Here is a 47,708-nt window from a genome sequence, read left to right on the forward strand (position 1 = left end):
ATTTTACTGGGGACCGCGTTTTTTTACCAGATGGTTCGTTCTTTACAGCAGGCGGGTGCCCGCTCGATTTGGACGGTCGAGCGTTCGAATGCACCGAACCGGTTGATTCGATTCGTCACGTCATGGAGCACGGCCTGATCGTCCGTCGTCTCATCAATCAACACATGGCACGTCACTGCGTATTCGTTCGACGTGATCGACCAGACGTGCAAGTCGTGAATCTCGTTCACACCATCGACGCGCAACAACTCGTTTTGCATCGCGACAACATCGACTTCATGCGGCGCCCCTTCCATCAAGATGTGGACAGCGTCCCGCGTGACGCGATAGCCGCTAATCAAGATGAGCACGGCGACAAACAGGCTCGCGATGGAGTCGGCGAGCGTCCAACCGAAAATGAGGATGAGTAGGGCCGCCGTGATGGCTCCGACCGAACCGAGCAGGTCCCCGAACACGTGTAACAGCGCACTCCGCACGTTCAAGTTGTCTCGCTCCCCCCGCATCAAAATCCACGCGGCAAGGACGTTCACGACCAAGCCGACGATGGCGATAACGAGCATGCCCTCACTCATAATCTCCGGTGGTGCGAAGAGACGCTTGTACGCCTCGATGATGATATAAATCGAGATGACAAGTAACGTCAAGCCGTTCACGAACGCCGCTAAAATCTCGAAACGTCGATAGCCGAACGTTCGGTCCGGCGTCGCCCGTCTCGCTCCGAAACGGACGGCGAGGAAACTGAGTCCGAGCGCCGCGGCGTCACCGAGCATATGCCCGGCGTCCGACAGCAAGGCGAGACTGTTCGTCCACAGCCCACCGACGACCTCGACGACCATGAACGTCGCAATCAACAGAAACGCAAGAAACAGCGCCCGTTGATTCGTCGTATGATGGTGATGATGATCGTGCCCGTGATTGTCATGCCCAGCCATAATATCCCCTCCTCTTCCTTGATTATATTCCACCTGCCCCATACAATCAAACGCTCATTTGAATGTATAGCCAATAAGAGAGCGGAAAGGCATCCCTTTCCGCTCTCTCGCTTATTTCTGTTCGACCCGGACGCGCATGATGCCACTATACGGGAACAGTTTCAACTGCATCGTCTCCCCTTCGTACCAGCTTCCGGAAGCTTGGTCGCTCGACGCCTTCAACTCGGGCGATGCGACCGGTTGCTTGTCCCAATCGATCGCCTTCACTTTACCGTCGCGCATCATGAGGAAGAAGCCGTCGTAGAAGTGATACTCGTTTACTTGGTCACGCTGCACGGCTTTCGGGGCACCGAGCTCCGCTCGGACCGACTCACGGTCCTTCCCGAGAAGCTCGAGCGTGGATGCGGACGCGGCAGGCATGACGCTTTGCCACGCGGAAGTGATTTCCTCATCGGTCGCCGCCGACGTCTCCGTCGTCACCCGTTCCTCGGTCACCCAGCCCGTCAACCGCTCGTTCAGTTGCAGCTTGACGAACCCGCTCACCGTCTCGAGCCGCTCATAACGGTCCCCAAGGTCGGCCTCATAGACAACGGTCACCCGGTCGTCGGCATACACTTTCGTGTATGGTGCCCCGATGTAGACGACATCCTTCGCTTCCTCGACGAGCGGCTCCTCTTCCGAGTCCGAACCGACCATCTCCGTCGCGATCTCATCGGTTTCCGGTAACGCCGTCTTCGTATCTTTTGAATCCATCAATGCCGCCAAGGCGATGACGCCGACGAGCGATGCCATCAACACAAGCGCCATCAGCGTCCGCAATAACCGCTTCCGTTTCCGGGACGCGGCCCGCGACGTCCGAACTTCTTCCTTCACCATCTGCTCCACTCCTACTCGTTTCGTTTCCTTTGTTCGGATTCGTCAAACGGTAAAAGGTTTCCTGCCTCGTCGACAAAAAATTGTTCGGTATCCCGAAGCGTTTCCATCGTCCGAAGCGTCGCCTCGACGTCCGCTGCCGGGCGCGGGTCGCGGTCCCGAATCAATACGCCAACCCCGAGCTCGATGACCCGGTTCGTCAACCGATGGAACGTCCGGTCATGTGAAATCAAGATGAGCCCGCCCGGATACAGCTCGAGTGCGGCCTCGATCTGTTCCCGCGTGGCGACATCCAAATAGTTCGTCGGTTCATCGAGGGCGAGCAGCTGCGCGTCCGAGAAGTAAAGGATGAGAAAAGCGATTCGGCATTTCTCCCCCATGCTCGCGTCGCGCATCGGCTTATACACCTCGTCGCGTCGGAACAAGAAGTGCGCGAGCAACGTCCGCGCCTCGGTCTCCGACAAATCGCTCTCCGCGAGGAGCGCCTCGAGGAGCGTCCCGTCCTGTGGGAGCCGTTCGAGCGTCTGTGAGAAGTAGCCGATCTTCAGGCGCGGATGGCGTTTGACCATTCCAGACGCCGGTTCGAGCTCGCCGAGGATGAGCTTTAACAGCGTCGTCTTGCCCGAACCGTTTGCTCCGACAATCGAGATGCGGTCGTTTCGCTCAATCGAAAACGAAACGTCCGTAAACAACGGATCCTCATAACCGAACGAGACCGATTCACACGTCACCCATGTCTTCGCTTCGAGCGGTTCGGCGTGGAATTGGACGTGCACGTGGGCCGTTTCTTTCGGTCGGTTCGGACGAGACGCCTCGAGCTGTTCGAGCTTTCGAACGCGTGCCTTCATCTTGACGGCCAAGTTTGCCGCGCCTTTTTGGGCACCGGGGCTGCGGACACTCGCCGTCGCTTTCGCTTTCAAGTGCCAGCCCTTATATTGGGCAATCATGTCGAGCAACTCCGACTTCCTTGCCACATAGCGGGCATGGGCTCGCTCGTCCCGTCGCGCTTCGTCGCGTTTTTGTGTCGTGTACGTCGTGTAATTTCCCGGGTAACGCGTGACGCGCCCCTCCTCAAGCTCGAGGATGACGTCGGCCACGTCCTCGATGAACTGTCGGTCGTGTGAGATGGTGAGTACTGTCCCTTGAAATTCGCGCACCCAGTCGGTCAACCATTCGATCGACGTGACGTCGAGATGGTTCGTCGGTTCATCGAGCAAGACGATGTCGACTTGTTGCAATGTCAGTCGTGCCAGTTGGGCTCGCGTCCGTTCGCCACCGCTCAACTCGGACAATCGTCTCTCTTCATGAGTAAGGCCGAGTTGCTTGAGCGCGTGTTTCGCTTCCCCCTCGAGACGATATGCCCCAGTCTCTAACGCCTTATCATACGCTCGCATGACACGCTCCGCCTCACCTGACATGACGTCCTCATATAAAGAGAAACGCACATGGTCGCCGCGCATGACGTACGAGAGCAGCGTCTCGTCCGATTCTTCGAGCGTCTGTTCGACGACCCCAAGCGTTCCGTGCCGCTCAATTGAACCGGCTTCTGGCGTGAGCGCCCCGACAATCAAGTTGAATAACGTCGTCTTCCCCGACCCGTTCTGTCCGAACAAGACGGCGTGCTCCCCAGTCGCGACGTCAAAAGAAACATTTTGAAATAAAGGTTGCCGGTCGTAATCGAACCGGACTTGTTTGATGGATAACATATGTCTCACCTCGCAAATTGTTCTGATACGCGATGAAACAAAAAACACCATCCGCGACAAGCGGTGGTGTGAAGATCTCCGGTCAAGCGGAAAGAAGGGTTACCCCCGTCGCCTGAAATTGGACACACTTCACCCGTGACTGTTCGTGCGAACAGTGCTGACTTGTTTCATCAGTTGAGTGTGTGTGACTTTTTCATGGCACGGTGTACCTTCCTTTCCTAAGTTATGTCCACCGTACCAAATTGGAAGCGGATTCGCAACCTCCCCCACAATCTCCCATCGTTTCTACGGCTTTGGGCTGATGCAGGTTCGGCGTCTGAGCGGTATGATGAAGCCATCTTAGAATGAATGAGGAGACTGACATGAGACTACGAACCCTACTCGTCCCGAGCGCCGTCCTCGCGAGCGTCGGCACGTTCCTTTATACACGTTTGAAACGAAGATTGCCTCGACCGGCTTATAAAGTCCCATCGGTCAAGCCGGACCTCGCCTCATTTGATGAGACGACGGTCAGCGCCACGTGGGTTGGCCATTCGACCGTCCTCATCCATTGGTATGGGTTGAAGATTTTGACCGATCCGGTGTTCTCGAAGCGAATCGGCGTCCATCTTGGCCCCGTCACGATCGGGATGAAGCGACATACCGCGCCTGCCCTCTCCATTGAAGAAGTCGGCCCTGTCGACGTGATTTTACTTAGTCACGCCCATATGGATCATTTCGACCATAAAAGTTTGAAGCGGCTCATCACGCCGGACACGGTCGTCATCTCGGCCCCGTGGACGAGCAAATTGCTCCGCAAGTACAAGAGTCTGCAGACGATCGAGATGCACCCGCACGACAAGTTGACGCTCGCAAGCGGGCTACACGTGCACGCCATTCCCGTCGCCCATTGGGGCAACCGCTTCCCGTGGGACAAACATATGGGCTATAACGGTTACGTCCTGAAATATAAAGGCGTCCGCATGCTGTTCGCCGGCGATACGGCTTACACCGAGTCGTTCAACGGACTCGCCAGCAAAGAGCCGATCGACCTCGCCTTCTTCCCGATCGGCGCCTATCAGCCGGACTCGTTCCAAGAAGCACATTGCACGCCGGAACAAGCGTGGACGATGTTCAAACAGAGCGGGGCGAAACGCTTTTTCCCGATGCATTGGGATACGTTCGTCTTATCCTACGAGCCGGTCGAAGAGCCTTACGCGCGACTCGTCGCCGCCGCGAAACTCGAACGTGACCAAATCGTGATTAAAGCGCATGGCGAAAGCATTACACTGTAGCTTTCACTTCCACTTTCGAACAAATTTCGGTAACGTTAGAGGTGATAGGGAGGGAATCAATATGGAATGGACAACGCTCAACAATGATGTCAACATGCCGATGCTCGGGCTCGGCGTGTACAAAGTCGAAGACGGCTCGGTGACGTTCGATACGGTGAAAGCGGCGCTTGACGCCGGTTACCGATTGATCGACACGGCCGCCATCTATCAGAACGAGGAAAGCGTCGGACGCGCGATTCGGGAATCGAACGTCCCGCGCGAAGAGATATTCGTGACGACGAAACTGTGGAACGAGTTCCACGGCTTCGACGAGGCGCTCCAAGCGTTCGAGGACAGCCTCGACCGGCTCGGGCTCGACTATGTCGACTTGTTCCTGATTCATTGGCCGATGCCACGCTTCGGCAAGTTCGTCGAGACGTATAAGGCGCTCGAGCAACTGTATGAGGAAGGCAAGGTCCGGGCCATCGGCGTCTCGAACTTCGAGGTCAGCCACCTCGAGCAAATCATCCAGTCGTGCTCCATCGTCCCGGCCGTGAACCAAGTCGAGATTCACCCATACTTGTCCCAAAAAGAATTGATTGCATTCTGTCAACGCTATGACATTCAAATTCAAGCGTGGAGCCCGCTCATGAAAGGCCGCGAGGCGCTCACAGACCCGGTCATTACGGACATCGCGGCGAGACACGGCAAGTCACCGGCCCAAGTCATCTTGCGCTGGCACTTGCAAAACGGCGTCGCCGTCATCCCGAAATCGGTCACACCGAGTCGAATTCGTGAGAATATAGAGGTGTTCGACTTCACGTTGACGAAAGAAGAGATGCACGCGATCGACGGACTCAACCGAAACGAGCGGACCGGGTCTGACCCGAACGAGATGCACAAAATCCACTACTGAGGAGAGATTTGACATGTTCAAAAAACTAGCTTCTGATTTGACGGGCTTCAGCGATATCGGCGAAGTCATCGACCCGAAAGATTTCGATAAGGCGGATTCGGACGATTACGTCCTCCATGAGGATAACGAGAAGATTTACTTCTTAATCAAGTCGAAATCGGACGAGTACTGCTTCACGAACTTGGCGATGATTCACCTCGACGGAACGAGCGCGATGAGTTCGAAACGCGTCTTGTATCGCTATCCATACGCCCACTTCCCATTGAATAACGTCATGTTCGAGACGGCCGGCACGGTCGACATGGACGTCGAGATCAAATTCACCATCGGCGACAAGCCGTATTCGATTGACGTGAACAAGAAACAAATCGAGCATGTGAAAGACTTGTACAAATCGCTCCTCGCCATCGCCGAGAAACAACGCGAAGGCCGGAAGATGATGGAGTACGCCAACGCCTCGCTCACGCATTCGGTGTCGATTTTGAGCGGGCTTCGTCAAGGCGATATGAACGTCGCGTCGACGTTCAAACAGTTGAACGAACAGAGCTTCGACTGGCTCCAAGGTCACTATCATGAGTGGAACCGAAAAGATTTCGGTGACGTGTTCGAGAAGTATATTAACAACTAATAGGCGGTGACGTATGGACCTCATGTGGCTGTTGATTCTGTTCGGCTTGTTCATGCTTTCGATTTTGACCGTATTCATCAGCAGTGTGCTCAATGCGCTGGTTAGACAGCTTCATCCGCTCGTCCACGTCGTCATCGTCGCAGCACTCAGTTATGTGTTCTCGAACCTTTTTTATGACCAACATACAGTTTGGCCAGTGGTCTTCGTCGTCGCCATCAGTTACGTAGCGCCACTACTCCTCGTAACGCTTTACAACAAAGGTGTGCGCGTCGAACGCGAGCGCCAGACGTGAAAACGTCCGCTAGACTCCCGACCTGGGTTCTAGCGGACGTTTTCATTTGCCTTCGTCAATCAATCGCTCGGCGAGTCTTTGATACAAGTGGCTCATGTGAACGGCCGAGGCGATGGCGAGCGCGCGCTGGATGTCACTGTCCTTTGAAAGGACGTTATCGAGCATCGTCTCGGCCTGCGTCTCGAACGCCTGCATGTTCTGCTCCTTCTGAACTTGGTAGGCGTCATAGAAGTCCTCGAGTGAAAAGCCCTCGTCCGACTCATTCAGCGGCCGGAGCGTCTCTTTGATATCGTTGATTGAAAGTAAGCCCTTCATCTCATAAATCAGGCTGAGTAGCATCAAGTGCTCGTTCGTGTACTTCTTATTTTTGACGGGATGAAACAGCTTGCCTTTGGCGTAGTTGTTAATCATCGTCTTCGTCAAAATCGTCTCGTCGTCACTGCGCTTCATCTTGCCGTAATGTTGCTCGAACAGTTGGATGACTTGGTCCATATACAAGTCGATCGTCGGGAGCACCTGCTTCGGGAGCGTCCCTTCCGTCTGGACGATATCGGTCGGCTTCATCTACATCACCTCTCCTTCAGTATACGAATAAACCCGGTTTGTCGAAACAAAAACCTTGTTGTTTTCATGTGTTCAGCTTATCATGTAGTTATGGATACTACATGATGTGATAAGGAGTGTTTTACATGAATTCGATTTTTCGGGAACCGATTAACGCACTGACCCATTTGGCCGGGGCCGTGCTCGCATTCGTCGCGTTGATTGCGATGACGGTGAAAGCATCGATGCTCGGGGAGCCGCTCGCCATCATGGCGGCGATTTTATTCGGCATCAGTCTCGTCTTTTTATACTTATCGTCCGGTCTTTACCACAGCATCATCGCCTCGCCGAACGTCATCGCCTTCTTCCGAAGAATCGATCATGCGATGATTTATGCGTTGATTGCCGGGACGTATGCCCCACTCACGTTGCTCGCACTCGAAGGCCCGACGCGTTGGGTATTGTTTGGCACCGTACACGCCCTCGCCTTGTTCGGCATCGTCTTCAAGCTCGTCTGGTTCCACGCGCCGCGCTTCCTCTCGACGGCACTTTATATCGGGATGGGCTGGCTATCGGTGTTCTTCATCGGCCCGCTCCATAGCGTCATCGGTAACGCCGGCATTTTCTGGCTCGTCCTCGGTGGCGTCATGTACACGGTCGGTGGCCTCATCTACGGATTCAAACCAAAGTTCGTCAACTGGCGCGGTTGGGGCTTCCACGAGGTGTTCCATTTGTTCATCTTGTTCGGCAGCTTCGCCCACTTCGTCTGCGTGTTCTGGTACGTCTTCTAAGCCCTCCTTGCGAGGGCTTTTTTTGCTGAGCAGTTTCATTTACTTCGAATTCAAGACATCCTACACTGACTGTAGGAGGGATTGAATATGAAAATTGAAGTTTGGTCAGATTATGTCTGCCCGTTCTGTTATATCGGCAAGCGCCGTTTAGAAGAAGCACTCGAACAGTTCCCGCACGCGGACCACGTCGAGGTGGAGTTCAAGAGCTTTGAGCTCGACCCGAACGCCCCGACGACCGATTCACGCTCGATTTATGAAGTACTCGCCAAGAAATACAGCATGCCGCTCGAGCAGGCGAAAACGACGACGGCACAAGTCGCCGCGCAGGCCCGCACGGTCGGGCTCGACTACGACTTTGACAACATGGTCGTCACGGGCACGCTCGACTCGCACCGGTTGACGCACTATGCGAAGACGGTCGGCAAAGAGAAGGCATTGTCAGAAGCACTCCTCAAGGCGTACTTCGTCGACGCGAAACATATCGGCGACCACGACGTCCTCGTCGAGATCGCCACGAGTGTCGGACTCGATGCGGATGCCGTGAGAGATGTGCTCGCCTCTGACATCTACACGGATGACGTCCGCGCTGAAGAGAAGCGCGCGAGCGACCTCGGCATCACCGGTGTCCCGTTCTTCGTCTTCGACAATAAATACGGCGTCTCTGGCGCGCAACCGACCGAGGCGTTCACGCAAGTGCTCGAGAAGACGTGGGCCGAATCGGCACCGACGCTTCAAGTGATTTCGGGCGGTGCGACGTGCACGGACGACAACTGTGATATCTGATCTAAAACAAACAAAAGCAAAGCATTCGCCTGTATTTGGACGAATGCTTTTTTAGATTCGATTTACTTGTTTAAGTCCTTGACCATCGTATCAAATGAAATTGCCTCGGAATGCTTCTGGTGCACGCTTATCGCTTCACTATAAAGTTTTAAGTCGTGCTCATCCTCCTCATTGAGTCGTACAGATATCATTCCCATACGATTAGCCTCCTTTATACACATTGTATTACGAATTGAAATGTTCATACAGTCAGTTCGAAATCTCGTCTCTTTTTTTGTAGCTTTCTAAATCGTTCTGAAGGATAATTATTATTAGCTAATAAGAATCGAGGACTTAACCATATGTGGAAAAATCGCAACGTCTGGATCATCTTGACCGGCGAGTTCGTCGCCGGTCTCGGGCTTTGGCTCGGCATCATCGGTAACTTGGAGTTCATGCAGGAGAAAGTGCCGTCTGATTTCGTCAAGGCGCTCATCTTAGCCGGTGGATTGCTCGCCGGGGTCGCCATCGGGCCGCTCGCGGGTCGACTCACCGATCAAGGCTCGAAAAAGAAAATCATGCTCATCTCAAGCGTCGTCCGGGCGCTCAGCGTCCTGTTCATGTTCGTCGCCATCGAGACGGGCAGCGTCCTCTGGATGGTCGTCTTCCTCGTCTTCCTGCAAGGGTCGGCCGCGTTCTACTTCCCGGCGCTTCAGGCGGCCATCCCGCTCATCGTCAAAGAACGAGAACTGCTAGCCTTGAACGGCATCCATATGAACGTGTCGACGCTGTCGCGCGTCATCGGGACGGCCATCGCCGGGATTTTGCTCACGCTCATCTCGCTCCGGGACGTGTATGCACTCTCGCTCGTCGCCTATTTTCTCCTCGCTGTGGCGACATGGTTCCTGAAGATTGACGAGACGGCCGTCCCGTCCGCGAAGAAAGTCGACAAGTCGTCCGGCGGCTTCAAGGACGTCTTCCCGATCATCAAGTCAATCCCGGTCATCTTCATGACGCTCGTCATGACGCTCATCCCGCTCCTCTTCATCGGCGGGTTCAACTTGCTCGTCATCAACATCAGTGAACTGCAAGATTCGACGGCGATTAAAGGCTGGATTTACACGGCGGAAGGGATCGCCTTCATGGCCGGGGCGTTCCTCATCAAACGGATCGGCGAAAAGTTCTCGGTGTTCTCGATCTTGTTCACGTTCTCGTTCTTGATTGGGGTCGCACAACTCATGCTCTACTTCGCCGACATCCCGGCCGTCTCGATCGCGGCGTTCGTCTTGTTCGGCTTCTCGGTCGGCTGTTTCTTCCCGACGGCGGTGACAATTTTCCAGACACGGATGCCGAAAGACTATCACGGCCGCTTCTTCTCGTTCCGCAACATGCTCGACCGGATCGTCTTCCAAATCGTCTTGCTCGTCACCGGTTTCTTCCTCGACTTGATTGGCCTACAGCTCATGGTCGTCTTGTTCGGGATTAGCTCGATCCTCATGACGGGGGCGTTCCTCGTCTATACACGGAAACACGAACTGCACATCGAGAAAGAGGAGGCCGAACGCCTCTCTTCGTGAGAAAAGCGGTGACCGAGTCGGTCACCGCTTGTTTGCGTCTTCCATGTCACGCCACCACGTTTTCGTGTCGTTCCGTCCGTCGAGCGTGATGCGCTCGCCGATCACCGGCGTCAAGACGTCGTCTTTCGGTAAGAGCGTGACCATCTGCTCGGCTGGGTCGAACCAATCATGGAACGATAAGGTGAACGCACCCCAGTGAATCGGGAGCACTTTATCGGCTCGCACGTCATGAAACGCCTGCGCCGTCTCATGCGGCTGCATGTGCACGTCCGGCCAGCGTTCATCGTATTGGCCACACTCGAGCGCGGCGAAATCGAACGGGCCATATGCGTCACCAATCTCTTTGAAGTGCGGGCCATAGCCGCCGTCCCCGCTGAAGAACAGACGATCCGTCTCACCGATCACGACCCATGACGCCCAAAGCGTCGCGTTGCGGTCCGTGAGCGAACGACCGGAGAAATGACGGGCCGGCGTACAGACGAACGTCCATGACCCGAACGCATACGTGTCGCCCCAGTCGCGTTCGATGATGCGTTCGGCCCCGATGCCCCACCGCTTCAAGTGACTGCCAACGCCGAGCGGGACGATGAACGTCGCGACCCGGTCTTCAATCGCTTGTATCGATGCGTAATCCAAATGGTCGTAATGGTCGTGCGTGAGTAAGACGACATCGATGTTCGGTAAGTCATCGAGTTCGAACGGCAAATCTTCACTGAATCGCTCGTTCTTCGCAAATGGGAGCGGCGACGGGCTACGGCCGAACATCGGGTCGACGAGCATCGTCTTCCCGTCCATTTGAACGAGTAGCGCCGAATGGCCGAGCCAGTAGACGCGCGTGAAGCTCGAACCGAGCTTCTCCTTGAAATCGATTGGAACAATCGGAAGCGGCTCGCTCGGTTTGCGTCGCGAGTTCACGTTCACATAATCTCGCGACATCGAAATCATGTCATCTGTCGAGAAGCGCATCGGCGTATCAAGCAAGTTGCGGAACTTGCCGTTCACCAGATGCGGTGACTCGAGTGCCTTCGGTTTTCGCCCGAGCGGTTTATACTGCGTGAGCACGGTGCCTGTCACGGCGGTCATGCCAATCAATGAAAACAATAGCGTCTTTTTCACGTTCATCCTCTTCCCCATATGATGATGTTTGTCTCATTATACGACGAAAAAAGGGAATGCGCATGATTCTTCATTCACGAAACGTGCCGAACTTTCGCTAATGCCGTTTTTGGTTTAGATAGATTCTCTTCTCGCGCTTCAAGTCTGAACCAACCTGTCAATCGTTCGTCTTAAAAAAAAGTCCCGATGCTTACGCATCAGGACTTCTGCAAAATCTTAATATCGTTGATAATGTCTTCATACGGCACGTCTTGGAATCCAGGATACGCCTTTACGATCTTCCCGTCCTGGTCGACGAGATAGAACCACGTCGCATGATCGACTTGCGTCCCTGCTTCCGGTTTCCGGACGAGCGCCTTGAAGTTCTCTTGCGCGAACGTCTCAATCTCTTCTTGCGAATAGCCCGTCAAGAACTGCCAGTCGGCGTTTGCCAGGTCATAGTCCGCCATGAACGCTTTGATTTTTTCCGGCGTGTCGACGGTCGGGTCGACGCTGAACGAGACGAATTGGACGTCCTCGACCCCTTCCTCGACGAGTGCGTCATTCAACTTCGACATATTGAACGTCATCGGCGGACAGACCGTCTCACAGCTCGTGAACACGAAGTCGGCCATCCACACTTTGCCATTTAAGTCGGCAAGACTCACTTGTTCTTCCTCTTGGTTCATATAATCGAACGATTCGATGTCCCAGTTGAGCGGGTCTTCGATTTCGTTACTACAGGCGGCGAGCACGACGAACAGGCTCATGAATGCCACGAGAATTCCTTTTTTCAATCTAGCCAACTCCTTAACGTTTTTTTACGAAAAGCAACAGGAGCGTGATGATCGTGAACGCTGTCAACGCGAGGAACGGGATCGTCACGAAGCCGAACCAGTTGATGTATTGCACGTTACACGGCACCCCTTGGACACACGGTTTGATATCGGCAAAACCCGGTACTTTTTGGACCAGATAATGATAAAACGAGACCGAGCCGCCGACAATCGCCAATGGCAACACATATTTTTTGACGGCGCGGTCGTCCGTGAAGACGGCCATGCCGAGCAGGAACGTGAGCGGATACATAAAGATGCGTTGCACCCAACAAAGTTCACATGGGACGAACTCCCGAATCTCGCTGAAATACAGGCTCCCAAGCGTCGCTGTCAGCGAGACGAGCCAAGCTGCGTAAAGCCCATACCGATTAAAGAACGATCTCATCATAAGTCATTCTCAATCAATCGCGTGATCGCCTCATAATCGAACGGGTTATCGAGGACGACCCCGTTAATCATAATCGTCGGCGTGAGGCGCACGTCGTTCTCTTTGACGAGCCCGTCATCGTGGCTCACTTTTTCGAGCACGCTCGAGTTCTCACTCAAGTCCGTCTTGAGCTGCTCGATGTCGACCGACGTCGTCGCTTCGGCAATCTCGGTCAAACGCTCGACCGTCACCCACGCCTCATCGTGGTGCTGACTCGCGGGTTGGGCGTCATATACCGCCTTATGGAAGTCCCAGAACGCATCCGGGTCCTGAACGTATACCGATTCCGAGGCGAGTGCTGCTAAAATCGACTCTTGCCCGTGGAAGAGGACGTTTATGTAGCTGAAGCTCACCTTGCCCGTGTCGATGTAGTCTTCTTTTAACTTTGGATAGACCATCTCGCCCCACTGCTTACACGACGGACACTTATAATCCCCGAACTCGACGACCGATACCGGCGCATCCGCTACCCCAATCGTTGGCTGTCCGGTCGTCGCCACGTGCTCTCCCTTCACGGCCGTCTCGGCTTGGTCAGCCGGCCGGTTCAACAGCACGACGACGATCGCAATTAATGCGACGGCGACGAGCGTCAAGAGGACCAATACTTTATTTTGTTTCACTGTCTTCACCTCTATGTCTTTATGTCGTCTCCATTATATCGAAAGCGCTATCCTAATCCACAAAAATCGACTCACACTTTTTTCATGGCATAAGAAAAGGACGCATCGCTCTGGATGCATCCTTCCCTTAGGCGTTATTCCCTTACGCTTCGAACAACAACTGCTCTGGGTCTTCAATCATGTCTTTGATGTGTTTGAGGAACGTCACGGCCTCACGCCCATCGACGATGCGGTGGTCATACGAGAGCGCCACGTACATCATCGGGCGGTTCTCCATCGTGTCCGCGTCGATGGCGATCGGACGGAGTTGAATCGAGTGCATCCCAAGGATGGCGACTTGTGGGCCGTTCAAGATTGGTGTCGACAAGAGCGAGCCGAACACGCCACCGTTCGTGATCGTGAACGTGCCGCCTGTGAGGTCACTAAGCCCAAGCTTATTGTTACGGGCCTTGTCGGCGAGGTGAAGGATATCCTTCTCAATCTCCCCGAAGTTTTTACGGTCCGCTTCACGGACGACCGGGACGACGAGGCCGTCTGGTGCCGACACGGCGATGCCGATGTCATAGTACTTCTTCAAGACGATCTCGTTTCCTTGAATCTCAGCGTTCAAGTACGGCATCCGTTTGAGGGCCGCGACGGCCGCTTTCGTGAAGAATGACATGAAACCGAGTTTGACGTCGTTGTCTTTGACGAACTTCTCTTGACGGCGTTTGCGGAGCGCCATGACGGCTGACATGTCAATCTCGTTGAACGTCGTCAGCATTGCCGCCGTCTGTTGCACTTCGACGAGGCGGTTCGCGATTGTCTGGCGACGGCGCGTCATCTTGATGCGCTCTTCTTCCTTCCCACTCGCTGCCGGTTGTGGTGCCGCCGCTGGTGCTTTCGGTGCTTCTTGCTTCGGCGCAGGCGCAGGTTTCGATTCGTGGCTCGTCACGTCATGGACGTTGATGCGACCCATCGGATCATTCGTTTGAATCGCCGTGAGGTCGATGCCTTTCTCACGGGCGAGCTTACGCGCTGCCGGCGTCGCGATTGGCCCTTTGCCCGGGCTCGCGACGTGCTCTTCACGTCGTTCGACTTTTTTCGCTTCCCCGACCGCCTCGACTTTCGTCTCAGCCGGAGCTGGAGCCGTCTCGGCAGGTGCTTCTGTCTTCGTCTTCGTCGCGACCGCCGTACCGCCGCCTGAACCTGAACCGAGGCGGGCGATGACTTGTCCGACTTGGACCGTGTCGCCTTCTCCGGCAAGTTGTTCTTCTAACACGCCCGCTTCATCTGCCGGCACTTCGATATTGACTTTGTCTGTCTCGAGTTCGACGATGGCTTCCCCTTTTTCGACGTGGTCGCCTGGCTGTTTGAGCCACGAGGCGACCGTTCCTTCCGTAATGGACTCTGCTAACTCCGGTACTTTGATTTCGATCACAATGAGTTCCCCCTTAACTTATTTACGATCTTTTTGGTATGTGCTCGTGCCCGCCGCACTTGAGACGACGTCACGCGATAATGCGTCATGGATGATGCGCGCTTGCTCTTGTTTGTGGGCTGTCGGATTTCCTTCGGCCGGACTTGACCGGCGGCGACGACCGATATAACGGACGTTCAACCGGTTCGATGTGACTGCTTCAAGGCGCGGCTCGATGTACGTCCATGCCCCCATGTTTTTCGGTTCTTCTTGTACCCAGACGATTTCTTTCGCGTTCGGATAACGGCTGATGACGTCACGAATCTCACGCACCGGGAACGGATAAATCTCTTCGACGCGGATGATGTGCAAGAAGTCGAGCGACTCCTCGGACTTCATCGTCGCTTCTTGAAGGTCAATCGCCATCTTCCCGGAACAGAAGACGAGCCGTTCGACTTTGTCCGTCTGTTCACCTAACCCTGGCTGTTCGACGATCGGACGGAAAGTTCCGTCTGTCAATTCTTCGACCGACGAGGCTGCAAGCGGATGACGAAGCAGGCTCTTCGGCGTCATGATAATCATCGGACGAACTTGTTCGGTGCCGAGCATCAACGCTTGGCGGCGTAAAATGTGGAAGTATTGCGCGGCGGTCGAGAGGTTCGCGACCGTCCAGTTCTTCTCGCCGGCGAGCGTCAAGTAACGCTCCATCCGTGCGCTCGAGTGCTCCGGCCCTTGACCTTCGTACCCGTGCGGCAACAGCATGACGAGACCTGACTTTTGTCCCCATTTGGCCCGTCCGGCCGAGATGAACTGGTCGAACATGACTTGCGCCGAGTTGGCGAAGTCGCCATATTGCGCTTCCCACAAGACGAGCGTGTCTTGGGCGAAGACGTTGTAGCCGTATTCGAAGCCGAGCACCGAGCCTTCTGAGAGCGGGCTGTTGAATACCGAGAACGACGCGTTCGCTGTCGATAGATGATGCAATGGCGAGAACTTCTTCCCGGTCTCCGCATCGTTCAACATGATGTTACGCTGCGCGAACGTCCCACGCTCCGAGTCTTGACCGCTCAAGCGGACCGGTGTGCCGTCCGAGATGATGGACGCATAGGCGAGTGTCTCGGCATGGCCCCAATCGACTTTTCCGTTCTCCCCGAACGCCTCACGGCGACGGTCGAGCACTTTTTGCAGTTTGTGGAACACGCCGAACCCTTCCGGCCATTCGAGCAGCTCGTCGTTGATTTGTTTCAAGACGTCTCGTTTCACACCCGTCTCGACCGACGGGAACCCTTTGAAGACGGCTTCCGGCATGACGATGTCCGAATCCTCTTCTTCTGAAGGGACGAGGTCACGGGCCGACTTGAGTCGGTCTTCAATCGACTGTTCAATCGTCGCTTTGTCCTCTTTCGTCATGACGCCCTCGGCGATGAGTGCGTCGGCGTAGACGTGGCGGACCGATTGGTGGCCTTTGATCGCTTTATAGAGGACCGGGTTCGTGTTCATCGGCTCATCCATCTCGTTATGACCGTAGCGGCGGTAACCGACGAGGTCGACGAGGATGTCTTTATGGAACTTGGCACGGTATTCACTGCATAGCTTGGCGACGGCGATACACGCTTCCGGGTCGTCCGCGTTCACGTGGAAGACCGGGATTTCATATCCTTTGGCGATATCGCTCGCATAACGCGTCGAACGCGAATCGCTCGGGTCGGTCGTGAAGCCGATTGTGTTGTTGGCGATGACGTGGACTGTGCCGGCCGTGCGATAGCCGTTCAAGTTCGTCATGTTGAGCGTCTCGGCGACGATGCCTTGGCCCGGGAAGGCGGCATCCCCGTGAATGAGAATCGATGCCGCTTTGTCGTCGTGTTGGACGGCCATCCCTTTTTCCGAGCGGTCGTCTTGTGCGGCACGTGTGTACCCTTCGACGACGGCACCGACGAACTCGAGGTGACTCGGGTTGTTCGCGAGGTTCAATCGTACCTCTTTCTTCTCTTCGAGCACTCTGCGGTCGAGACCGAGGTGATACTTCACGTCACCCGACCAACCGAAGTTGATACTGATCGAACCTTCCGACGGGATCAGCTCTTTATTCGGCGCGTGTTGGAACTCGGCGAAAATCATCTCGTACGGCTTCCCGAGCACGTGCGCGAGCACGTTCAAGCGTCCGCGGTGCGCCATACCGATGTTGATATGTTCCGAACCGCTTGAGATGAGTCCTCCGACCATCGCGTCAAGGAGCGGGACCATCGCGTCAAGTCCTTCGATCGAGAACCGTTTTTGACCGACGTATGTCTTATGAAGGAACGATTCGAACAACTCGGTCTCCGCGAGTCGCTCGAACAATTCGATTTTCTCGTTTTTGGATAGTTTCGCTTTGAGCGCGCCTTGTTCAATCCGGCGACGAATCCAGCGTTTCTCTTCCATATCGTCTAAGTGACGAAGTTCGATGGCGACCGTGTCCGTGTACACGTCGAGCAAGTGGCGGACGAGCTCGAGAGCGGTCGCTCCTTGTTTCGGCACGTCTTCTGACAACAAGTGGGCCGGGATCTGTTTGAGGTCCGCTTCTTCTAACCCATAGCGGTCAAACGCAAACAAGCCGTGCTCGCGCGGATGGTCTTTGAGCGGGTAAATGTCAGCCGCCTTATGGCCGAGTGCCCGGATGTCATTGACCAGCCGTGTCGCTGCCACGACTTTCTCTAAATCAAACGACGCGACCGGCGTTTCCGGTACCGCCGTTTCCGGTGCGCCATGCTCGTCGAAATAGCGACGCGTCTCCGCATCGACTGATTCTGGGTCTTCCAAATATTGCTCGTACAATTCAACGATATAGCCTAAGTTTGGACCGTAAAATGATTGTAACGCCTCATGACCGTTCGACGACTCTCCCATTGAATAAATCCCCCTATCCGTTCCTAAACGCCCTTATGTGTGAACGCTTTCATTTTAACATTAAGCACGAAGCAGTTCATCCTTCTGATTCGTACTAGATAAAGAGCCAAATCTTGCCTCTTACTCTCCCCTCCATACTACACCTTTCCAACTCGAAAGACCCATTCAAATTCACAATTCGTCCATGCTATTTCAATAAGTTTTCCTTATCAATAAATTGTGAACCGCCGTCCGTTTCATTGATTTCAAAAAAAGGTGAAACCTTGTTTCAGTCTGCTCCGTAATACAAGAGTAAGCAAGTTGGTAAATACTCTCAACGAAAGCTAGGTGACAGCATGTTAACCGTACAAAACGTACACAAAAAAATGGGGAAAGCGAACGTATTGACGAACGTCAGCTTTGAAGTCGTCCCGGGTGAGATTTTCGGATTCCTTGGGCCAAACGGAGCTGGAAAGACGACAACGATTCGCATCATCACGGGTCTGATGCCCGCAACACATGGGACGGTGACCGTCGACGGGTTCGACGTCGCGACCGATCGTCAACAAGCGCTCAGTCGCATCGGAGCCATCGTCGAGAACCCGGCCTTCTATCCGTATTTGACGGGTCGTGAAAACTTGATTCACGCGATGAATCTCATCCCGGGACTTAAAAAAGTCGATTTGAACGCCCTCGGCGCACTCGTCGGGCTCGAGACGAAACTCGATATGAAAGTGAAGCAATACTCGCTCGGGATGAAGCAACGACTCGGGATTGCCCGCGCCCTCCTCCATAACCCGAAAGTGCTCATCTTGGACGAGCCGACGAACGGGCTCGATCCGGCCGGAATCGCCGACTTGCGTCAATACTTACGGCACCTCGCCGATCACCGTGGCATCGCCATCTTGATTTCGAGCCATTTGCTCAGTGAGATGGAGATGATCACGGACCGTTTCGCCATCATCGACCAAGGTCAAATCAAGTCGGTCCAAGGTGGCGACGGGGAACTCCAGACGGAAAGTGTCATTTTATGCAAAGTGGACCGGGCTCACATGAACGATGCGCTCGACGTGGCGGCGCTCGCCTTCGACGACGTCAAGATTGTCCAACAGTCGGCGGAGACGTTCCTCGTTCCGCGCCCAGAGCGCGACATTCCGCATCTATTGAAACAGCTCGTCGACCGTGGCTTGTCCGTCTATCAAATCGGCATGAAGCACGAGACGCTCGAGGAGCAATTCTTGAAAGTGACGAAAAAAGAAGGAGGTACGAACAATGCGTTCATTACTAGCCAATGAATTTATGAAGTGGCGCCGAACGATTAAACCGTTCATCGCCCTCGGTATGTATACGGCCATCATCATCTTGACATACGTCCTCGTCCGCGGTGACGGAGATGCCGAGACGTTCGTCAACTTCGCCGCGATGGCCGCGATGACGTTCCTCGGCATCTTCACAATCGTCTTCACCGCCGAGATGATCGGGAATGAGTTGAAGTACGACACGTTGAAACATTTGCTCATGAGCCCGTATTCGCGGGACCGGATCCTCTTATCAAAACTGTTGGCGGCCCTGCTCATCATGCTCGCCCAGTTCGTCTTCATCTTGGCCGTGACGTACGGATTCGCGCTCACAATCGATGGGAACTTGACGTTTGAACAGTTCCGTAACTTGTTGCTCAGCGTATCGAGCGGCGTGTTCGTCATCTTCTTGACGCTCATGTTCTCGGTCGTCTTCAAATCGACCGGCGTCGTCATCGGCTTCACCGTGCTCGCGAACTTCCTGTCGACGATGATCGGCGGCCTCCTCATCACATGGAAGCCGGCCATCGCCAAATGGATCGTCTTCTTGCACACCGATTTGTCCGTCTATTACCAAAGTCCGGGCTTCATGAAAACGATGGACGTGACGATTTGGTTCTCCGCCCTCTACGTTCTCATCCATGTCGTCGCCTTCTACATCATCACGGCGTTCATGTTCCGTAGTAAAACGTTCGCCGAATAACGGTTAAACGGCCGGATGGAGTGGTACTCCCCTACTATAAAGAAACTTCGTTAGGAGGGAGACGTATGCAAAAGACGGCACTGCTCATCATCGACATGTTCAACGACTTCGACTTTGTCGGCGGGGACGACCTACTGCGTCACACCGAACCGATTGTCGAACCGATTTTACAGTTGAAGCGTCACTTCAAAGACAATGACTTACCGGTCATCTACTGTAACGACAACTTCGGACAGTGGAAAGACAGTACGGAGGACATCGTTCGTCACGTCGAATCATCGAACGGACGCGACATCGCAAAACGTATCGCGCCGGAAGACAAAGAGTATTTCATCATCAAGCCGCGCCATTCCGCCTTTTACGGGACCCAGCTCGACATTTTGCTGCGGCAACTCGATGTCGACAAGATTGTCATGACCGGTGTCGCCTCAGACATCTGCATCCTCTTCTCGGCGAATGACGGGTACATGCGCGAGTATGAGCTCCACGTACCGCAAGATTGTGTCGCCGCCGAAACAGACAAGCGGAATGAGAGCGCGTTGACCGTCATCCATGAGACGCTCGGCATTCCAATCGATACGGCCGAGGCATATATCGAACAGACGAAACCGTGACAAAAGCCTCTGACTGTTGGACACACAATCCCAACATTTCAGAGGCTTTTCCGGTTTGTTTTCAGCTATGCTAAACGTATGAAGAATCTATGAAGGATGTGACAACATGTACCTCACAATTGGATTAGCGCTCCTCGTCTGCCTGATTGCCCTCATCTTCACGATCATGGTCGGGCTCGGGAAAGACACGTCCGAGTACAGTCAGAAAAAGAGTTGGTCGATGGTGTCCTGGATTTATATCATCTTATTGCCGCTCGCCTTTCTCGGGCTCGGTCTACTCTACTATTTCATTACCCGATGACCTGTTCATCGGGCTTTTTGTTTCATCATTTTATCGCGACCGCAATCCCAAACGGATAATGTCGGCTCGGGCGTTTCGGTTCCACGAGGACACCTCGTTGATAGTAGTAGTCGACCGATGTGAACGGTTCGAATAGCGCCTCAAACTCCGCTTCCGTGAACTGATGGGCATGAAACGGCTCATTCGTCGGCTGCCCAATCCCTTGTCCGAACGGCGTCGATAAGACGAGCGTCCCACCCGGTTTCAACATCGTCCAGACGTTTTCCATGAAGCGCTCAAAGTCCGCGACATGTTCAATCGTCTCAAAACTGACGATGCAGTCGAATTGACCGAGCCGCTCCGGTAGCGTCCGGTCGAGCACGTCCCCGACGAGATAGGTGACGTTCGGATGATGGTACCGCCCTCTCGCATAAGCAATCGAGGTCTCGGATACGTCGACGCCGACGACTTCCTGCACGGTCCCTTTCAACGTCTTCGCAATCAATTGGCCGCCGTAGCCGCTCCCTGTCGCAAAGTCGAGCACGCGCCCGTTCAAATACAATAATGAAAACTGATAGCGGGCAATGTGTTCGAGCAACATCCCGTTCATCGGGCTCATCCGATCGGGAATGACCCGTTCTCCCGTATACTCCATTCGCTTCACTCTCTCCTGTTATGACTCTTGTCATCTTACCACGTTCGTCCGCATCTTGATTCAAGACCACAAAAAACGAGAGATGGGACTCTCTCTTTTTTTCATTCATTCTGTTCTCTGAATCGGAGCAAATCGGAGTAGATGATCGCATCATTCATCTCGAGGACGCGATTCGCCTCTTCTTCGAGTGGCTCACATGCTTCCGGTTCGGCTGCGAGTTCGCCCGTCTCCGCTTCATAGCACATCGACTGCGTGAAGACGTGCTCTTTCGTGATTATCGTCCCGTCTCGGAAGATGGCGCGATCGTTCCGCTCTGGGGCGAACAAGTCGTTCCCGAAGCCGATTTGGTCCGACGTATCGATTCCGAGCAAATGCTGGATTGTCGGGTTCATGTCGATTTGGCTACCAATCCCGTCATGGACGACCCCTTCTTCTTGTCCCGGCAAGTGAATCGCGAACGGTACTTGCTGTAACTTCGCGACGTCATAAGGGGTGATTTCTTCTTTCCCGAGCAGGTCGGCCATCGCGGCGTTATGGTTCGTCGAGATGCCGTTATGGTCGCCGTAAACGATGAAGATCGTGTCGTCCCACATGCCGTTCGCCTTCAACTCGTCGATGAACAATCCGAGCGCATAGTCCTGATAGGCGAGCGCCTGCGGGAAGTTGTTGAGCGTCGTCGAGTTCGTCTCGAACTTCGGTACGAGCTCATGCTCCTCACTCGGCATCGTGAACGGGAAATGGTTCGTGAGCGTGATGAGCTTCGCGAAGAACGGCTCCGGGAGCTCTTCAATCATCGGCACGGACTGTAAGAAAAACTCATCGTCGAGCAGTCCCCATTCCGTCATATCGGCCGGGTCGCCTAAGTCGTAATAGTCTTGGTCATAAAACGAATCGACGCCGATGTTGGCGTACATTTGGTCACGGTTCCAGAACGATTTGTTGTTCGCATGGAACACGGCCGAATGGTATCCTTCTTGCTTGATTCGCTCCGGCAACGCGTTGTACTCGTTGTCGGCGTTCGTGAAGTAGACCCCGCCGCGCGGCAACCCGAAGAGCGAGTTGTCGAGGGCGAACTCAGCGTCCGACGTCTTCCCTTGGCCGGTCGTATGGTAGAAGTTCGGCCAGAAGTGCGACTCTTCAATCAATTTGTTCAAGTTCGGCGTGATGTATTCGCCGTTCGGCGCTTTCATATGGTTCGTGAAGTTTTGGGCCGATTCGAACGAGACGGCGATGACGTTCTTGCCTTTATACTTCCCGAACAGCTCCGGGTCCGGCGCGGCGTAGTTTTGTCGCGTGTATTGCTCGACTTCCGCCAACTCCGACCCGTCCGCCATCGCTTTTTGGGCCGACGTCTTCGTCTGGAGCATCGCGTCGTACACGTGGAAGTTGAACGTCCCAAGATTTTTGACGAGCAGTTCGCGGTCGAACGAGCGCGTCAAGAGTTCCGGACGTTCCGTCTCGGCGAGCGCCAAGTTGAAACCGAACATGGCCGCTGCCGCGACGAACGTGGCGATGACGCGTTTACGCGACGCCTTGCCCGTCTCATTCAATTTCCACAGCAAGAACGGCAAGACGATCAAGTCACCGACGATGAGCAAGTCCTTCCACTGGAGCAGTGAGAGGAACGAAGACGACAACGTCTCCATGTTCGACGATTGGAACAAGACCGGCACGGTCAAGAAATCCGTGAACTCTCGGTAATATGTCGTATTGGCGAACAAGATGAGCGACGAGGCCGCGTATAAGATGTAGAGGGCCCACTTGCGTTTGTTCCCGCTGAAGAAGAAGCTGAACGCGAACAAGAACAGCGTCGAGCTGAGCGGGTTGATGAGCAGGATGAACGACTGCATCGCGTTATCGATTGGGATGTTAAAGAAGAACTGATAGGCAATCGTCGATTTCGTCCACAACAGTAGCGTGAATAGCCAGAACAGACGATCCGTCCGGAACGAGTTCGCTGCCGCCTGACGGAATCGCGCCATCCTCCCTTTCGGTGGATTCATATGATTCATTGAAAAACACTCCTTCATCATGATTCTTACATGTATTCCACATAAGCATTTATATTGTTCAAATCGTGAACTCACGATTGAATGCACGGACGTATGATTCGTATTTTAACGTTCTCTTGAACTTAATTCAACTGAACAGACTGTGTGAAATCGTTGTACACCTTCCACATGTATGTAAAAAGGCTACCGAACAAAGCTCGGTAGCCTCAGATTGTTGACTAAAAAAATGTTTTCGCTCATCCTCTTGGCGCCTCCGCTTTCCTAGGGGCGAGCAGGGAGCCGCATCGCTTAACGCTGCTGGGTCTCCCTCCGCTCGCTGATCCCTTAGGAGTCTACGGCGCCGTCGGATGAGCGCCGCTGTACTGGAACACCGGACAGCCCGGCACCGACCCCGAGATCCTCATCAAGATCATCCTCCTCGGCCCGCTGTTCAACATCCGTTCCGTGCGACAAACGGTGGAGCGCTCGTTCGCCGACGGGAAGAAGCTCCACGGTCTCCGCTTCACGTTCTATCGGGGGAATGAGGAGGTGGACCGCGCCAACCTGTTGGCCGAAAACGACAGTCTACATAGCATTTTTTTCAATTTTTATGTCGGGCAGAGCGCCTCGAGCTCGTGGGACACAAAAAAAGACGAACCCATCCGCTTTTTGCGAATGGGTTCGTCAACAGCCTGAGGCTACCGAACAAAGTTCGATAGCCTCAGATTGTAGAAAAAGTCACGTTTCAGGCGAACTGAAACGTGACTTTTTCGTTTTCGGGCCTTGAGGCGTTCTGCCCGAGACCCTGTTCAGGCGGATTGGACGTCCTTCCATGCCAAGACTGCCATCTTCTTGAGATTGAGGGCGGCAAAGGGTAGCATCGCCTCCATGACGGGTTCTCTACCTCTCATTATAAAAAAGGGGCGAGGGTACGAAAAGAGGGATGGATGCGTGGACCGACCAAGGGCATGGCGAGACTTCTAGGGGAGTAGCAAGCAAAGGGAGACCCAGCAGCGTTAAGCGATGCGGCTCCCTGCTTGCCCCCAGAAAAGCGAGCTGTGCCCGGTCGGACAAATAAAAAAACTGCAGACAATGTTTTGTCTACAGTCTGAGGCTACCGAACAAAGTTCGATAGCCTGACTTCAATTACCCGACGATGTCGAACCAAATCTTGACCGTGCTCGCCAAAATGAGGAGCGCCAAGATGAGCTGGAGCGACTTCGTCTTCATGTTTTTCCCGACGTTCGCCCCGAGCGGCGCAGCGATTAAGCTGGCGATAATCATGATGACAGCCGGCTCCCACACGATTTGGTCGGTAATAATCTTGCCGGCCGTCGACCCGATGGACGAGATGAACGTGATCGCAAGCGAGCTCGCAATCGCCATCTTCGTCGGGATGCGCAAGACGACGAGCATGATCGGCATCAAGATGAACGCTCCGGCGGCCCCGACGATGCCTGAGGCGATCCCGACGACGAACGCCGAGCCGGCCGCGATGACTTTGTTGAACGTCACTTCATCGAGCGGTAAATCTTCGACATTCTTTTTCGGCATGAACATCATGACGGTCGCAATCGTCGCGAGCACCGCATAGACGACGTTAATCAAGTTCTCCGACAAGAGTGTCGACCCGTATCCGCCGATAAAGCTACCGATCAAGACAGCCACACCCATGAAAAGAATGAGCTGTTTGTTTAGATAGCCGCCTTTTCGGTATGCGTAAATGCCTCCGATTGTCGCGAAGAACACTTGAATCGCGCTAATTCCGGACACCTCATGCGCGCTGAACGCCGCAAAGCCGAGGAGCGGCGGAATGTACAACAACATCGGATATTTGATAATCGAACCGCCGATACCGACCATCCCCGAGATGAACGACCCGATGAACCCGATTAAAAAGATAGTGATGATAAACCCTAACTCCATAAAACAATCCTCCAGTTCCCTACTTATGAAAAGTAAGTTCTATTTCTGTTCCCAGGCGATCATGCCGCCGGTGACGTCGTACACTTCCGTATAGCCGCGGTCGCTCAAAATCTGAGCGGCTTGGGCGCTTCGGTTTCCGCTACGACAGATGATGTAAATCGGTTCGTCTTTCACATGAGGTAATTCAATCGCATTTAATGAAGAAAGAGGTGCGTTCACCGCCCCCTCAATATGCCCCCCCTCGTATTCTTCCACTTCTCGTACGTCAATCAATGTTATATCTTCGTTTTCCAATCTGTTTTGTAATGTTCCAACGTCAATTTTAGTAATTTCTCCCTTATTAGATGAGAATAGTACGATTAAAAGGGTGCCAACTACTAAAAATGACACCAACATCACGAGTTTACGCATTTTTTCAGCCTCCAATCTTTCTACTTGCACTCAGTATACCTTAGGGGGTATATTAAAGCCAACGAAAGATTCTCGTTGCCAAACCTGATTTAAAAAAGGAGACGATCACCACATGAAGACGATTACGACAACTGAACTTGAAACGTTGCTCAAGGCCGATGAGACGATCAACTTGATTGACGTTCGCGAGACCGATGAATATGCAGGGGGCCATATCAAGCAGGCAAAAAATGTTCCACTGTCTGAATTTGGGGAACACGTCGAAGCGCTCGACCGTTCAAAACCGATTCACGTCATCTGCGCAGCAGGCGGTCGTAGCATGAACGCCTCCGCTTATCTCGACTCGCTCGGATTTGACGTCGTCAACGTCGACGGCGGCATGATGAGCTGGACGGGCGAAACGGTCTAACGCTCTTTTCGATCCATTTCAAGAACCACAATCATTCACAGTCAACTATTCTTAGGGGGTATTTCATATGTTATTACGTTATTTCTATGATCAAAAATTAGCACAGGCTTCATATATGGTCGGTTGCCAAATGACAGGCGAGGCCGTCGTCATCGACCCGGCACGTAACATCACACCTTATTTGCAGGAAGCCGAAAAAGAAGGCATGAAAATCGTCGCCACGGCCGAGACACACATTCACGCCGACTTCGTCTCAGGCTCACTCGAGCTCGCCAAGCGCACTGGTTCGAAAGCGTACTTGTCAGATGAAGGCGACGCTTCGTGGAAATACGCGTTCGCGAAAGACATCGACTCACAACTCGTCAAAGAAGGCGACACGTTCAAAGTCGGTAACGTGACGCTCGAAGTCATGCACACACCAGGTCACACGCCGGAACATATCTCATTCTTGCTCTACGACCGCAACCAGACGCAACCGATGGGAATCTTCACAGGCGACTTCGTCTTCGTCGGCGACATCGGTCGCCCTGACCTTCTCGAAGAGGCAGCCGGTGTGAAAGGCACGACCGCAATCGGCGCCGAGCAAATGTTCGATTCGCTCAAGAAATTCAAAGCTCTCCCTGACTTCGTCCAAGTCTGGCCGGGCCACGGTGCCGGCAGCGCTTGCGGAAAAGCGCTCGGCGCCATCCCGACGTCGACGGTCGGTTACGAGAAAGCGACGAACTGGGCGCTTCAAATGACAGACAAAGACGCGTTCATCAAAGAGTTGACGACGGACCAACCAGAGCCGCCGAACTACTTCGCGATGATGAAGAAAGTGAACAAGGAAGGCATCCAAGTGACGAACATGATTGCTCGTCCAGAAGTCGTCGGCACGGACCGCCTCGACACACTCGTCGAAGAGACGCAAGTCGTCGATACACGTAAAGGGGAAGAGTTTGCCAAAGGACACATCCCAGGCACAATCAACATCCCATACAACACGAAATTCGTCTCATGGGCCGGCTGGCTCGTCAACTTCGACAAAGACATCACGCTCATCGCGAGCGCGGAAGACGTCGATCAAGTGCAGACAGACCTCCAATCAATCGGTCTCGACCGCCTCCGCTTCGTCGTCCCAGTCGAAGAGCTCGGTCAAGAGCTATTGACGGAAACGTACACGGATGTGACAGCGGAGCAAGCCATCGAATCTGCAGAAAAAGGCGATGTGTTCGTCCTCGACGTCCGGAATGCGACGGAATGGAACGCGAGCCACTACGAAAAAGCCGAACGCATCTTGCTCGGTAAACTCGCACGCGACCACGAAGGTCTCCCGACCGATCAGACGATTGCCGTCCACTGCGCATCCGGCGTCCGTTCACGGATGGCAGCGAGTGTCCTCCAATCGCTCGGCTACAAGGATATTCAAAACATCCTCGGTGGCTACGGTGCGATGAAGACGGTCCTCAATGCAGAACAAATTCGCTAATGCTATACTACAAACAAAGAAAGCACCCACTCGTCTGGGCGCTTTTTCTCTAGGAGGGATGATGTGATTGCAATCGGTCCATTGAATATCCGGCTCGACCTGCTCGTCTTCATGGTCAGCCTGCTCTTGTTATACATCGGCTTTAGAAAAATCGGGTTGACGGAAAAAGAACGGGACGCCGTCCTCGGCACGTGGTTCGTCGGCTTCCTCGCTTGGAAAGGCAGCGCCGTCTTGATCGGCCTCGTCTCGACCGGCAGCCTGTCACTCGCCTTATACGCTACTGGCGGGAATTGGTCGATCGCCATCGCCGCACTCGTCATCGGACTGTTCGTCTTTCGGCTCGACAAGCAGCTTTACGGCTATTGGGCGTTGTCCGGTCTCGTCTTATGGCTCGGAATGACGCTCACCGTCCCGCGTTACGCCGCGTTCCCCCTTTTTGCTTCACTCCAACCGCTTCACCTATACACGGCTGGGCTCATCGTCGTGTTGATGCTGTTGACGTGGCGTTGGATGCGGACGCCGTCGCGCGGTTCGCTCGTCTGGACGATCACCGGCGCGATGTTCATCTGGGTGTTACGTGAGGGCGCGACCGGGACGTGGCACATGTGGGCGCTCGGATTGTTTATCGGTCTAGTCGTGCTTGCGACGACCCTCGCCCGCCCCACGCGAAAAGCCGTTCAACTCACACTCGGCATCGTCGTCGCGCTCGCCATCATCAATGCGAGTCTGCCCGACCAGACACCGACGCTCGAGGCGACCGCAACGTCCGGATTGAACATCGGTCAAGTGCCCCCGGACTTCGAGTTGAAGCGAACAGACGGCAGTACGTTCCGATTGGAAGACTTGCGCGGACAACGCGTCGTCATCAACTTCTGGGCGTCGTGGTGCCCCCCATGTCGCGCCGAGATGCCCGATATGGCCGCGTTCGCCCGCTCGACCGATGAGGTGACGATCGTCGCTGTGAATACGACGACGAGTGAACGGGATGTCGAAGACGCCACATCGTTCGTCGCCCCGTATGAAGATGCGTTCGAAGTCGTCTATGATCGAGACGGGGCCGTTGCGAACGGATACCGCATCCAAGCGATGCCGACGACGTACGTGCTCGATGAGTCTGGTGTCATCACCGCGAAACAGTTCGGTGCCATCGACAGAGCGTGGCTCGATGCCCGGACAAGATAAAAACCGTCGAAGTTTCGGCGGTTCAGACTGTAGACAAAACATTGTCTGCAGTTTTTTTATTTGTCCGACCGGGCACAGCTCGCTTTTCTGGGGGCAAGCAGGGAGCCGCATCGCTTAACGCTGCTGGGTCTCCCTTTGCTTGCTACTCCCCTAGAAGTCTCGCCATGCCCTTGGTCGGTCCACGCATCCATCCCTCTTTTCGTACCCTCGCCCCTTTTTTATAATGAGAGGTGGAGAACCCGTCATGGAGGCGATGCTACCCTTTGCCGCCCTCAATCTCAAGAAGATGGCAGTCTTGGCATGGAAGAAAGCCCAGCTCGCCTGAACAGGGTCTCGGGCAGAGCGCCTCAAGGCCCGAAAACGAAAAAGTCACGTTTCAGTTCGCCTGAAACGTGACTTTTTCTACAATCTGAACCGCCGAAGTTTCGGCGGTTTTTTAGTGCTTCAAATAACCTTGTGCCTTCAAGAAATCTTTGACGTCGAGCCGAGTCGGCTTCGACAGCATCCGTCCCATCTGAGCAGTCCACGTGTCGTCCCGGCGATTCGCCCCCCGCGCCGCATAGTAGCCATGAATCGTCTCGTCATAATGCGACAGTTGCCGCTTCAGCTCGTTCGGGTCGAGTTCATATGTATTCTCGTGATAGACGTGTTCGAACGGCAAGCGCGGCTTCTGGTCCTCGACGTGGTCTGGGACACCGACCGCGAGCCCGAAGAGCGGCAACACACGTTCCGGCAGGCCGAGCAACTCCTTCACCGCGAACATGTCGTTCCGAATGCCCCCGATGTAACAAATGCCGAGTCCCATCGACTCCGCAGCGACGACGGCGTTTTGTGAGGCGAGCGCCGCATCAATGACGGCGACGAGGAGCTTCTCATCCGTCTCGAGCGTCCCGGTCACATCGGCGTCACGCATGTCTCCGATCACTTCATGGCGATACAAGTCGGCGCAAAAGACGAAGAAGTGCCCGTTGTCGGCGACGTAGCTTTGGTTACCGGCAATCTCGGCGAGCCGTGCTTTCTTGTCTGGATCGGTCACACCGATGATGGAATAGGCTTGGATGAAGCTCGACGTCGAGGCACGTTGGGCACTCTCAACGATGAGCCGAATTTGTTCGTCGGTCAAACGCTCGTCCGTGAACGAGCGGACGGAGCGGTGGTTCAATAACGTTTCGATGACTTGATTCATGCAGCTTCCCCCTTTTGCCTAATCTTGACATAGCGGAACGTTCCCGACAATTTTAGAGACTTCACTCTACTTTCGAAATGATCCAAGGTAACCATAAGACAGGCTCCGTCCCCACATCTTCTTGATTACTGTATGCACAATAGCGCTGCGCTTCTGCGAGCGTCGAGATGAAGCCGTGCTCATTCAATTGGAACGAGAATCGTTCGGCGAAGTCACGCTCTAGCCCATTACTTAAGTATGAGTGGAACGTGCCGTACTCATACCCGAGCACTTCATAACCGAGAGGTCGTCCAAGCGGTTCGTCGTGTTCGTGTCGCAAAATGAACCGCTCGACGCCGTACTGCTCGGGATGGTCCCCAACTTGTCCTTCTGCTAAAAAGTCCGCGACATAGGATACAGGCAGTTTCAGCTCGATGATGTCGAGTTCGATGTGGGTGAAGAAGCGGTCCCGAAACGTCTTGGCGAGTTCAATCGTCTGAAACGTTTGGGGATATCCGAGTTCTCCACTCTCGTGAAACACCTCCACCCATTCCATGAGCAGGAGGAAGTCTTCCTCGCTGAGTCGCAATCGTTCTCGATACGCCTCCTGACGACGTTTCGATGTCCCCCAAAGTACATCAAGCGTGGGGTGTTGCTCACAAATGCATGCACTCGCTGACTGCACGAACTCCGGAATCCGTTGCTCGTCCATATAGTCGGCTCGCTCAGTTCGTTCAATCAGTAAGTAACCTCCACTTCGTACATTCATCTCGACACCGCCTTCTCTAGTATACGCAAAAAAAGCAGAGTGGCGTTTTCTCCACTCTGCTTACGTGCTTATTCTGTCACTTGGCTCAAGAACGGTGTGATATCGACGTTCAACTCTTTCGAGAGACGCTCGCCGAGGTCACGGTCGGCCCGGTAGAAGTTGCAAATCAAGAGAAGGACGGTCTTCTCGTGACGGACTTCTTTGATGTGGGCGACGAGGTTACGGACGAGGCCATCTTTCTCTTCTTGCGAGTAACGACGGTACACTTCGCCTGCTTGACCGAAGTCGTTCGTCTTCTCAATCTTTTGACGACCGGCTACGCCATTGAGCGGTTGCTCCTGTTCAATATACGCAGCATCCGGTCGCGGTGTGTCTTCATAACGGTTCGGTTCATAGTTCACAGTGCTCGTCTGTTGCTTGAACGGCATCGCCCCATCACGCTGGTTGTTCGACACTTGGGCGAACGGGCAGTTGATCGGGAGTTGGAGATAGTTCGCGCCGATGCGGTACCGTTGCGTGTCCGAATACGAGAAGAGACGCCCTTGAAGCATCTTATCTTCAGACGGTTGAATACCAGGCACGAGCACGCCCGGGTTGAAGCCGACCGATTCCGTCTCAGCGAAGTAGTTGTCGACGTTTTTGTTCAATGTCATCGTTCCGACGAGTTGATACGGGATGACGTCTTCGAACCAATCTTTCGTCGCGTCGAGCGGATCGAAGTCGAAGTTGTCCATATCGGCCGGGTCGAGGATTTGAACGTATAAGTCCCACTCCGGGAAGTCGCCTTCTTCGATGGCGTTGAACAAGTCACGCGTCGCATGGTTGAAGTCTTCCGCTTGCACTTTCGCCGCTTCGTCCATCGACAAGTTTTTAATCCCTTGTTTCGGAACCCAACGGAGTTTTACGTACACCGTGTTGCCGAATTCGTTGACCCATTTGAACGAGTGGACAGACGAACCGCGCATATGACGGTATGACGCCGGGATGCCTTCATCACTGAACAAGTGGATGAGCATGCTCGTCGATTCCGGCGTGAGCGACATGAAGTCGAAGAAACGGTCCGGGTCTTGTAGGTTCGTGCGTGGGTCCGGTTTGAGTGAGTGAATCACGTCTGGGAATTTGATAGCGTCACGGATAAAGAATACCGGCAAGTTGTTTCCGACGAAATCGTAGTTCCCTTCTTCCGTGTAAAACTTGACGGAGAATCCACGTGGGTCACGGAGCGTCTCCGGTGAGCCGAGACCATGGATGACAGTCGAGAAGCGAGCGAAAACCGGTGTCTCTTGTCCTTCTTCCTGCAAAAATTTGGCTTTTGTATATCGTTTCATGCTATTTTTAACTTTGAAGACACCGTGTGCTCCGGCACCACGGGCATGCACGACCCGCTCCGGCACGCGCTCACGGTCAAAGTGGGCGAGTTTCTCAATTAGCTGATAATCTTCGAGAAGCGTTGGGCCGCGGCGACCCGCTGTGATAGAGTTGGCGTTATCCCCGATTGGGACGCCTTGGTTAGTAGTTAGACGACGATGTTGATCCATTAATATAGCCTCCTCTTAATAATCATTATTACAAGATTAATAATATTAAAAGATAATAATTATTACAAATAAAACGCTCGAGGCAAACTCGGGCGTTTTTGAAATCGCTCTCAGTTTTTTCGTTTTTCGTGCTGTTCTTTCCGGTGAATCTCCGTCACGAGCAAGGCTGCGATGATACCCCCGAGCGACCCCGCGACGATGTCGACCATTGTGTCGTCATTTCCGTTACCTTGCATCGTCGTGTTCAACACCAAGTCCGACGTGAATTCATACATTTCCCAAAGCGCGGCCCCGGCCATCGCAAAGACGACGATATAGACGAAGACGAATCGCTTCGGCATCTCGAGCCGGATGTCGTCATCGAGTCGGCTAAAGAAGTCATACCCGAGAAACGCGATGAATATGCCGCTTAATACGTGAAGGAATGTGTCCCACCACCCGTTCGAGTATAGGCCGACAATGGAACCTAAATACTGCGAGGCGAACAGGAACAAAATATAGGCGACTTTCAACTTGGCATCGAACGTGGTCTTGAACGTTTTCTCGAGGATAAATGGAATTAACCCGGACACAATCCCCGCAGCAGCGACACTCGCATCGAACCACGCTTCTTCAATGACCGACGCGACAAGAATAATCCCCATGAACAATACAAATCCGAACTCCAACATCCGTCCACGTGCCCATTGCATACGGAACGCCTTCTTTCTATTCGAAGTCTCAGTTTCTGTTTCCCGTTTTTTACATAGCAAGAACAAATTTGATTCGAAATTCACGCTTTTGTCGGATTGCGCATTCTAAAACGGACGCCATACTAAAGAAAAAGGAGTGTGACGAATATGCCCATCAATCCATATTTAAACTTCAACGGAAACTGTCGAGAAGCCGTCTTGTTTTACGCCGATGTATTCGACTATCCGAATCCCGAGATCATGCCGTTCGGTGCCCAGCCCGGTCCAGACGGGAACCCGGTGCCACCTGAGCTGGCCGAGCTCGTCCTTCATGCTCGCCTCGTCGTGCACGGGACGTCGCTCATGTTCTCTGATTCGATGCCGGACGGTCCTGTCACGTTTGGCCAGAACATCACGCTTGCCGTCTTGACTCGTGATCTCGAGGCTATTCGTCGCGAGTTCGACGCACTCGCAGTCGGCGGACGTGTGTTGATGCCGCTCCAAGAGACGTTTTGGACCAAGGCGTACGGCACCGTCGAAGACCGATTCGGCGTTCAGTGGCAATTCAGTTACGAACCCGAAGCATGAAAAAAGGCCCCATCGCGTTTGCGATGGGGCCTGCGTTCATTTCTCGGCAACGAAGAAGATTCGTTCAGCGTTCGGTCCTGGCGCCTTGTCCGTGAAGTCGGCCGTGACCGACTTCACATGAAAGCCCGCACCGATGAGCCACTGCATGTATTGCCCCGGCTCATACGTCCGTTGCTCGTGCGTCTCTTCGACCCGCTCGTACGTCCCGTCCTCGAGGGCGACGAAAAACGTCAAGTCGTGGACGACCGAGAGCGGGGCTTCGCCCGGGTCGGCGAACCAGATGTACGAGCAATCCTCCCCGTTCGACGCGTACGTCTTTTGGTTGAAGAGCGTCTGCATCTTGTTCGGCGAGTGGACGTCGAAGAGGAACGTGCCGCCCGGTTTGAGTTGCTCATAGACGGCTTCGAACGTATCGATGACGTCGGCCTCGTCCGCCAGATAGCAGAGCGAGTCACACAGAATCGTCACGACATCGACCGGTTGCGGCAACTCGAGTTCCCGCATGTCCTGTTGCCATAGCGGCAAGTCGACACCTGCCTCGAGCGCTTTTTCTTGCGCGACTTCAAGCATCGACTCCGACAAGTCGAGCCCGATCGCATCGTAGTGTGCGGCAAGTTGAATCGTCGCAGAACCCGTCCCGCATCCGACGTCGGCGAGCGATGCCCCGTCCGGCACATGACGTCGCACAAACGCGACCCACTCTCCGTAAGGCGCATCTTTCATCAACTCATCGTATACGTAGGCGAACCCTTCGTACGCCATTAACCGACTTCCACTTCGACGTGCGGCGCGTCAGCCCAAAGTTTTTCGAGGTTATAGTAATCACGGTCGTCACGATGGAAGATGTGGACGACGACGTTCTCGAGGTCAGCGAGCACCCAACGTGCCGTGTCCATTCCCTCGAACTTGTGGAGCGGAAGATCGTTCTCGCCCGCAACATCTTTAATTTCACGAGCGATCGCTTCGACTTGCTTCTCTGAGTTTCCGTGGCAAATCACGAAGTAATCTGCAATCGGCGAGATACCTTCCATGTCAAGGACGACGATTTCTTCGGCGCGCTTATCATCAGCAGCCTTTACAATCAATTCAAGTTGTTCTTTTACAGTCATATTGACCCTCCTAAGGTGTTTTCACAAAAGCGTTATATGTCGCAATCGTCAGTGGGAAAATCCGTACCGACTTGTTCAATAAGTGTTGAATCGACTGACGTAACGTCGCGACGACAGCCAACTCGAGTGACTGCTCGGCGACGTCCCGCAATGCTTCAACACCAGGGTAACGCCGGTTCGGTTCAATCGCATCGGCCACAAAGATGACTTGGTCGAGGCGCGACATACCCGGGGAACCGGTCGTATGGTTCTTAATGGCGGAGACGACGGATGCGTCGAGGTCATAGGAACGGTCTAACAAAACTGCCCCGACCGGCGCATGCAAGAGTTCGTCATCAAATTCGAGTAAGGCGAGGTCAAGCTGTTCGTCGAGGACGACTTGACGCATCTCGTCACGGTCCATATATTTCGCATAATCGTGCAACATTGCGGCCAGACGGGCCTGTTCGACGTTCACGCCATAGATTTTCGCCAAGTGTTCCGCCGTCTCGACGACACCGAGCGTATGGATGAATCGTTTCTCTGGCAACGTCTGTTCAATCAACGTTCTCGCTTGTTCATACGTCATACAATCCATGCTCCTTGATATAAGTTTCCACTTCTGATGGCACGAGATACGCAATCGAACGATTGCGTTTTGCCCGCTCGCGAATATCCGTCGATGAGATTTCGAGTTGTGGCATATCGATCGTCCGGACATCGGCCCGTCTCGGGATACGATAACGACTCCCGGGACGAGCGACGGCACCGAACGTGACGAGGGTGACGAGCGTCTCGTAATCGTACCACTTTTCGAGTGATTCGAGCGAGTCCGCCCCAATCAAGAAGAAGAATGTGTCGTCCGGATACAAGTCCCGCAACCGTCTCATCGTCTCGACCGTATAAGACGGCTCGGTCCGTTCGAACTCAATCAAATTGAGTTTAAACGCCGCGTTTGATGCGATCGCGCGCCGGGTCATCTCGATCCGGTCCTCTGCTTGGCTGAACCCGGACTTATGGGGCGGAATCGCCGCCGGCAAAAACCAGACTTCGTCGAGTTCAAGCTGTTCACGCGCCTGCTCGGCAATCAACAAATGACCGAGGTGCGGCGGGTCGAACGTTCCTCCCATCAGTCCGATGCGGCTCATGGGAGTTTGATTTGGCGGTTTTCTTTCTCTGTCGCCTGTTTGTACAAGACGATGACTTTGCCGATGACTTGAACGACTTCTGCTTTCGTCCCTTCCGCAAGCTCTCCAGCCACGTCTTTCGGCGTGTCGGCACAGTTTTGAAGCACTTGAACTTTCAACAACTCACGCTTCTCGAGCGCGTCACTGATATCTTTGCACATCGCTTCACTGACACCATTTTTTTCCGACTTGATAAATCGGCGAGAGGTGGTGTGCCTCTGCACGTAAAAAACGTTTTTGTTTACCTGATAACATTATTTCTATTCCTCCAATAAGCTCTCAATTAACTTCATTCCAACAAATCGATCCGGTTTCACACCTGTCCAAAATTCAAACGCCAAAGCACCTTGTCCGACGAACATGGCTGTTCCGTTGACGATGATCGCCCCTTTTTTAGCGGCTTCTTTTAAAAACGGTGTGACGAGTGGACGATATATGATATCACAAACGACCGTGTTTTGTCGTAACCCATTTAACGATTGCGGCGAATGCACCCCGTCCATCCCGACCGAAGTCGTCTGAATGATGACGTCGTATCGCGCGATGTCAACGTCTGCAAAGGCTTTTGCTTCGATGCCGAACCGTTCGGCAAGACGCTCCGCCCGTTCCATCGTCCGGTTCGTGATGGTGACGTCACGGGTCGGTAGCGCACTGATAATCCCGCGCGCCGCACCACCTGCTCCGATGACGAGCACACGACCGGACCAGTCTGTCAGAGGAGACAGGGCGGCGACGAGACCGGCACCGTCCGTGTTCGTCCCAATCAATTTGCCGTCCCGCTTATACACCGTATTGACCGCACCGGCATCCGTAGCCGCCAAATCGAGTTCGTCAAGGTACGGGATGACGGTTTCTTTATACGGAATCGTGACGTTGAAGCCGTCCCATTCGCCATCGCGCATCGCCTGAAACAATCCGCTCAAGTCTTCTTCGGCGACGTCGAGCGCCTCATAACGCCCGAAAAGCCCAGACGCCCTCAGCCACTGCTCGTGCAGGACGGGAGAGAGCGAATGAGCAATCGGGTGACCGATGACGGCCAGTCTCATACGAGTGCCTCACGCAATGTGACGGCGACTCCTTTTGGTGCCCAGGCAGCGATGCGGCCGCCTTTGCCGTGAATGGCGACCCAACCGAGACCGCTGAAGACGATGTCCGTCTTCACGCCGTCCCGGAGACTGAACTCGTGACGGACGAGCGGCGGCAACTTCTCGAGCGTCTTCTCGTTCGGCGGGTTGAGCATTTGACCGATGTGATTCTCGTACAACTCGTCCGCTTTATCGAGTTTCGTACGGTGCGTCTTCAACTCGTTTGACATGTAGACGACGAATGAGCGCTTGTTGCCTTCCATGTAGTCGAGACGAGCGAGACCACCGAAGAAGAGCGTCTGCTGCGGGTTCAACTGGAACACGTGTGGCTTGATCTCTTTTTTCGGCGTGATCGTCTTCAAGTCTTTGGCGTCGACGTAGTGGGCCATCTGATGGCGGTTGATGATCCCTGGTGTGTCATACAAGTTCGCGTCATCATCGAGCGGGACGTCAATCAAGTCGAGCGTCGTTCCCGGGAAATGGCTGACCGTAATGATCGCCTCGTCCGCTTCGCCGAAACGTTTGATGATTTGGTTGATGAGCGTCGATTTCCCGACGTTCGTACAACCGACGACGTAGACGTCCTTGCCTTTCCGATAATATTCAATCTTCTCGGCGAGCTCGTCGATGCCGTGCCCTTTCTTCGCACTAATCAAATGGACGTCGACCGGGTTCAAGCCGAGTTCTTTCGCCTCGCTCTTCATCCAGTTCGCCATCCGGTTCGGGTTGACGGATTTCGGTAACAAGTCGACTTTGTTCCCGACTAAAAGGACCGGGTTCGACCCGACTGACCGTTGCAGTCCTGGGAGCCAGCTCCCGTTAAAGTCAAAGATGTCGACGATTTTAATGACGAGCGCTTCGCGCGAACCGATTCCGTTCAAGATGCGCAAGAAGTCGTCATCTGTCAGTTCGACGTCTTGAATCTGATTGTAGTGTTTCAGTTTGAAGCAACGTTGGCAAATGACGATTTCGCGATCAAGTGCCGATTTCGGAGCATACCCGACACCAGCCGGGTCTTCCGTTTGAATGAGAACGCCGCAACCGGCGCAATAACGTTTTGTTTCTTCCATAGCATGATTTGCTGTCATTTGAGTTTCCTCTTCTTCATTCACTGTAGCGCCTCGCCGCTACTCCTGAAGCGTTAATTCCGACGCCTTACGCGCCGTACAAGGACAGCCTCCTTCTTCCTGTGCGTTCGAGGTCCTTATTCATCTTTTTTATGTGAATCTTCGGAACGCGAGTGCATCGCTTCCCCGATTTTCTCAGCGACGGCCACTTTGGCCCGCTTCGCATCGACGGCGATTTCCTCGACTTTCTTCGTGATCAATACGTACTTCCCGCGACGTTTCATATGCGCGAACACGACTTTCTCGAGCATGCGATTGAACTTCGTGACGAAACCGTCTGTCTTGACGACCGGTTCGACGTGAATGACGTGGATGCCGGCCATGTTCGCGCCGAGCACGTCCGTGAACAACTGGTCGCCTAAGAAAATCGCTTCTTTCGTCGAATAGCCGTATTTCGCAAGCGCTTGCTTGAAGCCGGACGGCAACGGTTTTTTCGCACGCGATACGTAATGGAGTCCGAGCGGTTCCGTGAACGTCCGGACGCGGTTTTCATTGTTATTCGACACGACGATGACGTCAAGTCCATGTGATTTCACTTTTTCAAGCCAGAGCAAAAGAAGCTCCGGTGCGTGCGGGACGTCCCAAGCCACGAGTGTATTATCAAGGTCCGTCAAAATGACGCGGACACCACGGTCTTTTAATTCTTCAAGGTCGATGTCAAAGACTGACGCGACGAACTGTTTCGGATAAAGTCGATTAAACACGTTTGAATTCCTCCAATTATCTAAAGCGATTCAACTACTCTTATAAGTATTGATATCCCTTCTATGGTAAACGAAAACCGACCAAACGACTAGTGTATCGTTTGGCCGGAATGAAAAAGTTTGAAATTTTCATTGAATCGTGCCGATGGCTTCACCGAGCCGGACCGGACCGATTTTAGACGAATCGATATGGACGCGCCCTTTTTCGAAGCAAAGGACGACGGTCGAGCCGAACGAGAAGTAGCCGACTTCGTCTCCCTTTTCCACGTACGACCCGTCATGGGTCCACTCGATCGTGTTGACGTTCAAGGCGCCGACCATGATGTGTTCATAGACACCGGCAGGGCTATCGAATCGCGTGATGCGGCGATAGTTGCGCGAGAGCGGACGAACCGTCTCCGTCAAGCCGATCTCGTTGACCGGTGCCGAGCGGTCGCCTAGCTCGTAGTGGCTGAGGACGCGCCCGGCGAGCGGGACGTGGACGCGGTGATAATCGCGCGGGCTCAAGTAGAGCACGCAGACGGTGCCGCCTGCATAGCGACGTGCCTCTTGTTGCGAACCGAGCATCTCAGCGAGCGTGTACGATTGGCCCTTCACTTCAAAGCGGCTATCGTCCGTGATATCGGTGACGATGGATAACTTCCCGTCACACGGAGAGACAATCGACTGTGCATCTACGTCAATCAATCGGGCCCCTTCTTTCAGATGTCGAGTGAAGAACGCGTGCAGACTCGGATACGCATCGATTGGGTCTTTCGCTTCTTCAACGTCAATCTTGTACGTTTTCGCGAACGAGGCGATGAGCGGACGGCTATAGTTCGATTCAGCGAACCACCGGAGCCGTTTGGCGATGAACGGGGAGGCGTTCAATTCAAACAACGTCTGGTAGAAACGGCTTTTAATCACTGTTCGCCCTCCTCATTTTTAAAAAATGTCTCATACTGCTGTTCCGATACGGCTCCTTCGATGCGGCCCGTCTCTTGACCGTCCTCAAACCGGATGACCGTCGGCGTGCCGTTGATGCCGTACGTCGTCCAGACGTTATGGTCGGCCAAGTTGATTGAGACAGCATCATATTCTTCAACGAGCGGCTCGATATACGGCTTCACCTGCTCACAGTACTCACAGCCTGTCTGCCAGAAGTAGACCACGACTTCATCTTCTTCTGAGATTTTCGTCTCCAACTCTTCGGCATTGACCGCGTTGACACCCTCTTCTTCATTGGCGTTGTTCAAGAAGAACAAGAGCCCGATGCCGATTACGATGATGGCAGCGATAATGGCAAACGTAATAAAGTTCGCGCGTTTTGCATCATTTTTCATAGTAAGTCCCTCCTAAAATGATATAAAAAGAACTGACTCGACTGTGAGCCAGTTTGATTGTGAACGCCTTACTTCTCTTGGGCGACGTCGCTGATCCCCATATCTTGGTTCACGACATCCAAGAGCACGATAAAGATTGTGATGACCACGCCAAACGCTGTCGCGAGCACCGCATTGAATGGCACGCCGTCGACAGCAGAAATGATAAAGATTGCTGTGTTCGAAAGCAAAATTGCCCAGAACAATGTGACTAAATATCGCATCGAAAGTCCCCTCCATCTCACAGATGATGCATGAATTGCTCATACGAGATTAGTATAGCATTGTTCCTGATAAATGTGCGACCTCGATTGTATATTCTTTCCGTTGAAACCGGAAATATGATACCGTCAGAGAAACAGCACATCGTAGAAAAGAGGATGACTAATGTCACGTTATTTAATCGCAGTAGATTTGGACGGCACGTTGTTACGAGATGACAAGACGATTAGCGACCGAAACATTCGTGCGCTCCAAGCGGCGCGAGATGCCGGTCATGAAGTCATGATTGCGACCGGACGACCGCATCGCCACTCCATCATGTACTATGACCAGCTCGACTTGACGACGCCGCTCATCAACTTCAACGGCGCGCTCGTCCACCATCCGAAAGACTCGTCATACGCCGTGACGCACCGACCAATCCCACTCAAGACGGCGCACGAGATCATCGAGGAAGTGTCGGAGACGAAAGCACACAACATCGTCGTCGAAGTGACGGACCACGTCTACTTCCAAAAAGAACCGCAAGAATTTTATAGCCCCTACGCCGAGCGCGCGCTCAGCGTCACATCGGGCAACTTGCTCAAACACTTACAAGAAGAGCCGACGTCACTCCTCATCCATGCGACGAAAGAGCACGTCGACAACGTCCGTGCACGTTTGAATAAAGTTCACGCCGAGGCCGTCTTGAACCGCCAATGGCGCATGCCGGAGCACATGATCGAAGTCATGAGCCAAAACACATCGAAGGCGCTCGGATTGCGTGAAGTGTCGAAACATCTCGGCATCAACCGCAAAAACATCATCGCGTTCGGCGACGAGGAGAACGACCTCGAGATGCTCGACTATGTCGGCACCGGCGTCGCGATGGGGAACGCCATCAGCCAGTTGAAAGCCGTCGCGAACGAAGTGACCGCGTCGAACATGGAAGACGGCATCGCCATCTACCTCGAAGAAAAACTCGGCATCAAGGCATAATCAACACACCGACTGAATGCAGTCGGTGTGTTTTGCGTTCGGCTCTAAAACTCGGTCAAATAAAGCGCCACAAATAGTCGTCAAAAATCTTAATCATGACTTTTGGGGTGTTCGCGATGTATACATTGATTTGTTCCACGTTCGAGTCGACTGGATTCGTATCGCGTTCATCTGCCGGGAAGTCAGAGATTCCTTTGACAATGATACACTCGACGTCATTTTTTTTGCAGATATACGCGATGGCGCCCGCCTCCGTATCCGCGATGGTGATGTCGTGTCCTTTCAGTTCCAAATAATCGTTCCACATCACGACCGCTCGATCGGCCGTCGCGATGGTACCGGTTAAATAATCTTCCCCGTAGTTCGTTAGTTCAATGTCGACGATGAACGATGGTTTGATGAGCGGCTCTACTTCTTTGACCGTACAATCGTATTGAACGGCGCGATGCGGGACGAAGATATCCAACGGGTCAAACGTATCATCGATTCCGGCGCACGTCCCAGCCACGATGACTTTTACTAAATTGAACCGAGACATCATGTATTGATTGGCACCGACCCCGTTAGCTTTCCGCACACCGGTGCTATAAAAAACAAGTTCGACGTCATTAAGTATCCTCCTGAAATACTCGCCATACGGGTAACTGAACCGCTCATCCGCTTTGACGTCATAGTACTCCAATGTCGCTTCATATTCCCATTTCGTCGCAATGCTGACTCCAATCATCACGCGTCCCCCTCACACTTGTTTGACCTCTATCTATACAATAACCCCTGCTGAGTGTTCAGCGGGGGTTATTTTAGCGTCGAAACGCACCTTCGACATCTTCGGTCGGAACCATGTTGATGAAGACGGTCGGATCGGCATCCTTACAGATGCGCGTGATTTCACGAACTTCGTGGCGCTGGGCGACCATCATGAGCGTCGCCTTTTCGACTTTTGAGTACGTGCCGATCGAAGGCATGAGCGTGATGCCGCGGAAGACGTGTTGATGCAACTCTTTCGTCACTTCGTCCGGATGGCTCGTGACGATGAAGAGTGTTTGACGCTGCGTGTTCGTATAAATCTCGTCGATGACTTTCGACGTCACGTACAAGAAGACGATTGTATAAAGCGCAGTCTGCCAACCAAATAACGCACCGGCCCAAAGTGCGATCATCATGTTCATGAGGAACAAGTAGACGCCGACCGAATTGTTCGTGAATTTCGCCAAGATGAGGGCTACGATATCGAATCCACCGGTCGAGGCGCCGAAGCGAATCGTGATCCCTGAACCGATGGCGAGCAAAACCCCGCCGAACACGGCGTTCAAGAGCGGATCGTCCGAGAGGAGCTGCGATTGTGGAAGCACACGAATGAACACGGTGACTGCCGCGACACTGATGAGTGTATGAATCATCATGTTCTTGCCGAGCATGAAGTAGCTGACAATGAGTAGCGGCACGTTTAAGACGAAGAACCAAATTCCTTCCCCGAGCTCAAACGGTGTCCCCGCAAACAGTTGCGTAAAGATTTGGGCGAGCCCTGTAAATCCGGTCGAGTATACCCCCGCCGGGATTAAAAATAATGTCATGGATAATGCAACGAACACTCCCCCAATAATCGAAACGATTCCGATGCGAGCATGTTCTTTAACGGCTTCCGTCAAGTTTTGTCTCCCCTTTCAAAAATAGCTAAGAATCAAGATAACATAGATTCCAAGCGCTGCCTATCATTAAAATAATGCAATCTGTAGAGGCATGATGAAAAAAAACAAGCCGGCCGAAGCCGACTTGTTGTACTGACGCATTTGATTACGCTTTCACTGTCTCGATTGTCACGGCATCGTTTGCCGGGACGTTGACGACATTTCCATAGACCGTGATGGAAACGTCCGTGCCGCCCGTCTGCTTGATCGTCACATAGTCACGCGTCGATGTGATCGTCAAGTGATGGCCGCGCCAGAGCATATTGAATGAATAGCCGTTCCAATCCTTCGGAATCATCGGGCTGAACGTAAGCTCGTTCTCATGGGCACGCATGCCGGCGAAACCGTGCACGATTGACATCCACGAGCCGACCATCGACGTGATGTGAAGACCGTCTTCCGTGTCGTTGTTGTAGTTATCGAGGTCGAGTCGTGCCGAACGTTGGTACAACTCGACCGCCTTGTCCTCGTAACCGACTTCAGCCGCGATAATCGAGTAGACGCAAGGCGACAAGCTCGACTCGTGGACCGTCCGCGGCTCATAAAAGTCGAAGTTGGCCCGCTTCTGTTCGACCGTGAAGCGGTCGCTGAACGTATAGAGCCCTTGGAGCACGTCCGCCTGCTTGATAAAGTTCGAGCGGAGGATGCGGTCCCACGACCAGTTTTGGTTGAGCGGCAAGTGTTTCGGATCGAGATCTTTCACTAAGATTTGTTCTTTATCCATGAAGCCGTCCTGTTGCATGAACACGTCTGGGACGAGGTCGTCTTTCGGATAGTACATCTTCGTCTGGATATCGTTCCACTTCGCAATCTCTTCGTCCGTGATGCCGAGCGTCGAGACGAGCTCTCCAAGACGAGCCGGCTCCGCTTGTTTCAAGTAGTTGTACACCTCTTGCGTGTATTCAAGCGTCCACGCGGCAATCAAGTTCGTGTACCAGTTGTTGTTGACGTTGTTATCGTATTCGTTCGGACCTGTGACGCCTAGGATCATGTAGACATCTTTGTGCGGGACAAAGTTGACACGGCTCGCCCAGTAACGCGAGATCTCGACCAATACTTCAAGTCCGTATTTCCCGAGGTATGACTTATCGCCTGTGAAGTTCGTATAGTTGAAGATGGCATGTGCGATGGCGCCGTTCCGGTGAATCTCTTCATGCGTGATCTCCCACTCGTTGTGGCACTCTTCCCCGTTCATCGTCACCATCGGATAGAGGGCACCTTCCATCCCGACGTTTTTCACCGAGTTCTCTTTCGCTTGCGGCAATTGGTTGTGGCGATATTTGAGCAAGTTCCACGACACTTCTGGTTTGGTCGTCGCCAAGTAGAAGTGGAGGCAATACGCTTCCGTGTCCCAATACGTGGCACCGCCATATTTCTCACCGGTGAACCCTTTCGGTCCGATGTTGAGACGTGAGTCCTCGCCTGTGTACGTCTGATACATATTAAAGATGTTAAAGCGAATGCCCTGTTGTGCTTCGGCGTCGCCGTCGATGCGGACGTCCGCGTCCTCCCAACGTGCGAGCCAAGCGTCCGTCTGCTCGGCGAGGAGCGTCTCAAAGCCTTTCTCAAACGCCATCTCGACGCGTCGCATCCCTTCCGACTGGAGCGCCTCGACGTCGTAATCACGATTCGTGACGACCGAGACGTATTTGTACGCCGTTGCCGTCTCACCGGCTGGCGCCGTTACCGTGAACTTGTTCGCGACGAACAGGTCGGTCGCTTCGAGCACTTCACAGCGCGCGCCTTCGACGTCTGCAATCATCGAAGCCGTCACGTGCCAATCGAGCTTTTTCGTCTTCGTCGTGACAAAACCGAAACGCTCTTCGACACCGTGTTCGACTGGCAACCAGAACTTCTCATCATAGTTCGAGTCCTCGTTGACGACATCACCGTCCAAGTATGGCGTAAACTCGATTTTCGCCTCGTAGTTGATCGGCGTGACGTTATAACGAATCGCTAAGATTTCTTTATCGACGATCGAGAAGAAACGGACGACTTCCACTTTCGTCTCTTCCGTCCCGTTCAACAATGTGAACGTCCGCGTGAGGACGCCACGTTGCATATCGAGCTCGCGGGTGAAACCTTTCACTTCCCATTTCGCCAAGTCGACCGCTGTCCCGTTAATGGCAACACGAAGTCCGATGACGTTTGTTGCGTTCAACACTTTTGCGAAGTATTCCGGGTACCCGTTCTTCCACCAACCGACGCGCGTCTTGTCCGGATAATAGACGCCCGCCACATAAAACCCTTGGTGCGTATCGTTCGAGTAATCTTCTTCAAAGTTGCCGCGCATCCCCATATGACCGTTCCCGAGCGAGGTGATCGACTCGGCGAGACGGTTCTCTTTCGGGTGAAGCCCTTCTTCCGTTACTTTCCATTCATCGACTGCAAACAATCGTTTCATCTGTCTGCCACTCCTTTTTCTCTACAAGGCTACTCCTCGATAGACAACGGAATCATGCAACCGCTTGTCTATGAAAGCGCTGTATTTCAATCTCACCTCTCATTTTACACGACTCAACGAAGAATGCAATCGTTTGCATAAACTTTTTTCTTACTTTTTGGAGCAAACAAAAAACCTACCACCTTTTCAAGAAGGCAGTAGGTGCTCTAGTCACTTGTCTTGGTCGCGCCCGAACGCCGCGTTCGCTTCGTGCCCTTCGAACGCCGGGTTGTTTCCGTCATTGAACCCCGTGTCGGGTTCATCGAGAATCAAGGCGTAGCCTCCGTTTAAAATATCGCCATACGCGCGGTTGACGTCGTCGTCAGCGAGACCGAGGTCGAGCAACGCCCGCTTCACTTCCTGCTCGCCTTCGGCCACACCCGCGAACTTTTGCATCCAGTTCGCGCTCGCTGCTTCCACTTTTGCGTCGGTGTTCCGTTTGACGAGCGAGACGTCATCTTTGTCTCTCGCGACGACATATAAGTCGCTCTCCTCATAGCCTTCCTCGGTCAGTTGATCGATTTTGGCGACGAGGGCCGCCTCGTCTTGGTATGTGTCTACAAATCGACGTTTGCTCATCGTGTCTCATCCTTTCGGGTTGTCTGGTCATGAATCGTGACGTCGGCCTGGCCGACCTCGGTCACTTCAATTTCTTCTTTACGGAGCGTCTCCGTCATGGTTTTCACGTCTTCGGTCACTTGTTTCCGGACGATAATCTCTTCGACGACGACAGGACGTTTGACGATGAACGCCCGTTCCTCGATGACTTGAATCCGGAGATGGTCCCCTTCGTCAATCGTGCGAATGCCGGGCTGATTAAAGTCATAGTCCTCGAGCACGTCTTCTGACCCTGGTGTCCGCTCCACATGAACCTGTTCCCTGCGGACCGGGACTTCAATCTCTTGAACTGTCTCCGCGACGTGTCGATTGATGACGACCTCGCCCGTTTGAACGGCTTGTTTCTCGACGGTCAAGCGTTCCTCGTGCAAGGCAAGCGTCTGTTCTTCCGTCTCCGGTTCTGATTTCATTTTCGGGCGGCCGGCCTCAAGCGATTGGTCGCCACGGTCGGCATCGACGTACAAGAAGAGTCGTCCCTGCTCGACTTCCTGAGCGAAGCGATCCTGTTGCTCCTTCGTGAGCCGCATGCTACCAAGCCAGCGTTCAATCGGTCGCTCGCTCGATGTGACGAGTGAGGCGACCGTACCCGGTTCGTCGGTGACGAGCACATATAACTTCGACTGGCATCGGACCGCGTCCGCGACGTCGGCTCGTTTGACGAGGACGTACATGTCCTCTTCGGCGTATCCTTCTCGTTTCAAATCGACCGTTCGATTGAGCAGCGCCTCCGGCTGGTCAAATACTTCAGAGATAATCGCATGTTTCATGGCATTGATTCCTCCTATGGTTACTTGGCGAAAAAAAGGATGGTCCCTCAGAGAGAGCCATCCTTGTCGAGGTACTTGGTCAATCGATTACAGGCGGTCACGCTCGTCGCGACGTTTGCGATCGAGATCATGATCGCGATGGCGAAGGTCGTCTTCCCCTTCGATATGCGCTTCTTCTTTACGCAACGTCTCACGTACCGTTTCCGTATCTTTGACTTTCTCTTTGCCGACGATGATTTCTTCGGCAACGACATCTTTCTTCGTCACATCGACACGTTCTTCCGTGACCGGTACGCGAATCTCATCGCGGTCAGTCGTCGCATCGAACGAATGTCCTGTCGCTTCACGGTCCCCATCGACACGGCGACGTTCGACATACACTTCATCGTGCTCGACTTCGACATCGACGCGTTCTTCGCGTTCGACGACATCTTTCTCGACGCGAACTTCACCAGTCTGCACACGTTCCTTGTTCACAAGGAGACGCTCTTCGTGCAACTCGAGTTTCTGTTCGTCCGTCAAGTCCGTACGGTTACGGATGTCCTCATCCATATCGTTGAAGCGGTTCGAGTTGACGCCTGCACCTGTTGCACCGATGCCGGCACCGGTTACGCCAGTCCCTGTTCCGAAGTCACGCGCGGTCATATTGCCCGCTTCGTTACCTTCTGATCCGTAACCTGCTGATGTGCGGCCGCCTTCGAACGTATCGTTACGTCCGTCGTCAAACACGCCGTCATTCTTGTCGAGCAAGAGGACCATGCCGCCGTTTTCGATATCTTGGTGATGACGCGCCGTCTCTTCTTCTGAGAAGCCGAGTTTATCGAACGTGTGACGTACTTCGTCTCCGCCGTCTGCTACTCCGAAGAAACGATCGAGCCATGACGCTTTCGTTTCTTTTACTTCTGCATCCGTTTCGCCGCGAACCATCGAAAGGTTCGACTTATCTTTCACAACGACGTACAGATCGTCTTCGCGATGCCCTTGGGCGCGAAGTTCATCAATTTTTGACACAAGCTCTGACTCCTGATAGTAAGTGCCTACATAACGTTTGTTATCCATGATTGTATCTCCCTTTCAAATTCTTTATTTTTTTGGTTATTGGCTGGGCGAATTCGTAATGATCTGCCATTCGGCCGGTAATGTAGATGTTCCCTTGCAATTCCGTTTCATGCATTTCTTTCACGATTGTAATCTATTTGTAACGATATGACTTTTGACCGATTGATTCCGCTTCTATTATATGCATCCGGATTG

At 53.5% G+C, this 47,708-nt stretch carries 51 protein-coding genes and 1 pseudogene; 17 read left to right on the forward strand and 35 right to left on the reverse strand.

What is annotated here, in order from left to right:
* Window positions 1-23 precede the first annotated feature (23 nt).
* The 3 genes from DI14_RS01515 to abc-f all read right to left on the reverse strand — a co-directional run bounded on the left by DI14_RS01515 (window position 24) and on the right by abc-f (window position 3,511).
* Window positions 24-932 (reverse strand): cation diffusion facilitator family transporter, encoded by a 909-nt coding sequence (locus DI14_RS01515; protein WP_034804327.1) that lies wholly within the window; start codon window positions 930-932, stop codon window positions 24-26.
* Window positions 933-1,043: 111 nt separating this feature from the next.
* Window positions 1,044-1,808 (reverse strand): hypothetical protein, encoded by a 765-nt coding sequence (locus DI14_RS01520; protein WP_235193365.1) that lies wholly within the window; start codon window positions 1,806-1,808, stop codon window positions 1,044-1,046.
* An 11-nt stretch (window positions 1,809-1,819) separates the two neighbouring features.
* Entirely contained in the window at window positions 1,820-3,511 is a 1,692-nt protein-coding gene (gene abc-f / locus DI14_RS01525) for a ribosomal protection-like ABC-F family protein (RefSeq protein WP_034804330.1), read from the reverse strand.
* A 362-nt stretch (window positions 3,512-3,873) separates the two neighbouring features.
* On the opposite strand from abc-f, the gene DI14_RS01530 reads away from it, so the two are divergent.
* The 4 genes from DI14_RS01530 (at window position 3,874) to DI14_RS01545 (ending at window position 6,600) form a co-directional block, all read left to right on the forward strand.
* Window positions 3,874-4,785: an MBL fold metallo-hydrolase gene (locus tag DI14_RS01530; RefSeq protein WP_034804333.1), complete on the forward strand. Its 912-nt coding sequence runs from the start codon at window positions 3,874-3,876 to the stop codon at window positions 4,783-4,785.
* A gap of 61 nt (window positions 4,786-4,846) precedes the next feature.
* On the forward strand, window positions 4,847-5,680 hold the full coding sequence (locus tag DI14_RS01535) for an aldo/keto reductase (protein ID WP_034804336.1): 834 nt from the start codon (window positions 4,847-4,849) through the stop codon (window positions 5,678-5,680).
* A 13-nt stretch (window positions 5,681-5,693) separates the two neighbouring features.
* Window positions 5,694-6,308, forward strand: a complete 615-nt coding sequence (locus tag DI14_RS01540) for a PH domain-containing protein (protein ID WP_034804338.1) — start codon at window positions 5,694-5,696, stop codon at window positions 6,306-6,308.
* A 13-nt stretch (window positions 6,309-6,321) separates the two neighbouring features.
* Window positions 6,322-6,600: a hypothetical protein gene (locus tag DI14_RS01545; protein ID WP_034804339.1), complete on the forward strand. Its 279-nt coding sequence runs from the start codon at window positions 6,322-6,324 to the stop codon at window positions 6,598-6,600.
* A gap of 42 nt (window positions 6,601-6,642) precedes the next feature.
* On the opposite strand, the gene DI14_RS01550 is transcribed toward DI14_RS01545, so the two are convergent.
* The gene (locus tag DI14_RS01550; RefSeq protein WP_034804341.1) at window positions 6,643-7,164 is read right to left on the reverse strand and encodes a DUF1836 domain-containing protein; all 522 of its coding nucleotides are present in this window, start codon (window positions 7,162-7,164) and stop codon (window positions 6,643-6,645) included.
* 125 nt (window positions 7,165-7,289) lie between these two features.
* Between DI14_RS01550 and DI14_RS01555 the strand changes: the two genes are divergently transcribed.
* The 3 genes from DI14_RS01555 (at window position 7,290) to DI14_RS01565 (ending at window position 10,273) form a co-directional block, all read left to right on the forward strand.
* Complete coding sequence (locus tag DI14_RS01555) at window positions 7,290-7,934, forward strand: hemolysin III family protein (protein WP_034804348.1); 645 nt, start codon at window positions 7,290-7,292, stop codon at window positions 7,932-7,934.
* Between the two features lie 87 nt (window positions 7,935-8,021).
* Window positions 8,022-8,717 carry a DsbA family oxidoreductase gene (locus DI14_RS01560; protein ID WP_034804350.1) on the forward strand — a complete coding sequence of 232 codons (696 nt, stop codon included), beginning with the start codon at window positions 8,022-8,024 and terminating at the stop codon, window positions 8,715-8,717.
* A gap of 341 nt (window positions 8,718-9,058) precedes the next feature.
* Window positions 9,059-10,273 (forward strand): MFS transporter, encoded by a 1,215-nt coding sequence (locus tag DI14_RS01565; protein WP_034804351.1) that lies wholly within the window; start codon window positions 9,059-9,061, stop codon window positions 10,271-10,273.
* Between the two features lie 21 nt (window positions 10,274-10,294).
* Here DI14_RS01565 and DI14_RS01570 read toward each other — a convergent pair whose 3' ends face one another.
* The 6 genes from DI14_RS01570 to DI14_RS01595 all read right to left on the reverse strand — a co-directional run bounded on the left by DI14_RS01570 (window position 10,295) and on the right by DI14_RS01595 (window position 17,539).
* Complete coding sequence (locus DI14_RS01570; protein WP_034804353.1) at window positions 10,295-11,395, reverse strand: MBL fold metallo-hydrolase; 1,101 nt, start codon at window positions 11,393-11,395, stop codon at window positions 10,295-10,297.
* 191 nt (window positions 11,396-11,586) lie between these two features.
* Window positions 11,587-12,138, reverse strand: a complete 552-nt coding sequence (locus DI14_RS01575; RefSeq protein ID WP_152545851.1) for an SCO family protein — start codon at window positions 12,136-12,138, stop codon at window positions 11,587-11,589.
* A gap of 40 nt (window positions 12,139-12,178) precedes the next feature.
* Complete coding sequence (locus DI14_RS01580) at window positions 12,179-12,595, reverse strand: disulfide oxidoreductase (RefSeq protein WP_034804358.1); 417 nt, start codon at window positions 12,593-12,595, stop codon at window positions 12,179-12,181.
* The gene (locus DI14_RS01585) at window positions 12,592-13,254 is read right to left on the reverse strand and encodes a DsbA family protein (RefSeq protein WP_034804360.1); all 663 of its coding nucleotides are present in this window, start codon (window positions 13,252-13,254) and stop codon (window positions 12,592-12,594) included. The genes DI14_RS01580 and DI14_RS01585 overlap by 4 nt, the downstream gene beginning before the upstream one ends.
* A 142-nt stretch (window positions 13,255-13,396) precedes the next feature.
* Window positions 13,397-14,674 carry a 2-oxoglutarate dehydrogenase complex dihydrolipoyllysine-residue succinyltransferase gene (gene odhB, locus DI14_RS01590; protein WP_034804363.1) on the reverse strand — a complete coding sequence of 426 codons (1,278 nt, stop codon included), beginning with the start codon at window positions 14,672-14,674 and terminating at the stop codon, window positions 13,397-13,399.
* A gap of 18 nt (window positions 14,675-14,692) precedes the next feature.
* Complete coding sequence (locus DI14_RS01595; protein WP_034804366.1) at window positions 14,693-17,539, reverse strand: 2-oxoglutarate dehydrogenase E1 component; 2,847 nt, start codon at window positions 17,537-17,539, stop codon at window positions 14,693-14,695.
* A 335-nt stretch (window positions 17,540-17,874) separates the two neighbouring features.
* Here DI14_RS01595 and DI14_RS01600 point away from each other — a divergent pair, with 335 nt between their 5' ends.
* The 4 genes from DI14_RS01600 (at window position 17,875) to DI14_RS01615 (ending at window position 20,434) form a co-directional block, all read left to right on the forward strand.
* Window positions 17,875-18,813, forward strand: a complete 939-nt coding sequence (locus DI14_RS01600) for an ABC transporter ATP-binding protein (RefSeq protein ID WP_034804367.1) — start codon at window positions 17,875-17,877, stop codon at window positions 18,811-18,813.
* A complete protein-coding gene (locus tag DI14_RS01605; protein ID WP_034804424.1) occupies window positions 18,791-19,519 on the forward strand; it encodes an ABC transporter permease in 729 nt (242 codons plus the stop codon). The genes DI14_RS01600 and DI14_RS01605 overlap by 23 nt, the downstream gene beginning before the upstream one ends.
* 65 nt (window positions 19,520-19,584) lie before the next feature.
* The gene (locus tag DI14_RS01610) at window positions 19,585-20,133 is read left to right on the forward strand and encodes a cysteine hydrolase family protein (RefSeq protein WP_034804369.1); all 549 of its coding nucleotides are present in this window, start codon (window positions 19,585-19,587) and stop codon (window positions 20,131-20,133) included.
* A 106-nt stretch (window positions 20,134-20,239) separates the two neighbouring features.
* Window positions 20,240-20,434 (forward strand): hypothetical protein, encoded by a 195-nt coding sequence (locus DI14_RS01615; protein ID WP_034804372.1) that lies wholly within the window; start codon window positions 20,240-20,242, stop codon window positions 20,432-20,434.
* A gap of 25 nt (window positions 20,435-20,459) precedes the next feature.
* On the opposite strand, the gene DI14_RS01620 is transcribed toward DI14_RS01615, so the two are convergent.
* Both DI14_RS01620 and DI14_RS01625 read right to left on the reverse strand, forming a co-directional pair.
* Window positions 20,460-21,068: a bifunctional 2-polyprenyl-6-hydroxyphenol methylase/3-demethylubiquinol 3-O-methyltransferase UbiG gene (locus tag DI14_RS01620; protein WP_034804374.1), complete on the reverse strand. Its 609-nt coding sequence runs from the start codon at window positions 21,066-21,068 to the stop codon at window positions 20,460-20,462.
* A 101-nt stretch (window positions 21,069-21,169) separates the two neighbouring features.
* Entirely contained in the window at window positions 21,170-23,080 is a 1,911-nt protein-coding gene (locus tag DI14_RS01625; protein WP_051622494.1) for an LTA synthase family protein, read from the reverse strand.
* A 357-nt stretch (window positions 23,081-23,437) separates the two neighbouring features.
* Here DI14_RS01625 and DI14_RS15650 point away from each other — a divergent pair, with 357 nt between their 5' ends.
* Entirely contained in the window at window positions 23,438-23,755 is a 318-nt protein-coding gene (locus DI14_RS15650; protein ID WP_255344250.1) for a transposase, read from the forward strand.
* 450 nt (window positions 23,756-24,205) lie between these two features.
* Here the strand turns inward: DI14_RS15650 and DI14_RS01630 are convergent, their stop codons facing one another.
* Both DI14_RS01630 and DI14_RS01635 read right to left on the reverse strand, forming a co-directional pair.
* Window positions 24,206-24,985 (reverse strand): sulfite exporter TauE/SafE family protein, encoded by a 780-nt coding sequence (locus DI14_RS01630; RefSeq protein ID WP_034804377.1) that lies wholly within the window; start codon window positions 24,983-24,985, stop codon window positions 24,206-24,208.
* A gap of 39 nt (window positions 24,986-25,024) precedes the next feature.
* The gene (locus tag DI14_RS01635; RefSeq protein ID WP_051622495.1) at window positions 25,025-25,396 is read right to left on the reverse strand and encodes a rhodanese-like domain-containing protein; all 372 of its coding nucleotides are present in this window, start codon (window positions 25,394-25,396) and stop codon (window positions 25,025-25,027) included.
* A 112-nt stretch (window positions 25,397-25,508) separates the two neighbouring features.
* On the opposite strand from DI14_RS01635, the gene DI14_RS01640 reads away from it, so the two are divergent.
* The 3 genes from DI14_RS01640 (at window position 25,509) to DI14_RS01650 (ending at window position 28,455) form a co-directional block, all read left to right on the forward strand.
* Window positions 25,509-25,805 (forward strand): rhodanese-like domain-containing protein, encoded by a 297-nt coding sequence (locus DI14_RS01640; RefSeq protein ID WP_034804381.1) that lies wholly within the window; start codon window positions 25,509-25,511, stop codon window positions 25,803-25,805.
* Between the two features lie 67 nt (window positions 25,806-25,872).
* A complete protein-coding gene (locus tag DI14_RS01645) occupies window positions 25,873-27,273 on the forward strand; it encodes a rhodanese-like domain-containing protein (protein ID WP_034804383.1) in 1,401 nt (466 codons plus the stop codon).
* A 63-nt stretch (window positions 27,274-27,336) separates the two neighbouring features.
* Complete coding sequence (locus tag DI14_RS01650; protein WP_034804385.1) at window positions 27,337-28,455, forward strand: TlpA disulfide reductase family protein; 1,119 nt, start codon at window positions 27,337-27,339, stop codon at window positions 28,453-28,455.
* 436 nt (window positions 28,456-28,891) lie between these two features.
* Here the strand turns inward: DI14_RS01650 and nfsA are convergent, their stop codons facing one another.
* From nfsA to DI14_RS01670, 4 genes are all read right to left on the reverse strand, one after another.
* Window positions 28,892-29,641 carry an oxygen-insensitive NADPH nitroreductase gene (gene nfsA, locus DI14_RS01655; protein ID WP_034804387.1) on the reverse strand — a complete coding sequence of 250 codons (750 nt, stop codon included), beginning with the start codon at window positions 29,639-29,641 and terminating at the stop codon, window positions 28,892-28,894.
* 61 nt (window positions 29,642-29,702) lie between these two features.
* On the reverse strand, window positions 29,703-30,389 hold the full coding sequence (locus DI14_RS01660; RefSeq protein ID WP_051622496.1) for a hypothetical protein: 687 nt from the start codon (window positions 30,387-30,389) through the stop codon (window positions 29,703-29,705).
* A gap of 68 nt (window positions 30,390-30,457) precedes the next feature.
* Window positions 30,458-31,927: a catalase gene (locus tag DI14_RS01665; RefSeq protein WP_034804389.1), complete on the reverse strand. Its 1,470-nt coding sequence runs from the start codon at window positions 31,925-31,927 to the stop codon at window positions 30,458-30,460.
* A gap of 110 nt (window positions 31,928-32,037) precedes the next feature.
* Window positions 32,038-32,619: a hypothetical protein gene (locus DI14_RS01670; RefSeq protein ID WP_034804393.1), complete on the reverse strand. Its 582-nt coding sequence runs from the start codon at window positions 32,617-32,619 to the stop codon at window positions 32,038-32,040.
* Window positions 32,620-32,766: 147 nt separating this feature from the next.
* Here DI14_RS01670 and DI14_RS01675 point away from each other — a divergent pair, with 147 nt between their 5' ends.
* A complete protein-coding gene (locus DI14_RS01675) occupies window positions 32,767-33,186 on the forward strand; it encodes a VOC family protein (protein ID WP_034804396.1) in 420 nt (139 codons plus the stop codon).
* Window positions 33,187-33,222: 36 nt separating this feature from the next.
* Here DI14_RS01675 and DI14_RS01680 read toward each other — a convergent pair whose 3' ends face one another.
* The 11 genes and pseudogenes from DI14_RS01680 to DI14_RS01730 all read right to left on the reverse strand — a co-directional run bounded on the left by DI14_RS01680 (window position 33,223) and on the right by DI14_RS01730 (window position 39,962).
* The gene (locus tag DI14_RS01680; RefSeq protein ID WP_034804398.1) at window positions 33,223-33,948 is read right to left on the reverse strand and encodes a class I SAM-dependent methyltransferase; all 726 of its coding nucleotides are present in this window, start codon (window positions 33,946-33,948) and stop codon (window positions 33,223-33,225) included.
* The gene (gene rsfS / locus DI14_RS01685; RefSeq protein WP_034804400.1) at window positions 33,948-34,295 is read right to left on the reverse strand and encodes a ribosome silencing factor; all 348 of its coding nucleotides are present in this window, start codon (window positions 34,293-34,295) and stop codon (window positions 33,948-33,950) included. The genes DI14_RS01680 and rsfS overlap by 1 nt, the downstream gene beginning before the upstream one ends.
* Before the next feature lie 10 nt (window positions 34,296-34,305).
* On the reverse strand, window positions 34,306-34,863 hold the full coding sequence (gene yqeK / locus DI14_RS01690; protein ID WP_034804402.1) for a bis(5'-nucleosyl)-tetraphosphatase (symmetrical) YqeK: 558 nt from the start codon (window positions 34,861-34,863) through the stop codon (window positions 34,306-34,308).
* Window positions 34,853-35,422 (reverse strand): nicotinate-nucleotide adenylyltransferase, encoded by a 570-nt coding sequence (locus DI14_RS01695; protein WP_034804405.1) that lies wholly within the window; start codon window positions 35,420-35,422, stop codon window positions 34,853-34,855. Before DI14_RS01695 ends, yqeK begins: the two co-directional genes overlap by 11 nt.
* Window positions 35,419-35,716 (reverse strand): annotated as a pseudogene (yhbY, locus tag DI14_RS01700) (ribosome assembly RNA-binding protein YhbY). The gene DI14_RS01695 and the pseudogene yhbY overlap by 4 nt, the downstream one beginning before the upstream one ends.
* Before the next feature lie 5 nt (window positions 35,717-35,721).
* Window positions 35,722-36,507, reverse strand: a complete 786-nt coding sequence (gene aroE, locus DI14_RS01705; protein WP_034804407.1) for a shikimate dehydrogenase — start codon at window positions 36,505-36,507, stop codon at window positions 35,722-35,724.
* Complete coding sequence (yqeH, locus tag DI14_RS01710; protein ID WP_034804410.1) at window positions 36,504-37,616, reverse strand: ribosome biogenesis GTPase YqeH; 1,113 nt, start codon at window positions 37,614-37,616, stop codon at window positions 36,504-36,506. The genes aroE and yqeH overlap by 4 nt, the downstream gene beginning before the upstream one ends.
* 134 nt (window positions 37,617-37,750) lie before the next feature.
* Window positions 37,751-38,377, reverse strand: a complete 627-nt coding sequence (locus DI14_RS01715) for a YqeG family HAD IIIA-type phosphatase (protein WP_034804413.1) — start codon at window positions 38,375-38,377, stop codon at window positions 37,751-37,753.
* Between the two features lie 129 nt (window positions 38,378-38,506).
* On the reverse strand, window positions 38,507-39,283 hold the full coding sequence (locus DI14_RS01720) for a phosphatidylserine decarboxylase (protein WP_051622497.1): 777 nt from the start codon (window positions 39,281-39,283) through the stop codon (window positions 38,507-38,509).
* Window positions 39,280-39,699 (reverse strand): co-chaperone YbbN, encoded by a 420-nt coding sequence (locus DI14_RS01725; RefSeq protein WP_034804415.1) that lies wholly within the window; start codon window positions 39,697-39,699, stop codon window positions 39,280-39,282. The genes DI14_RS01720 and DI14_RS01725 overlap by 4 nt, the downstream gene beginning before the upstream one ends.
* 68 nt (window positions 39,700-39,767) lie before the next feature.
* On the reverse strand, window positions 39,768-39,962 hold the full coding sequence (locus DI14_RS01730; protein ID WP_034804417.1) for a YjzD family protein: 195 nt from the start codon (window positions 39,960-39,962) through the stop codon (window positions 39,768-39,770).
* A gap of 163 nt (window positions 39,963-40,125) precedes the next feature.
* On the opposite strand from DI14_RS01730, the gene DI14_RS01735 reads away from it, so the two are divergent.
* A complete protein-coding gene (locus DI14_RS01735) occupies window positions 40,126-40,938 on the forward strand; it encodes a Cof-type HAD-IIB family hydrolase (protein WP_034804418.1) in 813 nt (270 codons plus the stop codon).
* Between the two features lie 55 nt (window positions 40,939-40,993).
* Here the strand turns inward: DI14_RS01735 and DI14_RS01740 are convergent, their stop codons facing one another.
* The 6 genes from DI14_RS01740 to DI14_RS01765 form a co-directional block, all read right to left on the reverse strand.
* Complete coding sequence (locus tag DI14_RS01740; RefSeq protein WP_034804419.1) at window positions 40,994-41,665, reverse strand: permease; 672 nt, start codon at window positions 41,663-41,665, stop codon at window positions 40,994-40,996.
* Window positions 41,666-41,738: 73 nt separating this feature from the next.
* Complete coding sequence (locus DI14_RS01745) at window positions 41,739-42,587, reverse strand: YitT family protein (protein WP_034804420.1); 849 nt, start codon at window positions 42,585-42,587, stop codon at window positions 41,739-41,741.
* Window positions 42,588-42,732: 145 nt separating this feature from the next.
* Window positions 42,733-45,030, reverse strand: coding sequence for a glycoside hydrolase family 65 protein (locus tag DI14_RS01750; protein WP_034804421.1), 2,298 nt, complete (start codon window positions 45,028-45,030; stop codon window positions 42,733-42,735).
* Window positions 45,031-45,240: 210 nt separating this feature from the next.
* Window positions 45,241-45,648, reverse strand: coding sequence for a general stress protein (locus DI14_RS01755; RefSeq protein ID WP_021066661.1), 408 nt, complete (start codon window positions 45,646-45,648; stop codon window positions 45,241-45,243).
* Window positions 45,645-46,454 carry a YsnF/AvaK domain-containing protein gene (locus DI14_RS14950; protein WP_051622498.1) on the reverse strand — a complete coding sequence of 270 codons (810 nt, stop codon included), beginning with the start codon at window positions 46,452-46,454 and terminating at the stop codon, window positions 45,645-45,647. Before DI14_RS14950 ends, DI14_RS01755 begins: the two co-directional genes overlap by 4 nt.
* An 87-nt stretch (window positions 46,455-46,541) precedes the next feature.
* Complete coding sequence (locus DI14_RS01765; RefSeq protein WP_021066663.1) at window positions 46,542-47,513, reverse strand: YsnF/AvaK domain-containing protein; 972 nt, start codon at window positions 47,511-47,513, stop codon at window positions 46,542-46,544.
* Window positions 47,514-47,708 lie beyond the last annotated feature (195 nt).

The organism is Exiguobacterium sp. AB2 (assembly GCF_000696055.1).
GTDB classification, from domain to species: domain Bacteria; phylum Bacillota; class Bacilli; order Exiguobacteriales; family Exiguobacteriaceae; genus Exiguobacterium; species Exiguobacterium alkaliphilum.

What these genes read in the sequence shown, in the direction of transcription:
- DI14_RS01540 (WP_034804338.1), top strand. Translation starts at nt 5,694, where the DNA reads ATGTTCAAAAAACTAGCTTCTGATTTGACGGGCTTCAGCGATATCGGC.
- DI14_RS01645 (WP_034804383.1), top strand. Translation starts at nt 25,873, where the DNA reads ATGTTATTACGTTATTTCTATGATCAAAAATTAGCACAGGCTTCATAT.
- DI14_RS01695 (WP_034804405.1), bottom strand. Translation starts at nt 35,422, where the DNA reads ATGAGCCGCATCGGACTGATGGGAGGAACGTTCGACCCGCCGCACCTC.
- DI14_RS01535 (WP_034804336.1), top strand. Translation starts at nt 4,847, where the DNA reads ATGGAATGGACAACGCTCAACAATGATGTCAACATGCCGATGCTCGGG.
- DI14_RS01640 (WP_034804381.1), top strand. Translation starts at nt 25,509, where the DNA reads ATGAAGACGATTACGACAACTGAACTTGAAACGTTGCTCAAGGCCGAT.
- DI14_RS01630 (WP_034804377.1), bottom strand. Translation starts at nt 24,985, where the DNA reads ATGGAGTTAGGGTTTATCATCACTATCTTTTTAATCGGGTTCATCGGG.
- DI14_RS01570 (WP_034804353.1), bottom strand. Translation starts at nt 11,395, where the DNA reads ATGAACGTGAAAAAGACGCTATTGTTTTCATTGATTGGCATGACCGCC.
- DI14_RS01575 (WP_152545851.1), bottom strand. Translation starts at nt 12,138, where the DNA reads ATGAGCCTGTTCGTCGTGCTCGCCGCCTGTAGTAACGAAATCGAAGAC.
- DI14_RS01610 (WP_034804369.1), top strand. Translation starts at nt 19,585, where the DNA reads ATGCAAAAGACGGCACTGCTCATCATCGACATGTTCAACGACTTCGAC.
- DI14_RS01545 (WP_034804339.1), top strand. Translation starts at nt 6,322, where the DNA reads ATGGACCTCATGTGGCTGTTGATTCTGTTCGGCTTGTTCATGCTTTCG.
- DI14_RS01580 (WP_034804358.1), bottom strand. Translation starts at nt 12,595, where the DNA reads ATGATGAGATCGTTCTTTAATCGGTATGGGCTTTACGCAGCTTGGCTC.
- abc-f (WP_034804330.1), bottom strand. Translation starts at nt 3,511, where the DNA reads ATGTTATCCATCAAACAAGTCCGGTTCGATTACGACCGGCAACCTTTA.
- DI14_RS01665 (WP_034804389.1), bottom strand. Translation starts at nt 31,927, where the DNA reads ATGGATCAACATCGTCGTCTAACTACTAACCAAGGCGTCCCAATCGGG.
- DI14_RS01520 (WP_235193365.1), bottom strand. Translation starts at nt 1,808, where the DNA reads ATGGTGAAGGAAGAAGTTCGGACGTCGCGGGCCGCGTCCCGGAAACGG.
- DI14_RS01555 (WP_034804348.1), top strand. Translation starts at nt 7,290, where the DNA reads ATGAATTCGATTTTTCGGGAACCGATTAACGCACTGACCCATTTGGCC.
- yqeH (WP_034804410.1), bottom strand. Translation starts at nt 37,616, where the DNA reads ATGGAAGAAACAAAACGTTATTGCGCCGGTTGCGGCGTTCTCATTCAA.
- DI14_RS14950 (WP_051622498.1), bottom strand. Translation starts at nt 46,454, where the DNA reads ATGAAACATGCGATTATCTCTGAAGTATTTGACCAGCCGGAGGCGCTG.
- DI14_RS01565 (WP_034804351.1), top strand. Translation starts at nt 9,059, where the DNA reads ATGTGGAAAAATCGCAACGTCTGGATCATCTTGACCGGCGAGTTCGTC.
- rsfS (WP_034804400.1), bottom strand. Translation starts at nt 34,295, where the DNA reads ATGACTGTAAAAGAACAACTTGAATTGATTGTAAAGGCTGCTGATGAT.
- DI14_RS01615 (WP_034804372.1), top strand. Translation starts at nt 20,240, where the DNA reads ATGTACCTCACAATTGGATTAGCGCTCCTCGTCTGCCTGATTGCCCTC.
- DI14_RS01740 (WP_034804419.1), bottom strand. Translation starts at nt 41,665, where the DNA reads ATGATTGGAGTCAGCATTGCGACGAAATGGGAATATGAAGCGACATTG.
- DI14_RS01755 (WP_021066661.1), bottom strand. Translation starts at nt 45,648, where the DNA reads ATGAGCAAACGTCGATTTGTAGACACATACCAAGACGAGGCGGCCCTC.
- DI14_RS01515 (WP_034804327.1), bottom strand. Translation starts at nt 932, where the DNA reads ATGGCTGGGCATGACAATCACGGGCACGATCATCATCACCATCATACG.
- DI14_RS01750 (WP_034804421.1), bottom strand. Translation starts at nt 45,030, where the DNA reads ATGAAACGATTGTTTGCAGTCGATGAATGGAAAGTAACGGAAGAAGGG.
- DI14_RS01725 (WP_034804415.1), bottom strand. Translation starts at nt 39,699, where the DNA reads ATGAAAAATGATGCAAAACGCGCGAACTTTATTACGTTTGCCATTATC.
- DI14_RS01600 (WP_034804367.1), top strand. Translation starts at nt 17,875, where the DNA reads ATGTTAACCGTACAAAACGTACACAAAAAAATGGGGAAAGCGAACGTA.
- DI14_RS01765 (WP_021066663.1), bottom strand. Translation starts at nt 47,513, where the DNA reads ATGGATAACAAACGTTATGTAGGCACTTACTATCAGGAGTCAGAGCTT.
- DI14_RS01660 (WP_051622496.1), bottom strand. Translation starts at nt 30,389, where the DNA reads ATGAATGTACGAAGTGGAGGTTACTTACTGATTGAACGAACTGAGCGA.
- DI14_RS01595 (WP_034804366.1), bottom strand. Translation starts at nt 17,539, where the DNA reads ATGGGAGAGTCGTCGAACGGTCATGAGGCGTTACAATCATTTTACGGT.
- DI14_RS01735 (WP_034804418.1), top strand. Translation starts at nt 40,126, where the DNA reads ATGTCACGTTATTTAATCGCAGTAGATTTGGACGGCACGTTGTTACGA.
- DI14_RS01530 (WP_034804333.1), top strand. Translation starts at nt 3,874, where the DNA reads ATGAGACTACGAACCCTACTCGTCCCGAGCGCCGTCCTCGCGAGCGTC.
- yqeK (WP_034804402.1), bottom strand. Translation starts at nt 34,863, where the DNA reads ATGACGTATGAACAAGCGAGAACGTTGATTGAACAGACGTTGCCAGAG.
- DI14_RS01560 (WP_034804350.1), top strand. Translation starts at nt 8,022, where the DNA reads ATGAAAATTGAAGTTTGGTCAGATTATGTCTGCCCGTTCTGTTATATC.
- DI14_RS01675 (WP_034804396.1), top strand. Translation starts at nt 32,767, where the DNA reads ATGCCCATCAATCCATATTTAAACTTCAACGGAAACTGTCGAGAAGCC.
- DI14_RS01635 (WP_051622495.1), bottom strand. Translation starts at nt 25,396, where the DNA reads ATGCGTAAACTCGTGATGTTGGTGTCATTTTTAGTAGTTGGCACCCTT.
- DI14_RS01730 (WP_034804417.1), bottom strand. Translation starts at nt 39,962, where the DNA reads ATGCGATATTTAGTCACATTGTTCTGGGCAATTTTGCTTTCGAACACA.
- DI14_RS01670 (WP_034804393.1), bottom strand. Translation starts at nt 32,619, where the DNA reads ATGCAATGGGCACGTGGACGGATGTTGGAGTTCGGATTTGTATTGTTC.
- DI14_RS01550 (WP_034804341.1), bottom strand. Translation starts at nt 7,164, where the DNA reads ATGAAGCCGACCGATATCGTCCAGACGGAAGGGACGCTCCCGAAGCAG.
- aroE (WP_034804407.1), bottom strand. Translation starts at nt 36,507, where the DNA reads ATGAGACTGGCCGTCATCGGTCACCCGATTGCTCATTCGCTCTCTCCC.
- nfsA (WP_034804387.1), bottom strand. Translation starts at nt 29,641, where the DNA reads ATGAATCAAGTCATCGAAACGTTATTGAACCACCGCTCCGTCCGCTCG.
- DI14_RS01620 (WP_034804374.1), bottom strand. Translation starts at nt 21,068, where the DNA reads ATGGAGTATACGGGAGAACGGGTCATTCCCGATCGGATGAGCCCGATG.
- DI14_RS01605 (WP_034804424.1), top strand. Translation starts at nt 18,791, where the DNA reads ATGCGTTCATTACTAGCCAATGAATTTATGAAGTGGCGCCGAACGATT.
- DI14_RS01680 (WP_034804398.1), bottom strand. Translation starts at nt 33,948, where the DNA reads ATGGCGTACGAAGGGTTCGCCTACGTATACGATGAGTTGATGAAAGAT.
- DI14_RS01625 (WP_051622494.1), bottom strand. Translation starts at nt 23,080, where the DNA reads ATGAATCATATGAATCCACCGAAAGGGAGGATGGCGCGATTCCGTCAG.